40 protein-coding genes and 1 rRNA gene (1 of these 41 only partly in view) are annotated in these 43,146 nt (G+C 52.3%); 13 read left to right on the top strand and 28 right to left on the bottom strand.

The annotated features are described in order from the left end of the window. A 16S ribosomal RNA gene (locus OGX83_RS02320) occupies positions 1-411 on the bottom strand; the annotation flags it as partial. Positions 412-780: 369 nt separating this feature from the next. Further along, positions 781-1,347 carry a D-glycero-beta-D-manno-heptose 1,7-bisphosphate 7-phosphatase gene (gene gmhB, locus OGX83_RS02315; RefSeq protein WP_003829138.1) on the bottom strand — a complete coding sequence of 189 codons (567 nt, stop codon included), beginning with the start codon at positions 1,345-1,347 and terminating at the stop codon, positions 781-783. A gap of 189 nt (positions 1,348-1,536) precedes the next feature. Between gmhB and metN the strand changes: the two genes are divergently transcribed. From metN to proS, 6 genes are all read left to right on the top strand, one after another. Then, complete coding sequence (metN, locus tag OGX83_RS02310; RefSeq protein WP_048227055.1) at positions 1,537-2,568, top strand: methionine ABC transporter ATP-binding protein MetN; 1,032 nt, start codon at positions 1,537-1,539, stop codon at positions 2,566-2,568. Then, positions 2,561-3,214 (top strand): methionine ABC transporter permease MetI, encoded by a 654-nt coding sequence (locus tag OGX83_RS02305; RefSeq protein WP_003018471.1) that lies wholly within the window; start codon positions 2,561-2,563, stop codon positions 3,212-3,214. Before metN ends, OGX83_RS02305 begins: the two co-directional genes overlap by 8 nt. Positions 3,215-3,258: 44 nt before the next feature. Further along, the gene (metQ, locus tag OGX83_RS02300; protein WP_003829145.1) at positions 3,259-4,074 is read left to right on the top strand and encodes a methionine ABC transporter substrate-binding lipoprotein MetQ; all 816 of its coding nucleotides are present in this window, start codon (positions 3,259-3,261) and stop codon (positions 4,072-4,074) included. Positions 4,075-4,190: 116 nt separating this feature from the next. Next, a complete protein-coding gene (gene rcsF, locus OGX83_RS02295) occupies positions 4,191-4,595 on the top strand; it encodes an envelope stress sensor lipoprotein RcsF (RefSeq protein WP_003018477.1) in 405 nt (134 codons plus the stop codon). Next, positions 4,592-5,299, top strand: a complete 708-nt coding sequence (gene tsaA, locus OGX83_RS02290; protein ID WP_286587276.1) for a tRNA (N6-threonylcarbamoyladenosine(37)-N6)-methyltransferase TrmO — start codon at positions 4,592-4,594, stop codon at positions 5,297-5,299. Before rcsF ends, tsaA begins: the two co-directional genes overlap by 4 nt. 113 nt (positions 5,300-5,412) lie before the next feature. Next, positions 5,413-7,131, top strand: a complete 1,719-nt coding sequence (proS, locus tag OGX83_RS02285; protein ID WP_057067120.1) for a proline--tRNA ligase — start codon at positions 5,413-5,415, stop codon at positions 7,129-7,131. Between the two features lie 44 nt (positions 7,132-7,175). On the opposite strand, the gene nlpE is transcribed toward proS, so the two are convergent. From nlpE to OGX83_RS02270, 3 genes are read right to left on the bottom strand one after another with little or no spacing between them, the layout of a single operon-like run. Further along, a complete protein-coding gene (nlpE, locus tag OGX83_RS02280) occupies positions 7,176-7,874 on the bottom strand; it encodes an envelope stress response activation lipoprotein NlpE (protein ID WP_085951559.1) in 699 nt (232 codons plus the stop codon). 30 nt (positions 7,875-7,904) lie between these two features. Next, positions 7,905-8,327 (bottom strand): alternative ribosome rescue aminoacyl-tRNA hydrolase ArfB, encoded by a 423-nt coding sequence (gene arfB / locus OGX83_RS02275; protein ID WP_032942412.1) that lies wholly within the window; start codon positions 8,325-8,327, stop codon positions 7,905-7,907. Then, positions 8,324-8,869 (bottom strand): YaeQ family protein, encoded by a 546-nt coding sequence (locus OGX83_RS02270; protein WP_003018497.1) that lies wholly within the window; start codon positions 8,867-8,869, stop codon positions 8,324-8,326. Before OGX83_RS02270 ends, arfB begins: the two co-directional genes overlap by 4 nt. Before the next feature lie 188 nt (positions 8,870-9,057). Between OGX83_RS02270 and OGX83_RS02265 the strand changes: the two genes are divergently transcribed. After that, positions 9,058-9,258: a YaeP family protein gene (locus tag OGX83_RS02265; RefSeq protein WP_003018499.1), complete on the top strand. Its 201-nt coding sequence runs from the start codon at positions 9,058-9,060 to the stop codon at positions 9,256-9,258. Next, positions 9,245-9,505, top strand: a complete 261-nt coding sequence (rof, locus tag OGX83_RS02260) for a Rho-binding antiterminator (protein ID WP_003018503.1) — start codon at positions 9,245-9,247, stop codon at positions 9,503-9,505. The genes OGX83_RS02265 and rof overlap by 14 nt, the downstream gene beginning before the upstream one ends. 42 nt (positions 9,506-9,547) lie before the next feature. Here the strand turns inward: rof and tilS are convergent, their stop codons facing one another. The 20 genes from tilS to rpsB all read right to left on the bottom strand — a co-directional run bounded on the left by tilS (position 9,548) and on the right by rpsB (position 33,095). Further along, complete coding sequence (tilS, locus tag OGX83_RS02255; RefSeq protein WP_032942411.1) at positions 9,548-10,843, bottom strand: tRNA lysidine(34) synthetase TilS; 1,296 nt, start codon at positions 10,841-10,843, stop codon at positions 9,548-9,550. A gap of 61 nt (positions 10,844-10,904) precedes the next feature. Further along, complete coding sequence (locus OGX83_RS02250) at positions 10,905-11,294, bottom strand: VOC family protein (protein WP_008786273.1); 390 nt, start codon at positions 11,292-11,294, stop codon at positions 10,905-10,907. Between the two features lie 66 nt (positions 11,295-11,360). Next, positions 11,361-13,499, bottom strand: a complete 2,139-nt coding sequence (gene ldcC, locus OGX83_RS02245) for a lysine decarboxylase LdcC (protein ID WP_100271477.1) — start codon at positions 13,497-13,499, stop codon at positions 11,361-11,363. A gap of 99 nt (positions 13,500-13,598) precedes the next feature. After that, positions 13,599-14,558 (bottom strand): acetyl-CoA carboxylase carboxyl transferase subunit alpha, encoded by a 960-nt coding sequence (accA, locus tag OGX83_RS02240; RefSeq protein ID WP_003829164.1) that lies wholly within the window; start codon positions 14,556-14,558, stop codon positions 13,599-13,601. A 12-nt stretch (positions 14,559-14,570) separates the two neighbouring features. Next, positions 14,571-18,053: a DNA polymerase III subunit alpha gene (gene dnaE, locus OGX83_RS02235; RefSeq protein ID WP_008786271.1), complete on the bottom strand. Its 3,483-nt coding sequence runs from the start codon at positions 18,051-18,053 to the stop codon at positions 14,571-14,573. Between the two features lie 24 nt (positions 18,054-18,077). Beyond that, positions 18,078-18,674 (bottom strand): ribonuclease HII, encoded by a 597-nt coding sequence (gene rnhB, locus OGX83_RS02230; protein ID WP_003018518.1) that lies wholly within the window; start codon positions 18,672-18,674, stop codon positions 18,078-18,080. Further along, positions 18,671-19,819: a lipid-A-disaccharide synthase gene (lpxB, locus tag OGX83_RS02225; protein WP_191215142.1), complete on the bottom strand. Its 1,149-nt coding sequence runs from the start codon at positions 19,817-19,819 to the stop codon at positions 18,671-18,673. The genes rnhB and lpxB overlap by 4 nt, the downstream gene beginning before the upstream one ends. Further along, on the bottom strand, positions 19,819-20,607 hold the full coding sequence (gene lpxA, locus OGX83_RS02220) for an acyl-ACP--UDP-N-acetylglucosamine O-acyltransferase (protein WP_003018525.1): 789 nt from the start codon (positions 20,605-20,607) through the stop codon (positions 19,819-19,821). The genes lpxB and lpxA overlap by 1 nt, the downstream gene beginning before the upstream one ends. A gap of 3 nt (positions 20,608-20,610) precedes the next feature. After that, complete coding sequence (fabZ, locus tag OGX83_RS02215) at positions 20,611-21,066, bottom strand: 3-hydroxyacyl-ACP dehydratase FabZ (RefSeq protein WP_003018528.1); 456 nt, start codon at positions 21,064-21,066, stop codon at positions 20,611-20,613. Between the two features lie 103 nt (positions 21,067-21,169). Next, the gene (gene lpxD, locus OGX83_RS02210) at positions 21,170-22,195 is read right to left on the bottom strand and encodes a UDP-3-O-(3-hydroxymyristoyl)glucosamine N-acyltransferase (protein ID WP_006686790.1); all 1,026 of its coding nucleotides are present in this window, start codon (positions 22,193-22,195) and stop codon (positions 21,170-21,172) included. Positions 22,196-22,198: 3 nt separating this feature from the next. After that, complete coding sequence (skp, locus tag OGX83_RS02205; protein WP_003018533.1) at positions 22,199-22,684, bottom strand: molecular chaperone Skp; 486 nt, start codon at positions 22,682-22,684, stop codon at positions 22,199-22,201. A 122-nt stretch (positions 22,685-22,806) separates the two neighbouring features. Beyond that, entirely contained in the window at positions 22,807-25,224 is a 2,418-nt protein-coding gene (gene bamA, locus OGX83_RS02200; protein ID WP_048236100.1) for an outer membrane protein assembly factor BamA, read from the bottom strand. 29 nt (positions 25,225-25,253) lie between these two features. Beyond that, positions 25,254-26,606 (bottom strand): sigma E protease regulator RseP, encoded by a 1,353-nt coding sequence (gene rseP, locus OGX83_RS02195; RefSeq protein ID WP_003829173.1) that lies wholly within the window; start codon positions 26,604-26,606, stop codon positions 25,254-25,256. Positions 26,607-26,617: 11 nt separating this feature from the next. After that, a complete protein-coding gene (gene cdsA, locus OGX83_RS02190) occupies positions 26,618-27,475 on the bottom strand; it encodes a phosphatidate cytidylyltransferase (protein ID WP_003829174.1) in 858 nt (285 codons plus the stop codon). A gap of 12 nt (positions 27,476-27,487) precedes the next feature. After that, positions 27,488-28,246 (bottom strand): (2E,6E)-farnesyl-diphosphate-specific ditrans,polycis-undecaprenyl-diphosphate synthase, encoded by a 759-nt coding sequence (gene ispU / locus OGX83_RS02185; RefSeq protein WP_286587275.1) that lies wholly within the window; start codon positions 28,244-28,246, stop codon positions 27,488-27,490. A 187-nt stretch (positions 28,247-28,433) separates the two neighbouring features. After that, positions 28,434-29,630, bottom strand: coding sequence for a 1-deoxy-D-xylulose-5-phosphate reductoisomerase (ispC, locus tag OGX83_RS02180; RefSeq protein WP_003829176.1), 1,197 nt, complete (start codon positions 29,628-29,630; stop codon positions 28,434-28,436). 183 nt (positions 29,631-29,813) lie between these two features. Further along, complete coding sequence (gene frr / locus OGX83_RS02175) at positions 29,814-30,371, bottom strand: ribosome recycling factor (protein WP_003018547.1); 558 nt, start codon at positions 30,369-30,371, stop codon at positions 29,814-29,816. A gap of 139 nt (positions 30,372-30,510) precedes the next feature. Then, positions 30,511-31,236 (bottom strand): UMP kinase, encoded by a 726-nt coding sequence (gene pyrH, locus OGX83_RS02170; protein ID WP_003018549.1) that lies wholly within the window; start codon positions 31,234-31,236, stop codon positions 30,511-30,513. A 145-nt stretch (positions 31,237-31,381) separates the two neighbouring features. Next, positions 31,382-32,233 (bottom strand): translation elongation factor Ts, encoded by an 852-nt coding sequence (gene tsf, locus OGX83_RS02165; protein ID WP_003018551.1) that lies wholly within the window; start codon positions 32,231-32,233, stop codon positions 31,382-31,384. A 136-nt stretch (positions 32,234-32,369) separates the two neighbouring features. Then, positions 32,370-33,095: a 30S ribosomal protein S2 gene (gene rpsB / locus OGX83_RS02160; protein ID WP_003018553.1), complete on the bottom strand. Its 726-nt coding sequence runs from the start codon at positions 33,093-33,095 to the stop codon at positions 32,370-32,372. 449 nt (positions 33,096-33,544) lie between these two features. Between rpsB and map the strand changes: the two genes are divergently transcribed. The 4 genes from map to OGX83_RS02140 all read left to right on the top strand — a co-directional run bounded on the left by map (position 33,545) and on the right by OGX83_RS02140 (position 38,477). Further along, positions 33,545-34,339, top strand: a complete 795-nt coding sequence (map, locus tag OGX83_RS02155) for a type I methionyl aminopeptidase (RefSeq protein ID WP_003829182.1) — start codon at positions 33,545-33,547, stop codon at positions 34,337-34,339. 113 nt (positions 34,340-34,452) lie between these two features. Then, positions 34,453-37,125 (top strand): bifunctional uridylyltransferase/uridylyl-removing protein GlnD, encoded by a 2,673-nt coding sequence (gene glnD, locus OGX83_RS02150; RefSeq protein ID WP_286587274.1) that lies wholly within the window; start codon positions 34,453-34,455, stop codon positions 37,123-37,125. Positions 37,126-37,156: 31 nt separating this feature from the next. Beyond that, on the top strand, positions 37,157-37,981 hold the full coding sequence (gene dapD, locus OGX83_RS02145; protein WP_003829186.1) for a 2,3,4,5-tetrahydropyridine-2,6-dicarboxylate N-succinyltransferase: 825 nt from the start codon (positions 37,157-37,159) through the stop codon (positions 37,979-37,981). A 109-nt stretch (positions 37,982-38,090) separates the two neighbouring features. Further along, positions 38,091-38,477 (top strand): DUF3461 family protein, encoded by a 387-nt coding sequence (locus OGX83_RS02140; RefSeq protein WP_005132126.1) that lies wholly within the window; start codon positions 38,091-38,093, stop codon positions 38,475-38,477. Positions 38,478-38,564: 87 nt separating this feature from the next. Here OGX83_RS02140 and cdaR read toward each other — a convergent pair whose 3' ends face one another. The 3 genes from cdaR to dgt all read right to left on the bottom strand — a co-directional run bounded on the left by cdaR (position 38,565) and on the right by dgt (position 42,951). Next, the gene (gene cdaR, locus OGX83_RS02135; RefSeq protein WP_003018564.1) at positions 38,565-39,722 is read right to left on the bottom strand and encodes a DNA-binding transcriptional regulator CdaR; all 1,158 of its coding nucleotides are present in this window, start codon (positions 39,720-39,722) and stop codon (positions 38,565-38,567) included. Between the two features lie 148 nt (positions 39,723-39,870). Continuing rightward, complete coding sequence (gene degP / locus OGX83_RS02130; protein ID WP_003829191.1) at positions 39,871-41,304, bottom strand: serine endoprotease DegP; 1,434 nt, start codon at positions 41,302-41,304, stop codon at positions 39,871-39,873. A 129-nt stretch (positions 41,305-41,433) separates the two neighbouring features. Next, on the bottom strand, positions 41,434-42,951 hold the full coding sequence (gene dgt / locus OGX83_RS02125) for a dGTPase (protein ID WP_060682723.1): 1,518 nt from the start codon (positions 42,949-42,951) through the stop codon (positions 41,434-41,436). Positions 42,952-43,034: 83 nt separating this feature from the next. Between dgt and mtnN the strand changes: the two genes are divergently transcribed. Then, a protein-coding gene (gene mtnN, locus OGX83_RS02120; RefSeq protein ID WP_003829195.1) for a 5'-methylthioadenosine/S-adenosylhomocysteine nucleosidase crosses the window boundary here: on the top strand, positions 43,035-43,146 show its 5' portion. It continues 587 nt past the right edge of the window; the window shows 112 of its 699 coding nt (coding positions 1-112); it begins with the start codon at positions 43,035-43,037; its stop codon lies off the right edge, out of view.

The raw sequence follows: 43,146 nt of genomic DNA, 5'->3' as shown, positions 1-43,146 counted from the left end.
TCATACACGCGGCATGGCTGCATCAGGCTTGCGCCCATTGTGCAATATTCCCCACTGCTGCCTCCCGTAGGAGTCTGGACCGTGTCTCAGTTCCAGTGTGGCTGGTCATCCTCTCAGACCAGCTAGGGATCGTCGCCTAGGTGAGCCGTTACCCCACCTACTAGCTAATCCCATCTGGGCACATCCGATGGCAAGAGGCCCGAAGGTCCCCCTCTTTGGTCTTGCGACGTTATGCGGTATTAGCTACCGTTTCCAGTAGTTATCCCCCTCCATCGGGCAGTTTCCCAGACATTACTCACCCGTCCGCCACTCGTCACCCAAGGAGCAAGCTCCTCTGTGCTACCGTTCGACTTGCATGTGTTAGGCCTGCCGCCAGCGTTCAATCTGAGCCATGATCAAACTCTTCAATTTAAAAGTTTGATGCTCAATGAATTAAACTTCGTAATGAATTACGTGTTCACTCGTTGAGACTTGGTATTCATTTTTCGTCTTGCGACGTTAAGAATCCGTATCTTCGAGTGCCCACACAGATTGTCTGATAAATTGTTAAAGAGCAGTTGCGACGCGCTTTAGCGCTCTGTCGCGAGGTGGCGTATATTACGCTTTCCTCTTTCAGAGTCAACCCTCATTTTCAGGTTTTTCTCTTCAACCGAACCGGCTGTTTGTGTGAAGTGATTCACATCCGCCGTGTCGATGGAGGCGCATTATAGGGAGTCGACTCAGGAAGACAAGCGGAAAAATGCATTTTTGTTTCAACCGCTCACCTTTTATCCACAACGCTTACTTTTGCTGCTTTTTTATCGCCATTGGCAGGTCTGCCAGACTATTTATGACCAAATCTGCCGCATTTTCTGCTTCCGGCGTGACGGGTTTGCCTGTGCGGACCAATACCTTCGTGCCAACATTCGCAGCTGCCGCCGCCTGCATATCTTCAATTTTGTCGCCTACCATATAAGAAGCGGCCATATCGATGTGCAAGAAGTCTCGGGCGGAGATAAACATGCCAGGATGCGGTTTACGGCAGTCGCAGACCTGACGATACTCTTCTACAGTACCCTGCGGGTGATGCGGGCAGTAGTAGATACCATCCAGCTCAACGTCGCGATCGGCCAGCGACCAGTCCATCCATTCGGTCAACGTTTCAAACTGCGCCTCAGTAAATTTACCACGCGCGATACCAGACTGGTTCGTCACGATAATAAGCGCGTAACCCATCTTTTTAAGTTCACGCATGGCATCAATAACGCCGTCGATAAACTCAAACTCGTCGATCTCATGTACATAACCGTGGTCCACATTAATGGTACCGTCACGGTCGAGAAAAATTGCGGGTACAGACTTTGCCACCTTTTATAGCTCCTGAATAAGGCATGTGACTCTAGTATCGCATGTTTCAGCGGGCAAGAAAGTGCTCATCGTGCAAAGCCCGATTGATTTAGACGTCTGGATGCCTTAACATCCATCTTGTTGACGGCTTCGACCGTACCTGACAGACGAAAATGCCACGGCTAACTTAATTACGATAATAAATAACCAATGATTAAACTTTCGAATATCACCAAAGTGTTCCAGCAGGGGACTCGCACCATTCAGGCGCTAAATAATGTTAGCCTGCATGTTCCTGCCGGGCAGATTTATGGCGTTATTGGCGCCTCCGGTGCCGGTAAAAGTACGCTCATCCGCTGCGTTAACCTACTCGAACGCCCTACCGAAGGCAGCGTTCAGGTTGGCGGTCAGGAGCTGACCACGCTTTCTGAGTCGGAGTTGACTAAAGCTCGCCGTCAAATCGGCATGATTTTTCAGCACTTTAACCTGCTCTCTTCCCGTACGGTGTTCGGTAACGTCGCACTACCGCTGGAACTGGATAACACGCCAAAAGAAGAGATCAAACGCCGCGTAACAGAGCTGTTGGAGTTGGTTGGTCTTGGCGACAAGCACGATAGCTATCCGGCCAACCTTTCCGGTGGACAAAAACAGCGTGTGGCGATCGCCCGTGCGCTGGCAAGTAATCCCAAAGTGTTGCTGTGCGATGAAGCCACCAGCGCACTCGATCCGGCAACGACACGCTCGATTCTGGAATTATTGAAAGATATTAATCGTCGTCTGGGACTCACCATTCTGCTGATTACTCACGAGATGGACGTTGTAAAACGTATTTGTGACTGCGTGGCGGTCATCAGTAATGGTGAACTGATTGAGCAAGACACCGTTAGTGAAGTGTTCTCACACCCGAAAACGCCGCTGGCACAGAAATTTATCCAGTCCACGCTGCACCTGGATATTCCGGAAGATTATCTGGAACGTTTAAAAGCGGAGCCGGAAGCCGACAGCGTGCCGATGCTGCGTATGGAATTCACCGGTCATTCGGTCGATGCACCGCTACTTTCTGAGACGGCCCGTCGCTTTAATGTGAATAACAACATTATTAGCGCGCAGATGGATTACGCCGGCGGTGTAAAGTTCGGAATCATGCTGACTGAAATGCACGGCACACAGGAAGATACACAAGCAGCCATTAGCTGGTTGCAGGAACACCATGTAAAAGTAGAGGTACTGGGTTATGTCTGAGCCGATGATGTGGCTGCTGGTTCGCGGCGTATGGGAAACGCTGGCAATGACCTTTGTGTCCGGTTTTTTTGGCTTTGTGATTGGTCTGCCGGTCGGCGTGTTGCTGTATGTAACGCGTCCGGGGCAAATTATTGAGAACGCGAAGCTCTACCGTACGCTCTCTGCGCTGGTGAACATTTTCCGTTCCATCCCGTTCATCATCTTACTGGTGTGGATGATTCCGTTCACCCGCATGATCGTAGGCACCTCTATCGGACTGCAGGCAGCTATCGTTCCGCTGACCGTCGGTGCCGCGCCGTTTATCGCCCGTATGGTGGAAAACGCGCTGCTCGAAATCCCGACCGGGCTGATAGAAGCCTCTCGTGCGATGGGCGCCACACCGCTGCAAATTGTACGTAAGGTATTACTGCCAGAAGCGCTGCCAGGACTGGTCAATGCGGCCACCATCACCCTTATCACGCTGGTTGGTTACTCCGCGATGGGCGGTGCCGTCGGTGCCGGTGGTCTTGGACAGATTGGCTATCAGTACGGCTATATTGGTTACAACGCTACCGTAATGAATACAGTACTGGTATTGCTCGTCGTTCTGGTTTATTTAATTCAGTTATCCGGCGATCGCATCGTCCGGGCTGTCACGCACAAATAACGTTGCACACAACACTAAAAACTCATTAAGAAAAGGAAATAAGCATGGCGTTCAAATTCAAAACCTTTGCGGCAGTTGGAGCCCTGATCGGTTCTCTGGCACTTGTGGGTTGCGGTCAGGATGAAAAAGATCCTAATCACATCAAAGTGGGCGTTATTGTTGGCGCAGAGCAGCAGGTTGCAGAAGTCGCGCAGAAAGTGGCAAAAGAAAAATACGGTCTGGACGTTGAGCTGGTCACGTTTAACGATTACGTTCTGCCTAACGAAGCGCTGAGCAAAGGCGATATCGATGCTAACGCCTTCCAGCACAAACCATACCTGGACCAGCAGATCAAAGATCGTGGTTACAAGCTGGTTGCTGTAGGCAATACTTTTGTTTACCCGATTGCGGGCTACTCCAAAAAAATCAAATCACTGGATGAGCTGCAGGACGGTTCCCAGGTCGCGATTCCAAACGACCCGACTAACCTTGGCCGTTCCTTGCTGCTGCTGCAAAAAGTGGGCTTAATCAAACTGAAAGACGGTGTTGGCCTGCTGCCAACCGCGCTGGACGTGATTGAAAACCCGAAAAACCTGAAGCTGGTTGAACTGGAAGCACCGCAGCTGCCGCGTTCCCTGGACGATGCACAAATCGCACTGGCGGTCATCAACACCACCTACGCCAGCCAGATCGGCCTGACTCCGGCAAAAGACGGTATCTTTGTTGAAGATAAAGATTCCCCGTACGTAAACCTGATTGTGACTCGTGAAGACAATAAAGATGCTGAGAACGTGAAGAAATTCGTTGAAGCATACCAGTCTGACGAAGTGTACGAAGCAGCAAACAAAGTCTTCAACGGCGGTGCTGTTAAGGGCTGGTAATTTTAGGCTGTTTACAGAATCTGTAATATCATCAGGACGGGCGCTTGCCCGTCTTGTCATTTATGCAAGCACCTGATTCAATATCTGACGTTTAGATCATTCATTGAGGAAATATTATGCGTGCTTTACCGATCTGTTTAGTAGCACTCTTGCTGAGCGGCTGTTCTATGTTAAGCAGATCCCCTGTTGAACCCGTTCAAAGCACCGCAACCCCGCCGAAAGCGGAGCCGGAAAAACCGAAAGCACCGCGCGCTACGCCGGTAAGAATCATTACTAACGCTGAAGATTTAGTAGGCAAACCGTTCCGCGATCTTGGCGAAGTTAGCGGTGAATCCTGCCAGGCTTCAAACCAGGATTCCCCTCCGAGCATTCCAACCGCACGCAAACGCATGCAGATTAACGCATCAAAAATGAAAGCTAATGCGGTATTGCTGCACAGTTGCGAAGTGACCAGCGGAACGCCGGGTTGCTATCGTCAGGCGGTTTGCATCGGTTCTGCACTGAACATTTCGGCGAAATGAGCCATTTTCAGTTCGAGCAAATAGGCGTTATCCGCTCACCTTATAAAGAAAAGTTCGCCGTTCCACGCCAGCCCGGTCTGGTGAAAAGCGCCAGGGGTGAACTGCATTTGCTCGCACCTTATAACCAGGCCGATGCCGTTCGCGGCCTGGAAGCCTTCAGTCATTTGTGGGTGATTTTTGTTTTTCACCAGACAATGGAAGGTGGATGGCGTCCGACCGTGCGCCCTCCCCGCCTTGGCGGCAACGCCAGAATGGGTGTCTTTGCCACGCGTTCAACGTTTCGTCCTAACCCTGTTGGCATGTCGTTGGTTGAGCTACGGGGCATCCGCTGCCATAAAGAGCACGTGATCCTCGAACTCGGTGGGCTGGATCTTGTTGATGGCACGCCAGTCGTAGATATAAAACCGTATCTGCCGTTTGCCGAATCGTTACCCGATGCTCGCGCCAGCTATGCTCAGGATGCCCCCAAGGCCAGCATAGACGTGACGTTCAGTGAAGATCTCGCGGAGCAGCTACCTAAGCTCGAACAACGTTACCCGCATCTTCGTCAGTTTATTGCCGAAGTGCTGGCGCAGGATCCGCGTCCTGCCTATCGTAAAAACGAGGAAGAAGGCAAAACCTACGCCGTCTGGCTGCTGGACTTTAACGTCCGCTGGCGCGTCACGCCGTCAGGATTTGAGGTCTTTGCTCTGGAAGCCCGCTAATTTGCGTCGCGTACTCTTTTGACATCCCTTTCTCGCTGGTAAACTAAACCACTTTTGTTTTGTGCCAGGCTCGTTTTGAGCCTGTTCGATCGTTCAACTGGAACCGTAACAACATGCGTACTAGCCAATATCTGCTCTCCACTCTGAAGGAGACACCTGCCGACGCCGAAGTCATCAGCCACCAGCTGATGCTGCGCGCCGGGATGATCCGCAAGCTGGCCTCCGGGTTATATACCTGGCTGCCGACCGGCGTGCGCGTCCTGAAAAAAGTCGAAAACATCGTGCGTGAAGAGATGAACAACGCCGGTGCGATCGAGGTGTTGATGCCGGTCGTTCAGCCTTCTGAACTGTGGGAAGAGAGCGGCCGTTGGGAACAATACGGCCCGGAACTGCTGCGTATTGCTGACCGTGGCGATCGTTCGTTCGTCCTCGGCCCAACGCATGAAGAAGTGATCACCGACCTGATCCGTAACGAGCTGAGCTCTTACAAACAGCTGCCGCTGAACTTCTATCAGATTCAGACCAAATTCCGTGACGAAGTCCGTCCGCGCTTCGGCGTGATGCGCTCCCGCGAATTCCTGATGAAAGATGCATACTCTTTCCATACCTCTCAGGAATCCCTGCAGGAAACCTACGACGCGATGTACGCTGCGTATAGCAAAATCTTCAGCCGTATGGGGCTGGATTTCCGTGCAGTACAAGCGGATACCGGTTCTATCGGCGGCAGCGCCTCTCACGAATTCCAGGTGCTGGCGCAGAGCGGCGAAGACGATGTGATCTTCTCCGACTCCTCTGACTATGCGGCGAACATCGAATTTGCCGAAGCCGTTGCGCCGAAAGAGCCGCGCGGGGCAGCAACCCAGGAAATGACGCTGGTAGATACGCCGAACGCTAAAACCATCGCCGAACTGGTTGAGCAGTTCAACCTGCCTATCGAAAAAACCGTGAAAACCCTGCTGGTGAAAGCGGTTGAAGGCAGCAGCTACCCGCTGGTCGCCCTGCTGGTTCGTGGCGATCACGAGCTGAACGAAGTCAAAGCGGAAAAACTGCCGCAGGTTGCCAGCCCGCTGACCTTTGCCACCGAAGAAGAAATTCGTGCGCTGGTAAAAGCAGGTCCTGGCTCGCTCGGTCCGGTGAATATGCCAATTCCGGTGGTTATCGACCGTACCGTTGCAGTAATGAGCGATTTCGCTGCCGGTGCCAACATCGACGGTAAACACTATTTCGGTATCAACTGGGATCGCGACGTGGCCACCCCGGAAGTTGCTGACATCCGTAACGTGGTCGCCGGCGACCCTAGCCCGGACGGCAAAGGTACGCTGATGATCAAACGCGGTATCGAAGTCGGCCACATCTTCCAGTTGGGTACCAAGTACTCTGAAGCGATGAAAGCCGCTGTTCAGGGCGAAGATGGCCGTAACCAGACGCTGACTATGGGCTGCTACGGTATCGGGGTCACTCGCGTAGTCGCTGCTGCTATTGAACAGAACTTTGACGATCGTGGCATCGTATGGCCAGATGCCATTGCCCCGTTCCAGGTCGCCATTCTGCCGATGAACATGCACAAATCCTACCGTGTGCAGGAGTTGGCTGAAAAGCTGTACGCTGAGCTGCGCGCGCAGGGTATCGAAGTGCTGATGGACGATCGTAAAGAGCGTCCGGGCGTGATGTTTGCCGATATGGAACTGATCGGTATCCCACACACCATCGTGCTGGGCGACCGTAACCTCGACAACGACGATATCGAATACAAATACCGTCGTAACGGCGAGAAAGAGCTGATTAAAACCGGCGACATCGTCGACTTCCTGGTCAAAGCCATTAAAGGCTAATACCAACAAAAAGGCCCTGATTATCAGGGCCTTTTTTCTATCGATTAATTACACGCTTTACCAGGGATAAATTTCGCGTCTTTATCCGCCATCAACGTTTTCACTTTCTCGCCCGTATCCGGGTTTGACTCCAGCGTGAAATGCGCCTCAAGCGTCAGCAGTACGGACTGTCCGTTTTCCGCACGAGCGGCTAAATAGTCGCGTTCAAGCTGAGCGTTATTCGCCACCGGCATCCGTTTACCCGTTGCGCAGTCGGTAAAGATTGCCGCGTCAGCCATATAGAAATACATGCCTCGCATCGGCATTGGCGTCACCGGTAAGCTGGCGGAAACCGGCTGGAGCGTGTAGTTAAACTGTGACTCAATCGGGTTACCTTCACGATCGAGCATTTCCAGCGCCTCGCCTTTAGCCCGGTAGTACGATTTTTCACCTTTACTGTCGGTCAGCACCAGTTTGTCGGCTGTACGCGCCCATGTGCCATAAGAGGCAAACGAAGACGGTTCATCCCGCACGCCCTGATAGCGTTCGTTCATCACCCATGTGCCGTCTTTTTCCAGAAACAGAGAGGTTTCAATCCCTTCGCAGTCCGCGCAAGGTAAGATGCCACGCCAGCTTTGCTGCATCGGTTTTAATTCTGCCGCCCGCGTCGGCTGTAGTACTTCAACTTCAGTACGGTTATTACAGCCGATCAAGGAAAAAAGCGTGCATGCAGCGACCACGGACAATATTGCTGTTTTCACTATCAATTCCTTATTAATTTTTATTCCCGCTCGTCAGTCTTGCGTTCGACGAACTCTCCCGCGCAGTGCTTTCACTGTGGATTTTTGTGCCTTCGATGACAACCTGCGCTCTTTCGAGGCGCGCGTAGGGCGAGTTGCCTGTCGGCTTTTTTGCACCGCGGTTAATTCTTTTATCACCGCCACCAGTCGGGAGATTGCCGCTTCCCGATTGAGCTCCTGGCTACGGTATTCCTGCGCCTTAATGATAATAATGCCATCGCCGCTAATCAGATGATGGCTGGCGGCCAGCAGGCGTTCCTTGTAATACTCTGGCAGGCTCGAGGCCCGAATGTCAAAGCGCAAATGGATAGCCGTCGAGGTCTTGTTAACGTGCTGACCACCCGCGCCTTGTGCCCGAATCGCCGTGATTTCCAGCTCATTATCAGGGATAGAGACGTTTCGGGAGAGAACAATCATGAACGCGGCTGCCACGCGGTCAGATGAATTTCCAGATTGTTCTGAGAGTCGGACAGCCAAATAGCGCCGTCCTGAATAGTCGCCTGCAGCGCCATTGTACGACCAGCAAAATCACTCAGTTGCGCCAGCTGTTCATCATCCAGATACCACACGGTGAGATTTTTAAACTGCGCACATTTGTTCTGGTTTTGCTGCCACCAGATCTGAGCCGCACGGCTGTTGTAGGCAAACAGAGCAACCTCACCAGACTGGGTACAGGCTTTCTTGATACGGCGCTCATCCGGCAGACCCAGCTCAATCCAAAGATCGATGCCCAGATGGTCGTTACGCAGCCATGCTTCAGGCTCGTCTTCCGCGCTCAGGCCACGCGTGAACTGCAGCCGTTCATCGGCATATTTAATCCAGGCCAGCAGGCGCAGCATCATGCGCTCCTGGGTTTCAGAGGGGTGACGCGCCAGCGTCAAGGCCGCGTCAAGAAACTGGTTGCGGTCAAGATCCGCTACGTTGACGACGGCTTTATAAATTGTCGCTTTAAGCGCCATGGGAGAACTCCTTTCGAATCAGGCGCACATTGTAGCGAAAACTGCGGCAAAAGGCTGCTAACTGCTCATCTATCAAGGCGCTGATATTGCTTGAATGAGTATGGTATAGTCACCTTGCTAAACAGAGTTTATCTTCGTAGGCTTAGACTTGCATCCACGGTTAAGTCAGAGTGCTGACAGGAGGGCATGTGGAAAAATATTGTGAGTTAATACGCAAGCGGTACGCGGAAATCGCCAGCGGAGACTTAGGGTATATCCCGGATGCGCTGGGTTGCGTATTGAAGGTGCTTAATGAAGTGGCGGCAGACAGCGCCCTTCCAGAGTCGGTCAGGGAAAAAGCGGCCTATGCTGCCGCGAACTTACTGGTGAGCGATTATGTCAATGAATGAAACGTATCAACCCATCAACTGCGATGATTACGACAATCTTGAACTCGCCTGCCAGCACCATTTGTTACTGACGCTGGCGTTAAAAGATGGCGAAGTTTTGCAGGCGAAAGCGAACGACCTGGTTTCACGCAAAAACGTGGAGTATCTGGTCGCAGATGTCGCAGGTGAAACCCGGGAGCTTCGCCTCGACAAAATTGCCAGCTTCAGCCACCCGCAGATCGGTACCGTGGTGGTCAGCGAATCCTGATTATTTTGGTGCCGGATGACGGTGCAAAGCACCTTATCCGGCCTACTTTCCACGCCAAACCAGACTCACGCCTTCTTCATCATCCGCCGCTCCCTCACGCGTCACGAAAACACCCGCAGCCGCAATCAACGTTTCGCCGTAAAACAGCAGCGGTGTGGTATCTCGTCGCCAGGGCGGGATCCCCTGCTCCTGCCAGATTTTCTTTAATTTCCGTCCACCGTTACGCCCGACAATATGCAATAACCCTGGTGCTTTGAAACGAATGCTGACAGCTTCATCCGCTTGCGGCATGCGCAATTCACCCGCAGAAATTAACTGAACCGAACCCAATCCGGCAGGCAGCGCCAACGGTGTTTTCCACTCTAACCATGGGATAACGGTTTCGCTTTGCCCATCGACTGACTTCACCCACCACAGCTGTGACTGATAACGACGGACCTCGTACTCCCCGAGGCGAAAACAGGGTGAGGCATCTTCCCGCGCCAGCGCCACTTCCTGCCAGATACGTTCCAGTCCATCACGAGAAGGCATCGGCGCATTTAACCCCGCCAGCCAGCGACGAAGCAGCGCGGCACGACGCACGTCGCTCATCATCATTAACGGTACCAGTAGCAGTGTGCCGTGGGCTGTGATGCAATCGGCTAAATCGCTGGCCAGCAGTTCATCCAGTAAACTCTCCTGCTCAGCACACAGCGCGGCGCTGCGGGCTACGGCTTGCGCGAAGTGCGGCCAGCGCTGTTGCAGCAATGGGGTAACGCGCAATCTGAGGAAATTGCGATCGTAGGTATCGTCCTGATTGCTTTCATCTTCAATCCAGCATAATTCATGCTGCCGCGCCCATGCTTCAAGCGCCTCACGCGTTTGCGCCAGCAGCGGTCGAATCAGCTGAGTTCCGGCGAACGGTGAACATTCCCCCATGGCGGAAAGTCCGGCAGGGCCGCTGCCGCGCTTAAGCGCCAGCAGAAAGGTTTCACACTGGTCATCGAGATGCTGGGCGGTCATTAGCACCTCGCCCGGTAGTAAGGTCTGCGCAAATGCCTGATAGCGCGCGCGTCGTGCCTGAGCTTCGATGCCCAGACCATCATCCTCAAGGTGTACCCGCTCAACCACCAGCGGCACCTGCCACTGCATACATACTGACTCACAGTGCTGCACCCAACTGTCTGCATGTGGGCTTAATCCGTGATGAATATGGATTGCGCGTAAAGCGACCTCAGGATGCTGCGCTCGCCACTGCACCAGCTGATGCAGGAGTACGGTTGAGTCCAGCCCGCCGCTAAAGGCGACCAAAATCGATTGAGAATTCAGCAGTGAAGTGTTCAGCGTGAGTGTCGTCATGATGGTTACTTACAATGGCATTGCCCGGCACGTTACCGGGCTAATGCCACAATGACAAGCCTTACATCTCGTACAGTTCGAGGGGCAATCCGTCCGGATCGTTGAAAAACGTAAAGCGTTTACCGGTAAATGGATCGATACGTATGGATTCACACTTCACGTGGTGTGCTTCCAGATGCGCGATCGACTTTTCCACATCCTCCACGCTGAACGCCAGATGACGCAAACCGCAGGCTTCCGGTCGGCTCGGACGGCAAGGTGGAAACGGGAAAGAAAAAAGCTCAATAACATACTGGCCGTTCAATGCCAGATCGCCTTTCCACGAGTCTCTCTCTTCCCGATAGGCTTCGCTCATCAGTGTAAAGCCAAGCACATCGCAGTAAAATGCCTTACTCGCCGCGTAGTCCGTCGCAATAATGGCAATATGGTGAACCTGTTTTAATCCCAGCATAGCGTCATCGCCTCTTTCATTTTTCTGTCAGCACGTTACTCGTACGTCTTAGGGTCAGGCAAGTCGTTATGCCATTTTTAAGACTCTCACGCGATACACACCATCCTCGCCCAGTTTAGCGCCATGGATATCGGTTTCAAATCCCGGGTAGCGCTGCCCCACTGAACACAGCATCAGAAGAAAATCGAGGACAGCCCGGCTTTTGGCAGTGATCATTTCCCCGGGCATCAAGAGCGGCACACCTGGAGGATAAGGCAGGATCATATTGGCGGACACGCGTCCTACCAGTTGATCAAGCGCCACGGTTTCCACCTCACCTTTGATCTGCCGCTGCCAGGCCTGGTGCGGTGTCATTTTCATTTCCGGCAAGGTATCAAATGCCCGCAGCATCAGTCCGGAGAGATCGTGCTGGCGGATAAGCTTATGGATCCCCTGCGCCAGATCCTGAATACGCATATTGCGATAGAAATCGGGATCTTCAGCATACAGATCCGGCAGCATATTTTTCACGCGCAAATTCAGATCGTACGAGCGCTTAAATTCCGTCAAGCCACGTAGCAGCCCCATCGCCCGGGTTTTATCTATGCCAATACTGAACAGGAATAACAGGTTATACGGTCCCGTTTTTTCGACGACGACGCCGCGTTCATCAAGGAATTTCGCCACCAGCGCCGCGGGGATCCCCTCTTCGCTCATATTTCCCTGTTCATCCATTCCCGGCGTCAGAATCGTGACCTTCACAGGGTCGAGGAACATGTGGTCGGCATCAGCATCAACAAATCCGTGCCAGTCTTCACCTGGCGCTACCGGCCAACATTCTGCTTCATCGACCTTTTCCGGCTGCCAGATATCAAAGAACCAGCCATCCGACTCTTCGCGCAGACGCTGCACTTCTTTACGGAAATGCAACGCCCGTTCCACCGAACGATTGATTAACCGCTTGCCGGAATTGCCACGCAGCATTGCCGCCGCCGTTTCTATCGACGCCACAATCGGATAGCTCGGAGACGTGGAGGTGTGCATCATAAAGGCTTCGTTGAACGTGTCTTCATCATAGTCACCCTTAATGTGGATCAGCGAAGCCTGTGACAACGCCGCCAGCATCTTGTGGGTGGACTGGGTTTCAAATATCACCTTTCCCGGTACCCGTTCGCCGCTCATCCCGCTTTTCCCCTGATAGATCGGATGAAAATGGGTATACGGCACCCAGGCTGAATCAAAATGGATGGAGGGCACATCCAGGGTTTGCTTGATCCAGTTGGTGTTATAAAGCAGCCCGTCATAGGTGGAGTTGGTGATCACCGCGTGTACCGGCCATTGCGCCTGAGTCGTCTCTTCTACCTTGCGTTCAATACTTGCATGGGTAAATTCCCGACGGGGTATACCGCCGAGGATCCCCAACGCGTTACGCGTAGGCTTCAACCAGATTGGCACCACATCGCTCATCATCAGCAAATGCGCCAGCGACTTATGGCAGTTGCGGTCAATCAGTAGCGTACTTCCTGCAGGCGCAGCATACATACCGACAATCTTGTTCGATGTCGAGGTGCCATTGGTCACCATGTAGCTCTGCTCAGCACCAAAGGTGCGAGCGATGTACTCCTCCGCTTCAAGGTGCGGACCGGTATGATCAAGCAATGAGCCCAGTTCGGTTACGGAAATGGACACGTCGGCTTTCAGCGTATTGCCGCCAAAGAAATCATAGAACAGGCAGCCGACCGGGCTTTTCTGGTACGCCGTACCCGCCATGTGCCCGGGCGTACAGAAGGTATACTTTCCTTCCTTCACATAGGTAAACAGCGCCTTGGTGAACGGAGGCGTGATGTTATCGAGGTATTCGCTGGTGTACTGGCGAATGCGGGTGGCAATGTCTTCAGACTGACCCAGCGCATACTCAAAAAACCACAGCGCCATGCGCAGGTCGTGCGCACTGACATCCATCGTCGAATGGGTATTAATAAAGGCATAGAGCGGGAGATACTCGTTGAGCTGGTTGATGTCACTGCACAGCTCCAGGCTATATTCATCCCAGTCAAAAATGACGCCGCAAATTCGCGGGTTGTGTTCGATAAACTTCAGCAGGTCGACACTATTCTGCGGCCAGATAATCTGAAATCCCTGCTGTTGCAGCGCACGCTCAAGTTCCTTGATGGGCTCATCTTTATAAAAGACGCCATGCGGTCCCATGATGGCAATGATATTCATGCGTTCCTCCTGGAAAAACCTTAGTTAATCATAGCCTGGTCAAACCGCAGGTAAAAAAAAGGGCCACAACGTAGTGGCCCTTTTCAGAATAAATGCAGTTTACGCGTAACCGTAGCTCATCAGACGCTGGTAACGACGGTTTTTCAGATCGTCTTTGCTTAACACGTCGAGATCGGCGAGATCGGCCAGCAGCTGTGCTTTCAGGGACGCAGCCATCACTTCCGGATTGCGGTGTGCACCGCCTAACGGTTCCGGAATGATAGAGTCGATAAGCTTCAGCTCTTTCAGACGCGGGGCAACAATTCCCATCGCTTCTGCGGCCAGCGGTGCTTTGTCGGCGCTTTTCCACAGAATGGAAGCACAACCTTCCGGGGAGATAACGGAATAGGTGCTGTATTGCAGCATATTCACTTTATCGCCTACACCGATCGCCAGCGCGCCACCGGAACCACCTTCACCGATAACGGTGCAGATTACCGGTACGCTCAGACGCGACATTTCACGCAGGTTGCGCGCGATCGCTTCTGACTGACCACGCTCTTCCGCGCCCACGCCCGGGTAAGCCCCTGGGGTGTCGATGAAGGTAATGATCGGCATGTTGAAACGCTCGGCCATTTCCATCAGACGCAGCGCTTTGCGATAGCCTTCCGGCGCTGGCATGCCGAAATTACGGCGAATCTTTTCTTTGGTCTCACGGCCTTTCTGATGACCAATGATCATCACCGGACGGCCATCCAGACGCGCGATACCGCCAACAATAGCTTTATCATCCGCATAGGCACGATCGCCCGCCAGCTCATCAAATTCATCAAACGCCAGGCGGACATAATCCAGGGTGTACGGACGCTGTGGATGGCGCGCCAGTTGGGCTACCTGCCATGCGCCAAGATCGGCGAAGATTTTACGCGTCAGTTCTACGCTTTTTTCACGCAGGCGATGCACTTCTTCATCGATGTTAATATCCAGTTTCTCATCCTGACGGCTAACCGCAGTCAAAGAATCGATTTTTGCTTCCAGCTCTGCAATCGGCTGTTCAAAATCAAGGAAATTCAGACTCATAGTATTCCTGTATTAGTCAAACTCCAGTTCCACCTGCTCCGAACCAATAAGGCCACGGAGATCGTTTAGCAAACGATCGCTCGGAGAGACACGCCACGTCGCGCCAAAACGCAACCGCGCACGTGCATCCGCCCTCTGATAGTAGAGATGTACTGGAATTGTCCCCGAGCGGTGGGGTTCCAGAGACTGACGGAGTCGGTTTAAAAGCTGGTCATCAATTTGCCTGTCCGTCAGCGAGATAGCAAGCCCGCGAGCATATTTTTCCCGGGCTTCGTCAATATCCATGACTTCACGGGCCATCATTTTAAGCCCGCCGCTGAAGTCATCAAAGCTGACCTGTCCGCTGACGATAAGTATGCGGTCTTTTTCCAGCAATTGCTGGTATTTATCCAGAGCATCGGTAAACAACATAACTTCCAGACGTCCGGAACGGTCATCCAGTGTACAGATGCCGATACGATTGCCGCGCTTGGTGACCATTACCCGCGCAGCAATGACGAGCCCCGCAGCCGTGGTGACTTTACCACGTTCTGTCGGATGCATGTCTTTCAGCCTGTAGCCTCCGACATAGCGCTCAATTTCTTTTAAATACTGGTTGATGGGGTGTCCCGTCAGGTAAAGCCCCAACGTTTCACGCTCACCATCTAATACCACCTGCTCCGGCCACGGTTGGCAACTGGCATAGGATTGTTCAATTTGCTCCGGTTCTTCCGCCAGCACGCCAAACATATCGGCCTGACCGATGGCTTCGGCTTTTGCATGCTGATCGGCGGCTTTTAGCGCATCGTTGAGCGAATTCATCAACGCCGCGCGATGCGGGCCAAGGCGATCAAACGCCCCGGACATAATTAGCTTTTCCAACACCCGGCGGTTAAGTTTTTTGATATCCGTGCGCGCGCAGAGATCAAACAGCTCACGGAAGTAACCGCCTTCGTTACGCGCCTCAATAATAGCTTCAATTGGTCCTTCACCCACGCCTTTTATCGCGCCGATGCCATAAACAATCTCGCCATCATCATTCACGTGAAAATGGTAAAGCCCGGAGTTGATATCCGGCGGCAGGATTTTGAGCCCCATACGCCAGCATTCATCTACCAGCCCGACCACTTTTTCAGTGTTATCCATATCGGCGGTCATTACCGCCGCCATAAACTCAGCAGGATAATGCGCCTTCAGCCACAGCGTCTGGTAAGAGACGAGCGCATAGGCTGCGGAGTGCGATTTGTTAAATCCGTAACCGGCGAATTTCTCCACCAGGTCAAAGATTTTCATCGCCAGTTCGCCGTCTACGCCGCGCTTTTTCGCCCCTTCTTCAAAGGTGCCGCGCTGCTTAGCCATCTCTTCCGGCTTTTTCTTACCCATCGCACGACGCAGCATATCCGCGCCGCCAAGGGTGTACCCGGACAACTCCTGGGCAATCTGCATAACCTGTTCCTGATACAGGATAATGCCGTAGGTCGGCTCCAGTACCGGTTTCAGACACTCATGCTGCCATTGTACGTCCGGGTAGGAAATCTCTTCGCGACCATGCTTACGGTCGATAAAGTTATCTACCATCCCCGACTGTAGCGGACCAGGGCGGAACAGAGCCACCAGTGCGATCATGTCTTCGAAGCAGTCAGGCTGCAGACGTTTGATCAGGTCTTTCATACCGCGGGATTCAAGCTGGAAGACCGCGGTGGTCTCCGAGCGTTGCAGCATATCGAAGCTTTTCTTGTCATCCAGCGGGATAGCCGCAATATCCAGCGGTGGCTCACCGTTCTTTTCACGGCGCGCGTTGATCATTTCCAGCGCCCAGTTGATGATGGTGAGCGTACGCAGGCCGAGGAAGTCGAACTTCACAAGACCGGCATATTCCACGTCGTTCTTATCAAACTGAGTAACCGGGTGCAGCCCCTGCTCATCGCAGTACAGAGGCGCAAAATCAGTAATTTTTGTCGGTGCGATAACCACACCACCGGCGTGCTTACCAGCGTTACGCGTGACGCCTTCCAGCTTACGCGCCATATCGATCAGCGCTTTAACCTCTTCATCTGCCTCATAGATTTCCGGCAGTTGGGGTTCGGCTTCAAAGGCTTTTGCCAGCGTCATGCCCGGGTCGGGCGGCACCAGTTTCGAAATACGGTCAACGAAACCGTACGGATGCCCCAGCACGCGGCCCACGTCGCGGATAACCGCTTTTGCAGCCATCGTACCAAAGGTAATAATCTGCGAAACCGCATCACGACCGTACATTTCCGCCACGTGCTCGATAACCTGGTCGCGTTTCTCCATACAGAAGTCAACGTCGAAGTCGGGCATTGAGACACGTTCCGGGTTAAGGAAACGTTCGAACAGCAGGTCAAATTCCAGCGGATCGAGATCGGTAATTTTCAGCGCATAGGCGACAAGTGAGCCAGCGCCGGAACCACGTCCCGGGCCTACCGGTACGCCGTTATCTTTCGACCACTGGATAAATTCCATAACGATCAGGAAGTAGCCAGGGAATCCCATCTGGTTGATAACTTTAAGTTCAACTTCCAGACGTTCATCGTAAGGCGGGCGCTTCTGCGCACGAACTTCAGGGTCAGGGAACAAAAATTCGAGACGTTCTTCCAGCCCTTCGCGTGATTTCGCCACGAGGAAATCCTCGGTGGTCATATCGCCGGTCGGGAACTGCGGCAGGAAGTATTCGCCAAGACGCACCGTCACGTTGCAGCGTTTGGCTATCTCGACGGTGTTTTGCAGTGCTTCCGGAATATCGGAGAACAGCTCGCACATCTCATCTTCGCTGCGCATGTACTGCTGCGGCGAATAGTTACGCGGGCGTTTCGGGTCATCAAGGGTGAACCCGTCGTGGATTGCTACGCGGATTTCATGCGCGTCGAAATCTCCGGTTTCCAGGAAGCGGACATCGTTAGTCGCCACCACCGGTAGACCACGCGTTTCGGCTAGCGCTACAGCTGCGTGCAGATAATTTTCTTCATCTTGCCTGCCGGTGCGAATCAGTTCGAGGAAATAGCAATTGGGAAAATGTTCTTCGTAAAACGCCACGCACTCGTCAACCAGTGCGCTATTGCCGCGCAGCAGGCTGCGTCCGACATCGCCCATGCGACCGCCGGAGAGCAAAATCAAACCTTCTTTTAGCTCAACCAACCAGTCCCGGTCGATAACCGGTCCTTCTGCGCCATAGCCGCGCTGATAGGCTTTCGAAATCAACAACGTCAGGTTCTGATAGCCGGTATTATTTGCGGCCAGCACGGTGAGCTGCGTGAGTTCATCGCCCAACAGCTCACTGCGGACATGAAAATCTGCGCCAACTATCGGCTTAATACCCGCACCGTGACCCGCTCCGTAAAACTTCACCAGACCACACAGGTTGGTGAAATCGGTGATCGCCAGCGCAGGCATGCCTAACGCGGCCGCCTTTTTTACCAGCGGCCCGGTTTTCGCCAGCCCATCGATCATGGAGTAGTCGCTGTGCACCCGTAGGTGGACGAAACGTGGTTCAGACATCTTCAGATTCCTTCGACACAAGAATCAGGACGAGAGTCCCAGTGCGCGTTTGACGGGGCCAAAGCTGCGGCGATGGTGCTCAGTCGCACCATGCAGTGCCAATTTTTCCAGATGAAATGCGGTTGGATAACCTTTGTGCTGTGCAAAACCATATTGTGGAAAAACCGTATCCAGCGCCGCCATTTCAGCGTCACGGGTCACTTTTGCCAGAATCGATGCGGCGCTAATCTCCGCCACGCGGCTATCACCTTTGACCACCGCCATCGACGGTACCGGTAATGCCGGGCAACGATTGCCATCAATCAGCACGTATTCAGGCGCAATATGCAGACCCGCAACCGCACGCTGCATGGCCAGCATGGTGGCATGCAAAATGTTCAGCTCGTCGATTTCATGCGGTTCCGCCCGACCCAGGCTCCAGCTTAACGCTTTTTCTTTAATTTCATCAAACAGCGCCAGGCGACGTTTTTCTGACAGTTTTTTTGAGTCGTTAAGACCGATAATAGGGCGAGCCGGATCCAGAATGACGGCAGCAGTGACGACTGCGCCAACCAAAGGGCCGCGCCCGACTTCATCCACACCCGCCACTAAATGCGTATGCGGATACACAAATTCAATCATTGCGCTAACTCCAGGACCGCATCCGCCGCCTGCTCATCAGCGTTGCAACGGATCTGCTGGTGCAGTTCACGGAATGTGTCGTGCATCGCATGGCTGGTTTTACCATTTGCCAGCAACGGCAACAGCGCTTGCGACAGCGCCTGCGGTTCACACTCTTCCTGCAACAGCTCTTTAACCAGTTCTCTTCCCGCCAGCAGGTTAGGTAGCGAAACGTAATCCGTTTTCACCATGCGCTTCGCCAGCCAAAAGGTGAAGGGTTTCATACGGTAGCCAACCACCATCGGGCATTTTGCCAGCATACACTCCAGCGCGGCGGTACCTGAAGCCAGCAGTGCGGCATCGCTGGCCACCATTGCTTCACGTCCCATACCATTGAGCAGATGTACAGAAAGCTCCGGTGCAACTTCCGCTTTAATGCGTTCAAACTGCTCGCGACGTTTGGCATTCACCAACGGCACCACCACTTCGAGATCCGGATAATGCTGGCGTAATAGCTGCGCCGTTTTCAGAAAATCGGCGCTGAGCATCTCCACTTCTGCACCACGGCTTCCTGGCAGTAGCGCCAGGCAGTGAGCGTCATGAGGAATACCCAGAACATCACGGGCCGCATTTTTATCCGGGTCCAACGGCATGGCATCTGCCATGGTATGACCGATAAAGCGGCACGGGACGTTAAATTTGTCATAAAACGCCTTTTCGAAAGGCAGAAAGGCCAGCACCATGTTGGTGGATCTGCCTATTTTGAAAACGCGTTTCTGTCGCCACGCCCAGACGGACGGACTGACATAATGAATGGTTTTAATGCCCTGTTTTTTCAAGTTCCCTTCGAGGGTAATATTGAAATCAGGCGCATCAATGCCGACGAAAACATCCGGCTTTAAGTCGGTGAATCGGCGAGTGAGGTCGGCACGAATATGCAGTAAACGGCGCAGGCGTCCGAGCACTTCAACAATGCCCATGACCGCCAACTCTTCCATTTCGTACCAGGCTTCACAGCCTTCGGCCTGCATCAGCGGACCCGCCACGCCAACAAAGCGCGCATTGGGAACGCGAGCCTTGAGTGCACGGATTAACCCTGCACCAAGAATATCGCCGGAGGTTTCTCCGGCGACGAGGGCAATCGTTAAAGGACGCTGTTCAGTCATTAACGAATCAGGCCACGCGTTGAGCGCTCAAAGAAGTCGCTGAAAGCCTGAACTTCGGGGTACTGTTTCGCCAGTTCCGCGATTTCTGGTTTCACTTCTTCCAGCGTTTTACCGCTACGGTACAACGCTTTGTAGGCGTTACGAATCGCGGTAATCGCTTCGCGGGTGAATCCACGACGCTTCAGACCTTCGATATTGACGCCAAACGGCGTCGCGTGGTTGCCCTGGGCGATAACGTACGGAGGCACGTCCTGGGCTACACCAGAACAGCCGCCAACCATCACATGAGCACCGATGATGCAGAACTGATGCACCGCAGTCATGCCGCCGATGATAACAAAATCATCAAGCGAAACATGTCCGGCAAGCGTGGCGTTATTCGCCAGAATACAGCGGTTGCCTACCGTACAATCATGCGCGACGTGCGCATTAATCATCAGTAAGTTATCGCTGCCCACCTTCGTCACTCCACCGCCCTGCACTGTGCCACGATGAATGGTGACGCTTTCGCGGATGCGGTTGCGATCGCCAATTTCCACACGGGTCGGTTCGCCAGCATATTTAAGATCCTGGTTAACTTCACCGATGGAGGCAAACTGATAGATCTCGTTATCGCGACCAATTTTTGTATGGCCATTCACGACAACGTGAGACTTCAGTACGGTACCCTCACCAATTTCAACATGGGGTCCAACAATACAAAATGGGCCAATGTGAGCATTGGCACCAATGCTGGCGCCCTCTTCTACAATGGCGGTCGGGTGAATAAAGGCGGATTTATCAATCACGTATCAGGCCTCCCGGCTACGGGCACACATCATCGTTGCTTCGCACACAACTTTACCGTCGACCAGCGCAACCCCTTTAAAACGGGTCAGGCCACGGCGCGTTTTCTCGAAAGTCACTTCCATGATCATCTGATCGCCAGGCACGACAGGACGCTTAAAGCGTGCTTCATCAATACCAGCGAAATAATACAGTTCGCCTGGTTCCAGTTTTCCTACGCTTTTAAACGCGAGGATACCGGTAGCCTGTGCCATCGCTTCCAGAATCAATACGCCAGGGAAAATAGGTTTACCCGGGAAGTGGCCCTGAAAGAAAGGCTCGTTAACGGATACATTTTTCACTGCGCGCAGAAAACGACCTTCTTCAAAATCCAGCACGCGGTCAACCAGCAGAAACGGAAAACGGTGCGGCAGAAGTTCTAAAATCTCTTCAATATGCAGAGTATGAGTGTTAGTAGTCAAAATACTCTTCCTGTCAAAATATACTAAAAGGCAATAATAACACGGCCTGTCGCAATCGTATGAATGGGACAGGCCGAAAAGTCAGACATGCAAAAACGGTGCTTTAGTCTTGTTGATTAACCTTGCGCTCAATCGCTTTGAGGCGCTTGCTCATATCATCAATATTCATCACCAGTGCAGCTGTTTTACGCCATACCTTGTTGGGTTGTAGCGGAATGCCTGAGGAGTAGACGCCAGGTTCAGTGATAGGACGCATCACCATACCCATGCCAGTTACCGTAACTTTGTCGCATATTTCCATATGCCCATTGATCACGCTGGCACCGCCAATCATGCAATAACGGCCAATCTTCAGGCTACCCGCCATAATGACGCCACCGGCTACCGCCGTATTGTCGCCAATCACAACGTTATGCGCAATCTGGCACTGGTTATCAATGATAACACCATTACCGATCACAGTATCGTCCAGAGCACCACGGTCAATGGTGGTACAAGCGCCGATCTCGACGCGATCGCCGATAATCACGCGACCAAGCTGGGGGATCTTCACCCAGTTACCACGATCGTTCGCGTAACCAAATCCATCAGATCCAACGACGGTGCTGGACTGGATCAGGCAATTTTCACCGATCTGGATGTCGTGGTAAATCGTCACATTCGCCCACAAGCGTGAACCTGCACCGATTTTGGTATTTTTTCCGACGAAGCAACCTGCACCGATAACCACGTTATCGCCCAGTTCTACGCCAGACTCAATGACCGCATTTGCGCCCACAGAGACATTATTACCCAGCTTCGCCGTTGCATCGATCGCTGCACTGGGTGCAATGTTCTGTGCAGGCTGAGGCGTGGTATCTAAAATTTGCGCCATACGTGCATAGGTCAGGTAGGGATTCTTCACTACCAGCGCCGCACTCTTAGCAAAAGGAAGATCGTCCTGCGTCATCACAACGGCAGACGCCTGGCATACGCCTAAATGTTCACGGTATTTAGGATTCACCATGAACGTGATATTGCCAGTTTGCGCAGATTGCATGGACGCTACGCCGGTGATGACGATATCGCCATCACCGTGTAATTCTGCATCCAACTGCTCTGCTAAATCAGCCAGTCGAATTGAAGGCATTACTTATTTAACCTGTTTCAGTACGTCAGCGGTGATGTCTTTTACATCGCTGCTGTTGTATGCAACGGTGTTTGCGTCAACGACCAGATCGATGCTCTGGCTGCTGGCAACAGATTTCACAGCTGTCTGGATACGAGTAACCAGTTTGCCACGTTCTTCGTTGGAACGACGTGCACGATCCTGCTCGAAAGCCTGAGCTTTCTGAGAGAAAGTCTGGCGCTGAGCCATGACGTCTTTTTCCAGCTTGGTACGATCGCTACCTGCTTTCATTGATTGCAGACGCTGCATTTTAGATTGCAGATCGGATTCCATACGCTGCAGTTCGCTGGCACGGCCTTTGAACTCGTTTTCCAGCGTAGCAGAAACACCCGTCTTCTGTGCAACCTGTTGGAACAGGCTACCCATATTGACGATTGCAATTTTGTCAGCAGCCTGTGCGGACGTTGCCATCGCTAAACCGAGACCTGCAGCTAATAACCACTTTTTCACAATTAACTCCTTACCATCCCATTTGCACCCGAAGGTGCAGTTCTTTGCGTGGCCAGGCGATCCCATGCAAGATCGCCTAAAGTCATCGCTACACTACCACTACATTCCTTTGCGAAGAACAGTTACCAGGTTTTACCAATATTAAACTGGAACTGTTCCGCTTTGTCTCCATCGTACTTCTTGAACGGCTGGGCGTAGGAGAAAACCAACGGCCCCAATGGGGACATCCATTGTAACGCGATACCTGCAGACATACGGATATTGCTCGGATCACCGTAATCTGGAACCCCAATAGCGCGAGTTTGATCGCTATCCTGCCAGTTAGTATCCCAAACGGTACCCATATCCCAGAAGAAGGAGGTACGGACCGAGTTAGCATACTTATCGCTGATAAACGGCGTCGGGGTAATAAATTCCAGGCTTGCTACGGCCATGGCGTTACCACCGACCGCATCGTCTGATTTACAGTACGAACCGTCTTTATTGGTACACTCTTCGTAGCTGTCAGGATCCCCTGCATAAGCCCCTGATTTATAGACTGCTTTTGGACCGATGGTATTCGACTGGAAGCCACGCACGGTGCTGGAGCCACCGGCATAGAAGTTCTCGTAGAACGGCATTTCTTTACTGCCAATACCGTCGCCATAGCCTACCTTCGTACGTCCTAACACTACCCACTTATGATCGTCATCGATCGGTACATAGGTCGCGGTATCCAACGTCGCTTTATAGTATTCGTTGTCAGAACCCGGAATGGTGACTTTGCCGTTCAGGTTGACGCGCGTACCTTCCGTTGGGAAGTAGCCGCGGTCAAGCTTGTTATATGTCCAACCATAGTTAAAGGTGAAGTCATCCGCAGCAAAGCTGTTGGTATTGGTCTCACCCATTGACTCAAGATAACGATCCATCGCAACCTGCGGCTGCATATTGGACAGTTTGTTATGTACATAACCCAGGCCCGCGCGCAACGTGTTGTATTCGTTGACCGGGAAGCCCAGCGTCACGTCTGTACCATAACTTTTGTTGGTATAGTCGGACAGGTCTGCATCATCCGCTTCAAAGTCGTTATAGAAGACGCGGCCACCAAGGCTCACACCATCAACGGTGAAGTACGGGTTAGTGACAGACAACTCAGTATAGGTCTGGTAGTCGTTTTTGGTACCGTTAATCCCGACAGAATAACCGGTACCTAACCAGTTATCTTGCTGAACGCCAGCCTGGAAACTCACGCCGCTCTCGGTACCGTAACCGACGCCGAAGTTAAAGCTACCGGTGTTACGCTCTTTGACCTTGTAGACCACATCAACCTGATCCGGGCTGCCCGGAACACGCTGAGTATCGGTATCAACGGTTTCAAAGTAACCCAGACGGTTCAGACGCTCTTTACCCTGGTCGACCAGATCGCTGCCCAACCATGCGCCTTCCATCTGACGCATTTCGCGACGCAGAACGGAGTCTTTAGAAGTGTCGTTACCTTCAAAACGGATCTTACGCACATAGAAACGGTTACCCGCATCCACGTTTACACGTAATTTAACGGTTTTGTCGGCGTCGTTGATTTCAGGCTGCGACTGTACGCGCGGATAGGCATAGCCATAGCGACCCAGAAGCTTCTTGATGTCATCTTCCATTTTGGTCACTTTGGTGCCGTTATAGAGTTCACCTGGCTCGATCTTCGTCAGGGTCTCAATTTCGGCGGAGTGCCCGGCCAGGTTACCGCTCACCTGAACCCCAGAAAGCTTGTACTGCTCGCCTTCAGTGATGTTAACGGTGATGTAGATGCCTTTTTTATCCGGCGTCAGGCTGACCTGAGTGGAATCAATATTGAAGCGAGCATAACCGCGATCCAGATAGTAGCTACGCAGGGTTTCAAGGTCGCCCGCCAGCTTCTGTTTCTGGTATTTACGATCGCCCACCACGTTCCACCACGGCACTTCGTCACGCAACTGGAAGTGAGAGATAAGTTCGTCAGTCGAGAAGGCATGGTTGCCGACGATATTGATCTGTTGGATCTTCGCCGAAACACCTTCCTGGAAGACCAGCTTGAGGTCAACGCGGTTACGCGGCAACGGCGTCACCACCGCTTTCACACTGGCGCTGTACTTACCGACGCTATAGTAGAAATCTTCCAGGCCCTTTTCGATATCGGCAAGCGTTGTGCGATCCAGAGACTCGCCAACACGCACGCCAGACGCCTCGAGGTTTTGCTTCAGCATGTCATCTTTCACCGATTTGTTACCGGAGAAAGTGATGCTGGCAATCGTCGGGCGTTCTTTTACCTGAACCAGAAGGGTATCACCATCGCGCAGGACGCGGACATCCTCAAAGTTTCCGGTGGCGAACAGAGCACGAATGGTATTACTGATGTCTTCATCATTAACCGTGTCGCCTGTGCGCACCGGCATACTGAGGAGAGCCGCACCAACGGCGACTCGCTGTAGGCCTTCGAAATGAATGTCCTTCACTACGAACCCTTCAGCACCGTATACGGTGGCGCTGCTAAACAGCAGCGACGCTATGAGCAACTTTTTCATCGCCATCGTTATTATGCGTTCTTCCTAACACTCTCTTACAACCGAGAGAAATCATTGAAAAGTGCAAGCCCCATTAACAACACCAGCAAGATAGAGCCAATGCGATAACTAAAGTCTTGAACCCGCTCGGATACCGGACCGCCCTTCAGCTTTTCAATCGCCAGGAACAGCAGATGCCCCCCGTCAAGAACGGGCAACGGAAACAGGTTGATTATCCCTAAGTTCACGCTGATAAGCGCAAGGAACATCAGGTAATAAATAATCCCGAACTCCGCTGACATCCCAGCCCCCTGGGCGATAGAAATCGGCCCACTGAGGTTGTTCAGTTTTACATCACCGGTAATCAATTTTCCCAGCATACTGACCGTCAGCTTCATCAACTGCCACGTTTTATCCGAGGCTTCGAGGATGGCGCTGAAGGGCCCATACTGGCGTACAGTCTTATACTCATCAGGCAGAGGAATAACTTTAGGCACCACGCCCGCAAACCCTTCTGCCTTACCGTTAACCTGTTTTGAATCTGGGGTTAACGTTAAAGACAAGGAACTTCCTTGTCTTTCAATATCTAGCGCTAACGGCGTATCCGGATTATCGCGCACCAGCGTCACGAACGTCATCCATTGCGTCAGCGACTGACCATTGACTTTAACGATCCTGTCGCCAGCTTGCAAACCTGCCTTACTTGCAGCGGAATTAACCTGCACTTCTGACAGTACCGGTTCAATCTGCGGACCACGCGGACGCATGCCCAAACTAGAGACAGGATCCTCTTTGTCTGGCTCAAATGCCCAATGGCGTAAATCCAGCGTTTTGTCCTGTCGCTGGTTACTGCCAAACTGCGCCACGCTGAGGGTCGTATGCTCATCGCCAATTTTGGATACCAGTTGCAATCGCACGGCATCCCAATCAGGGGTTTCGATGCCATCAACCGCTTTTAGTTCCGTACCCGGCTGAATTTGCGCCTGTGCAGCAATCGAGTTGGGTGTTATTTCACCAACAACCGGACGAACGCCAGGGACACCAATGATAAACACCAGCCAATAAGCAAAAATAGCAAAAAGGAAGTTTGCAATCGGACCCGCGGCGATAATGGCAGCACGTTGTCCAACCGTTTTATTGTTGAAGGCGTAATGGCGCAATTCCGGTGCGACCGGTTCAGCGCGCTCATCCAGCATTTTGACGTAACCGCCGAGGGGAATCATGGCGATGACGTATTCCGTACCTGATTTATCGGTACGCCGCCAAAGCGCTTTTCCAAAGCCAATGGAAAAGCGTTCGACGCGGACTCCGCAGCGCCGCGCAACCCAGAAATGACCAAATTCATGCACGGTGATAAGCACACCAAGTGCGATGATGAATGCAGCCAAATTCCAGAGAATACTCAGCATAAGACCATCCGTTAGAGCGTCCTGAACACCAGTAACAACAGGCAGGCAAAGACCGGTACCGCAGCCGTCAGGCTATCAATACGATCCAGAATACCGCCGTGTCCTGGAATTAAGTGACCACTGTCCTTAATACCTGCTTCACGCTTAAACATACTCTCGGTCAGGTCACCCAGCACGGAGGCCAGGGCTGCAACGATGGAGCAAATGAGCAAGGTGACAGGCGCAACTTCAAGATTCGCCCACATGCCATAACCCCATGAGATCACGGCCGCAGTGGCGAGTCCGCCAATAAAACCCTGCCAGGTTTTACCAGGAGAAACCTTCGGTGCCAGCTTATGTTTGCCAAACAGCTTACCAAACATATACGCACCAGAGTCCGCTCCCCAAACGAGGATCATGACATACAGCAGCCATAGCGCGCCACTATAATGATTCTCATCATAGTGCCATGCACGTAGCGCCAGCATTCCCCAAAAGAACGGGACAATGGTTAACACGCCGAAAATTATGCGTAATGTTTTGGAATTACGCCAGACCGACGCAGAACCTGGGTAAAACAATACCAGTAACAGCGCTACGACCCACCAGCCCAGCGACGCCCACAGCGATACTTCAACCAGAGGTTGATGGATATCGCGATGGTACTCTGGCAGCAAAAATAGCATCAGTGCCAGCAATAGCCCGCACAAAACCGCCAGCCAGACTCGCTGCGTACGCGTGGTAAAACCGCTTAACTGTCCCCACTCCCAGGCGGCCAACATACAGACGACCAACGTAACAATGGCGAACCCCACCGGCGGCAGCAAAAACAGCGCCGCGATGACAACGGGTATTAAAACAAAAGCAGAAATCAGGCGATACTTCAGCAAAAGCGACCCCCATCAGGCTTTTTCATCACCGGGTTCGGTGCCGCCGAAACGACGCTCACGATTAGCAAAGGCATGCAGCGCACCTTCAAAGTCTTGTTCATCGAAATCGGGCCAGAGAACATCGGTAAAGTAAAGTTCGGCGTAGGCAATTTGCCACAACAGAAAATTACTAATTCGGTGCTCTCCCCCAGTCCTTATCACTAAATCCACAGGAGCCAGCTCATGCATACAAATTTGCTGCCCAAGCATCTCTTCATCGATTTGCTCAGGATGCAGCACACCGTCCTGCACCTGTTGTGCCAGTTGCCTGACTCCCTGGACAATATCCCACCGTCCACCGTAATTCGCTGCAATATTCAGCGTCAACCCGGTATTCTGGGCGGTAATCGCTTCTGATTTGCGAATCCGTTCTTGCAAACGTGAGTTAAATCGACTGGTATCCCCGATAATACGCAGGCGTACGTTATGGCGATGTAGGTTTTTCACTTCGCTATCAAGTGCCCACACAAACAGTTCCATTAACGCGCTCACTTCCTGCGCAGGTCGGTTCCAGTTCTCACTGCTAAAGGCATACAGCGTTAACGCATCAATACCGTTATTTGCAGCAAAAGAGACAGCCCGGCGGACGGATTTTGCTCCAGCCTTATGCCCAAAGGCGCGAATCTTCCCTTGCTTTTTCGCCCAGCGGCCATTGCCATCCATGATAATTGCGACATGGCGACAACCATGTGCTGGCAAATTTTCGCTTAATGGTTTAGTTGCAGACAACATAACGCGTTATTAGTCCCTGAAAGGATTTACGGTACTCAGGAATACTGAAGCCTATCCACAAAAAAGCCGTGTCAAACCACGGCTTACCCGACCGAAAAAAAGCAAATACCCGCGATCGGGTGGCGCAGACTATATCACTGAAGCCCAACGCTAACAAATAGCACGATTCTCCGTAGAGGGATTATCATCAGCTTGAGAGTCGCATCACTTCTTTTCTGGCGACTTCCCGCGCGATGGCATCGACCTTCAACACGTCGTCAACGCTCTGCGGCTCCTGCAAATCCATCTTATCCAGTACAGATAAATTGAGATCGGCAATATCGGTAAATCGGATCTGCTGCGCCAGGAATGCGGCAACGGTAATTTCATTCGCGGCATTGAGTGCGGTCGTCGCCGCCTGACCTTGCTCAAACGCGTCCATCGCCAGTTTCAGGCACGGATAACGCTGGTAATCAGGTGCGGAAAACGTCAACGCACTGAGTTTGCAAAAGTCGACAGGCTTAACACCGGACGTCACACGTTCTGGCCATGCCATCGTATGGGCAATAGGTGTACGCATATCAGGTTCACCCAACTGCGCCAGAACACTACCATCCTGATAACGGACCATCGAATGAATAACCGACTGCGGATGAATCAGCACTTCCATCTGGCTTGCACTGGCATTAAATAACCAACGCGCTTCAATGTATTCCAGACCTTTGTTCATCATGGTGGCGGAATCGACAGAGATTTTTCGTCCCATCGACCAATTCGGATGACGGCATGCCTGATCGGGGGTCATAGAGACCAGATCGCGCAATGGCGTTTCACGGAATGGGCCACCAGACCCGGTAAGCAGAACTGACATGACGCCGTTTTGCTCAAGGTCAGCGTATCCCAGATTGTGTTGGATAGGTTGCGGTAAACTCTGAAAAATCGCGTTATGCTCGCTATCTACCGGCAAAAGCTGCGCTTTGTGGCGTTTCACGTCGTCCATAAACAGACGACCGCAGGTCACCAGAGATTCTTTATTCGCCAGCAAAATGCTTTTGCTCGCACGAATTGCCGCCAGCGTCGGCAGCAAACCCGCTGCGCCGACAATCGCCGCCATGACCTGATCAACATCATCCAGCGCAGCCATATCACAGGCAGCCTGCTGCCCGCTCATCACCTCGGTACGGCTACCCTGTGCCAAAAGAGCAGCTTTTACCTGTGCCGCGCTTTTTTCATCATCCATTACCGCATAGCGAGGCGCAAACTCCAGGCATTGCTCTACCATACGGGCAACATTTTTACCCGCCACCAACGCAGCAACACGAAATTTTTCCGGGTTATGGCGTACTACATCCAGCGTACTGCAACCAATGGAACCGGTTGATCCCAGGATGGTTAATTGCTTCATCGGACATCCAGAAGAATTTTACTCGTCATACTTCAAGTTGCATGTACGTTGGCTTTACTCGGCCTTTGGCGTCACCGCCTTCCTGCAACTTGAATTATTTAGAGTATGTAGACAGAAAAAAGCAAAACGCCGCCATCCAGCCTTCTCAGGCCTTCTAAGCGGCGTTTTTAGCGTACAGGCGAATCAGAACTGCATCAGTTCTGCTTCTTTCTCTGCCAGCGCCGCATCAACTTTCTTGATTGCTGCGTCAGTCAGTTTCTGTACGTCGTCCTGAGAACGGCGATCGTCATCTTCGCTGATCTCTTTTTCTTTCAACAATGCTTTCACTTTGTCGTTTGCATCGCGGCGTACGTTACGTACCGCAACACGCGCGCCTTCAGCTTCACCACGTACGATCTTGGTCAGATCTTTACGACGTTCTTCGGTCAGCGGCGGCAGCGGAACGCGGATGTCAGAGCCCGCAGAGCTTGGATTCAGACCGAGGTCGGAAGCCATGATTGCTTTCTCAACGGCTGGACCCATAGAACGGTCAAATACGTTGATTTTCAGGGTACGGGAATCTTCAACCGTTACGCTTGCCAGCTGGCGCAGCGGAGTCGGCGTGCCGTAATATTCCACGACAATACCATCCAGCAGGCTAGGAGAAGCACGACCCGTGCGAATTTTGCTGATTTGGTTTTTGAACGCTTCGACGCATTTGTCCATGCGTACTTCAGCATCTTTTCTGATATCGTTGATCACGTTACGAATCCTTGAAAGCTTGTTTCAGTCAGACCATACCCGCCACGCAAGATGTGACAAGTATAGTCTTGATTAATTTTGAGGGACGTATCCCGCGACATTAAAGCGGAATATTACCTGCATTTAGCCGCAACGGGAATTATTCCGTGATTAACGTGCCTTCTTTTTCACCCATAACAACACGGCGCAGTGCACCTGGTTTGTTCATGTTAAAGACACGAATCGGTAATTTGTGGTCACGAGCCAGCGTGAACGCGGCAAGATCCATTACTTTCAGCTCTTTATCCAGTACTTCAGTGTAGGTCAACTGTTCGTACATAGTCGCCGTTGGATCTTTAGCCGGGTCGGCAGTAAATACGCCATCGACTTTGGTGGCTTTCAGAACCACATCCGCTTCAATTTCAATACCGCGCAGGCAGGCTGCAGAATCGGTGGTGAAGAACGGATTGCCGGTACCCGCAGACAAAATAACAACGCGGTTGTTACGCAGCAGGCTGATAGCTTCGGCCCAGCTGTAGTTATCACACACGCCGTTCAGAGGAATTGCGGACATCAAGCGAGCGTTCACATAGGCGCGGTGAAGCGCATCGCGCATCGCCAGACCGTTCATTACGGTGGCTAACATGCCCATGTGGTCGCCCACAACGCGGTTCATCCCCGCTTTCGCCAGACCAGCGCCACGGAACAGGTTACCACCACCAATCACTACGCCAACCTGAATACCCAGCTCAACCAGCTCTTTGATTTCCTGAGCCATACGGTCGAGGATGCTTGCATCAATACCGAAGCCTTCTGAACCTTGCAGAGCTTCGCCACTTAACTTAAGCAGAATACGTTTGTAGACGGGTTTTGCATTGGTAGCCATGTTTCTTTCCTGAGACTGTCAACGAATGAGATGAGTTAATTCCGGCGACATTGTATGTCGCTTTTCAGCATGACCACTATAGCGGTTCGCTGAATTTACAAGCCAGACACAAAAAGAAGCCGCCCTCAGGCGGCTCCTTTAAAAATTAAGACTGCTTGGACATCGCAGCAACTTCTGCTGCAAAGTCAGTCTCAACTTTCTCGATGCCTTCACCCACTTCAAAGCGGATGAAACCAGTTACGTCAGCGTTATGCTCTTTCAGCAGCTGACCAACAGATTTGCTCGGTTCCATGACGAAAGGCTGACCGGTCAGAGAAACTTCGCCGGTGAATTTCTTCATGCGGCCTTCAACCATTTTCTCTGCGATTTCTTTCGGCTTGCCAGACTGCATAGCGATGTCCAGCTGAACCTGGTATTCTTTTTCTACCACTTCAGCGGAAACGTCTTCCGGTTTAACGAATTCTGGTTTGCTTGCAGCAACGTGCATTGCCAGCTGTTTAACCAGTTCTTCGTCAGCGCCAGTTGCAGCAACCAGAACACCGATACGAGCACCGTGCTGGTAGTTACCCAGAACTTCGCCTTCCAGGGAAGCAACGCGACGGATGTTGATGTTCTCACCGATTTTAGCAACCAGAGCAACACGTTCTTCTTCGAACTGTGCTTTCAGAACTTCAACGTCAGTGATTTTGCCAGCAACGGCAGCGTCCAGTACTTTGTCAGCAAATGCCTGGAAACCAGCATCTTTAGCAACGAAGTCAGTCTGGCAGTTAACTTCCAGAATGAAAGCGATGTTGCCGTCGATTTTGGTTTTGATTACGCCGTCAGCAGCAACGTTGCCTGCTTTTTTCGCCGCTTTGATTGCACCGGACTTACGCATGTTTTCGATTGCCAGCTCGATGTCGCCATTAGCTTCAGTCAGTGCTTTTTTGCAATCCATCATGCCTGCGCCAGTACGCTCACGCAGCTCTTTTACCAGGGATGCGGTAATTTCAGCCATTCTAAAATCCTCGGAAGATTTGATCTGCCCGGCATGAAACCGCACAGATTTAAAAGTGAAAAAGGGGGCCATATACAGGCCCCCTAACCAAACGTGATACTACCTGGTCTATAAGGGCTCTAACGAGCGTGCCTTATTATTCAGCTTCTACGAAGCTTTCTTCCGCCTGGGAAGCCAGATCCTGAGAACGGCCTTCACGAACGGTAGTAGCTACAGCGCCCAGGTACAGGGTCACAGCACGGATTGCGTCGTCGTTACCCGGGATAACGAAGTCAACACCGTCCGGATCAGAGTTGGTATCAACGATAGCAAATACTGGGATACCCAGGTTGTTTGCTTCTTTGATAGCAATGTGCTCGTGGTCAGCATCGATTACGAACAGAGCGTCCGGCAGACCGCCCATATCTTTGATACCGCCCAGGCTGTTTTCCAGTTTCTCAAGCTCACGAGTACGCATCAGCGCTTCTTTCTTGGTCAGCTTTTCGAAAGTACCGTCCTGAGACTGAGTTTCCAGATCTTTCAGACGTTTGATGGACTGACGAACGGTTTTCCAGTTAGTCAGCATACCGCCCAGCCAGCGATGGTTCACGAAGAACTGGTCGCAGCTGTTAGCAGCTTCTTTCACCGCTTCGCTTGCAGCGCGTTTAGTACCAACGAAAAGGATTTTACCTTTACGAGCAGAGATCTTGTTCAGTTCAGCCAGAGCTTCGTTGAACATCGGTACAGTTTTCTCAAGGTTGATGATGTGAACTTTGTTACGCGCACCGAAGATGAACGGCTTCATTTTCGGGTTCCAGTAACGGGTCTGGTGACCGAAGTGAACACCAGCCTTGAGCATGTCGCGCATGGAAACAGTTGCCATGATTAAAACCTCTATATATAAAAGTTGGGGTTAAGCCTCCACGCATCCCATATTACCGACCCCAAAGGGCACCCCGGAATATGTGCCGATACGTGTGTGTTGTTACACAAAGTGAGATTTGTCGCTCCCGTCCATCGTGTGTAGTCTTCGAATGGATCGGAAGTCCGGCGCGCTTTATACCACAAATACGCCACCGACACCAATAATTGTTGGCGGTCTGTGCTGAATGAACGATGAATTTCGTGTTACAGGAAGGCGGCAAATTTTTGAATCCCCGGGAGCTTACAACCAGTAAGTGACTGGGGTGAAAAAATGTAGCCAACGCATCTGTGGCACGAAAGGCGAAGTTCAGAATGATTCTCAATTTGGCAGGGTACACCCCAGACTGATACCATTGGCAGCACTTAAACAATTATTGCCGATATCATCGGCACTGATGGACAGAATTTATGGCTATCTCAATCAAGACCCCTGAAGAAATCGAAAAAATGCGCGTCGCTGGCCGCCTGGCCGCTGATGTACTGGAAATGATCGCGCCGTTTGTTAAACCGGGCGTCAGCACCGGCGAGCTGGATCGCCTCTGTAATGACTACATCGTGAATGAGCAGCAGGCTATTTCCGCCTGCCTGGGCTATCACGGCTATCCGAAATCCGTATGTATCTCTATTAATGAAGTCGTGTGCCACGGGATCCCGGACGACGCCAAACTTCTGAAAGACGGCGACATCGTCAACATCGACGTAACCGTGATTAAAGACGAGTACCACGGCGATACCTCCAAGATGTTTATCGTCGGCAAACCTACTATTCTGGGCGAGCGTCTGTGCCGCGTCACACAGGAAAGCCTGTACCTGGCGCTGCGAATGGTAAAACCGGGCATTCGCCTGCGCACGCTGGGCGCTGCAATTCAGAAATACGCGGAAGGCGAAGGTTTCTCTGTTGTTCGTGAATACTGCGGTCACGGTATCGGTCGCGGCTTCCATGAAGAGCCACAGGTTCTGCACTACGATGCAGACGACGGTGGTGTGGTACTGCAGCCGGGCATGACGTTCACCATAGAACCGATGCTGAATGCCGGTGATTACCGCATCCGCACCATGAAAGACGGCTGGACGGTGAAAACCAAAGACCGGAGCTTGTCTGCACAGTACGAGCATACTATTGTAGTGACGGAAAACGGCTGTGAAATTCTGACGTTACGCAAGGATGACACCATCCCGGCGATCATCACACACGGCGAATAATGTTTTGCCTGATGGCGATGCATTCGCATCTTATCAGGCCTACAAATTGTACTACTTAGTAGGCCGGATAAGGCGTTCACGCCATCATCCGGCTTTTTAATGGGTGGCGCATAATGAATACTCTTCCTGAACAGCACGCAAATACTGCCCTCCCCACCCTGCCTGGCCAACCGCAAAACCCAGGGACATGGCCACAGCAAGATCTCAACTGCTCCGGCATTAAAGCGCATATCGACACCTTCCAGAACTGGTTAGGCGAAGCGTTTGACAGTGGAATTTCCGCAGAACAGCTCATTGAGGCCCGCACCGAATTTATTGACCAACTGCTACAGCGTTTGTGGATAGAAGCTGGGTTCGGGCAAATAGCCGATCTGGCGCTGGTTGCCGTTGGTGGCTACGGACGAGGCGAATTGCACCCGCTTTCCGATATTGACCTGCTGATCCTGAGTCGTAAAAAGCTGCCTGATGCGCAGGCCGAGAAAGTCGGTGAGCTGTTAACGCTGCTATGGGACGTGAGGCTGGAGGTTGGGCATAGCGTGCGTACGCTGGAAGAGTGTCTGCTGGAAGGATTGTCAGATTTAACCGTCGCCACCAACCTGATTGAAACACGCTTGCTGATCGGCGATGTGGCGCTGTTTCTGGAGCTGCAAAAGCATATTTTTAGCGAAGGTTTCTGGCCTTCCGACAAGTTTTACGCCGCTAAAGTGAAAGAGCAGAATCAGCGCCACCAGCGCTATCACGGCACCAGCTACAACCTGGAGCCGGACATCAAAAGCAGTCCCGGCGGCCTGCGCGATATCCATACCCTGCAATGGGTGGCGCGTCGCCATTTTGGCGCCACCTCACTGGACGAAATGGTCGGCTTCGGCTTTTTGACACTGGCTGAACGCGCCGAGCTGAATGAATGTTTGCATATCCTGTGGCGGATTCGCTTCGCCCTGCATCTGGTCGTTAGTCGTTACGACAACCGCCTGCTGTTTGACCGCCAGCTCAGCGTGGCGCAAAGGCTAAACTACGGCGGCGAAGGCAACGAGCCTATCGAGCGGATGATGAAAGACTATTTCCGCGTCACCCGACGGGTCAGCGAACTGAATCACATGCTGTTGCAACTGTTCGACGAGGCGATCCTCGCCATGCCCGCCGATGAAAAACCGCGCCCGATTGATGACGACTTTCAACTGCGCGGCACGTTGATCGATCTGCGCAACGACGACCTGTTTATCCGTAAACCCGAAGCGATACTGCGGATGTTTTACATCATGGTGCGTAACAGCGCGATCAGCGGAATTTACTCCACCACGCTGCGCCATCTGCGTCATGCCCGCCGTCATTTAACGCAGCCGCTGTGCTACATCCCGGAAGCACGATCGCTGTTTCTCAGCATGTTACGCCATCCGGGCGCGGTGAGCCGCGGTCTGCTGCCGATGCATCGCCACAGCGTGTTGTGGGCCTATATGCCGCAATGGTCGCATATTGTCGGCCAAATGCAGTTTGACCTGTTTCATGCCTATACGGTGGATGAACACACCATCCGCGTAATGCTCAAGCTGGAAAGTTTTGCTAACGAAGAGACCCGTCAGCGCCATCCGCTTTGTGTGGATCTATGGCCGCGTCTGCGACAGCCGGAGTTGATTCTTATTGCCGCGCTGTTCCACGATATCGCCAAAGGTCGCGGCGGCGATCACTCGGTACTCGGCGCTCAGGATGTGCTCAAGTTCGCCGAACTGCACGGCCTGAATTCCCGCGAAACGCAGCTGATCGTGTGGCTGGTGCGCCAGCATTTGCTGATGTCGGTGACCGCTCAGCGCCGCGATATTCAGGATCCCGAAGTAATTAAGCAATTCGCCGAAGAGGTACAAACGGAACACCGTCTGCGCTTTTTGGTGTGTCTGACCGTCGCGGATATTTGCGCCACCAACGAAACGCTGTGGAATAGCTGGAAGCAAAGCCTGCTACGCGAGCTGTACTTCGCAACGGAAAAACAACTCCGTCGTGGCATGCAAAATACGCCGGATATGCGTGAGCGTGTACGCCATCATCAGCTTCAGGCGCTGGCGCTACTGCGAATGGACAACATTGATGAAGAAGCGTTGCACCACATCTGGTCACGCTGTCGCGCCAACTACTTCGTGCGTCACAGCCCAAATCAGCTGGCCTGGCATGCGCGCCATCTGCTGCAACACGATCTCAGCAAGCCGCTGATCCTGCTCAGCCCACAGGCCACGCGCGGCGGGACAGAAATTTTCATCTGGAGCCCTGACCGCCCTTACCTGTTTGCCGCCGTCTGCGCCGAACTGGACAGGCGTAATCTTAGCGTCCACGATGCGCAGATTTTCACTACCCGCGATGGGATGGCGATGGATACGTTCATCGTACTGGAACCGGACGGCAGCCCGCTGTCTTCAGATCGACACGAAGCGATCCGTTTTGGACTGGAACAGGCCATCACGCAGCGCAGTTGGCAGCCACCGCAACCGCGTCGCCAGCCGGCAAAATTACGCCACTTTACCGTCGATACTGAGGTCACCTTTTTGCCGACCCATACCGACCGAAAATCATTCCTGGAGCTTATCGCTCTCGACCAGCCCGGCCTGCTGGCGCGGGTCGGGCAGATTTTTGCCGATCTGGGAATTTCGCTGCATGGCGCCCGAATTACAACCATTGGCGAGCGAGTAGAAGATTTATTCATAATCGCCACCGCCGACCGGCGCGCCCTTAATAATGAGCTGCAGCAGGAAGTGCATCAACGGTTGACAGAGGCCCTCAATCCAAACGATAAAGGGTGATGTTTTTATTTATTATGGAAAGAGTTTAACAATGCAGCAGTTACAGAACGTTATTGAGTCCGCTTTCGAGCGCCGTGCCGACATTACTCCGGCAAATGTAGATACCGTAACCCGCGAAGCGGTGAATCAGGTTATTTCTTTACTGGATTCCGGTGCACTGCGCGTCGCAGAGAAGATTGAGGGTCAGTGGGTCACACATCAGTGGCTGAAAAAGGCGGTCCTGCTCTCTTTCCGTATTAACGATAATCAGGTCATCGAAGGTGCGGAAAGCCGTTACTTCGATAAAGTACCGATGAAATTCGCCAACTACGACGAAGCGCGCTTCCAGAAGGAAGGTTTCCGCGTGGTTCCGCCTGCGGCCGTGCGTCAGGGTGCGTTTATCGCCCGTAACACCGTGCTGATGCCATCTTACGTAAACATCGGCGCTTATGTTGATGAAGGTACGATGGTTGATACCTGGGCGACAGTCGGTTCCTGTGCGCAAATCGGTAAAAACGTACACCTGTCCGGCGGCGTTGGCATCGGCGGCGTACTGGAGCCGTTGCAGGCTAACCCAACCATCATCGAAGACAACTGCTTCATCGGCGCACGCTCTGAAGTGGTTGAAGGCGTGATCGTCGAAGAAGGTTCTGTTATCTCCATGGGCGTGTACATCGGTCAGAGCACCCGTATTTACGATCGCGAAACTGGCGAAGTGCATTACGGTCGCGTTCCGGCAGGCTCCGTGGTCGTCTCCGGCAACCTGCCGTCGAAAGATGGTAAATACAGCCTGTACTGCGCGGTGATTGTGAAGAAAGTCGATGCCAAAACGCGTGGCAAAGTGGGAATCAACGAACTGTTGCGCACTATCGACTAACAGCGATTTGAAAAAGCGGGCTTAGCCCGCTTTTTTTACATCTGCGAGTGGCATAAACAAGGCTTTTCGTTAATTATTCAATGGTTATAGTGAGCTTAAGGGTACCGCTATGTATGACAATCTGAAAAGTCTGGGCATTACTAATCCTGAAGAGATCGATCGTTACAGCCTGCGGCAAGAAGCCAACAACGATATCCTGAAAATCTATTTCCAAAAGGATAAAGGCGAGTTTTTTGCCAAGAGCGTGAAGTTCAAATATCCCCGTCAGCGCAAAACGGTGGTAGCTGATGGCATCGGCCAGGGTTACAAAGAAGTGCAGGAGATCAGTCCCAACCTGCGCTATGTGATCGATGAACTGGATCAGATCTGCCAGCGCGATCGCAGCGAAGTCGATCTTAAACGCAAGATCCTTGATGATTTACGTCATCTCGAAAGCGTCGTGACCAACAAGATCAGCGAAATTGAAGCCGATCTGGAAAAACTAACGCGTAAATAACCGCACGTGAATGTATTCGTAGGCCGGGTAAGGCGAAGCCGCCACCCGGCATTTTGCCTGATAAGCGTAGCGCCATCAGGCAATTAATCAATGCTGTTCATCCAGTTGTAACGCCACATACAGCAGCAGTCGGTCGTCAAAATTCCCCAGATCCAGCCCGGTCAGTTCTGAAATACGATTCAGGCGATATTCCAGCGTATTGCGGTGAATAAACAGTGCCTTTGAGGTGGCCAGCGGCTGGACGTTATGACGAAACCATGCCGCCAATGTCCGACGCAGCAATCCGTTGTTATCCATCGCTTTCAGCCTCACCAACGGACGCGCCAGCTCATTGGCCTGCCAGCCACCGCGCAGGCTGTCCAGCAGCACTGGCAACATCAAATCCTGATAGAAATAGCTACGGCTTTCCGGCATCCGCTGTTTACCGACCATCATGGTGGTGCGCGCCGTACGATACGAACGGGCAATGCTACCAGGCCCGGTAAAATAGTTGCCCAGCGACACGCGAAAACGCAGCTGTCCGTTCTCTTTCATGCGGGCAATAAGCTGCTCAACCCGCTTACGATGATCTTCAGCGTCCCAGCGGCCAAACTGATTGAGCGCCGGTTTCAGCACCACCATCTCGGTCAGAGAGACAATCGCAATCAGATTATTACGTTCGGGCGTGGTCAACGCATTCTGCAATTGCTGTAGCTCCGCCATCGCACTGTCAACGCCAAGCTGGCCGCTGTCAACCTCCACTACCGCCACCACGCGCGGCTGGTTCAGATCAATGCCCAGGCGCTGGGCCCATTCCATCAGCGCCGGTGTATTCTCTTCCGCCTGAATCAGGTTCATCACCAGCTCTTCACGCAGACGGCTATCCTGCGCTAACAGATGCATCAAGCGCGACTGTTCCAGCATCATTTCGGCGGTCATACACACTAACTCGCCGTATTTACGCAAATGCTCCGGCTCGCCGGTAAGGCCGATAACGCCAACGATTTCGCCTTCCAGACGTAGAGGCAGGTTTATCCCCTGTCGTACACCGTGCAAGTGACGTGCCACCGCATCGTCGATATCGACCACCCGACCCTGCGAAAGCACCAGCAGCGCGCCTTCGTGCAATTCACCAATACGTTCGCGATCGCCGCTGCCGATTATCCGCCCACGGGCATCCATTACGTTGATATTGGTATCAATGATGCGCATGGTACGCGCCACGATATCCTGCGCCATTTTGGTATCAAGATGCCAACCAGCCATAAACCCCTCCTGTGAGCAGAGCTCAAGCATAGGGAAGATAATAAGCGGCGACATTGTGCAAATGCACAAAGCGAAAGGGAGAAGTATGGAGTTGTGGGAAGTATCACAAAAAGAAACCCCTTCCTGTGCAGGAAGGGGTTGAGGGAGATTACTGCATCAACAGATAGATGGAGCTGTCACCGCGCTGAATGTTCAGCGCCAGTACAGCCGGTTTGCTGTCGAGGATTTTGCGCAGTTCAGCGATGTTTTTCACCGGCTGCTGGTTCGCGCCGATAATCACATCCCCTTTCTTCAGGCCAATCTGTGCAGCCGGAGAATTCGGTTTCACGTCGCTTACCACGACACCTTTGTCCTGGCCTTTGTTGCTCATATCGGCACCTTCGATGCCTTTAAAGATAGAGCTGGAGTCAACCTGAGTCTGGCTGCTCTGCTGCAATTCCAAGTTCACGGTGACCGGCTTACCGTCACGCAGCAGACCGAGGGTGATTTTGCTGCCAACCGGCATCGTACCGACCTGCGCACGCAGGGCGGCGAAGCTGCTAATAGGTTTGCCGTTCAGGGAGGTAATCACATCCCCAGCTTTAATCCCCGCTTTCGCTGCAGAAGAGTTCGGCATCACCTGGCTGACGAATGCGCCACGCTGGGCGTCAACTTTCATCGCTTTCGCCAGCTCAGAGCTCAGCTCGGTACCCATAATGCCCAGCTCACCGCGTTTAACCTGGCCAAACTCAACCATCTGCGAGGTCAGGTTTTTCACCATGTTGCTTGGGATCGCAAAACCGATACCGATGTTACCGCCGTCCGGTGCGAGGATCGCGGTGTTAATACCGATCAGCTCACCGTTCAGGTTGACCAGCGCACCACCGGAGTTACCCCGGTTGATCGCAGCATCCGTCTGGATAAAGTTCTCGTAGTTTTCCGCATTCAGGCCGCTACGGCCCAGTGCAGAAACGATACCGGAAGTCACCGTTTCGCCGAGGCCAAACGGGTTACCAATTGCCACGGTGTAATCACCCACGCGCAGCGCATCGGAATCTGCCAGCTTAATCGCCGTCAGGTTTTTCGGATCCTGAATTTGGATCAGCGCGATATCGGAGCGCGGATCTTTACCCACGATCTTCGCGTCAAATTTACGACCATCGCTCAACTGAACTTTAATCACCGTGGCGTTATCTACCACGTGGTTATTGGTCACGACATACCCTTTCGCGGCATCAATAATTACGCCGGAACCGAGTGCCATAAATTTCTGCTGCTGGCCGCCGCCATTGTCAGCGCCCGGTGCGCCGCCCTGGCAGAACGGTGAACTCTGGAACGGAGAACCGTCCTGGCAGAACGGTGAATTATCACCGAAGAACTGCTGGAAATTACGCGGCATGCGCGGCGTATTTACCGTCGTGCTCCCCTCGACGTTAATACTTACCACCGATGGCATCACTTTTTCGAGCATCGGGGCCAGGCTTGGCATCTGTTGGGCGGTCATTGCTGAAGACGACGTCTCAGCCGCTGTAGCAGACAGGGGGGACAACGCCAAACCTAAACTCAGAGCCAGTGCACTCATTGCTAATGTGGTTTTTTTCATGTGTTTCGTTCTCGATTAACAGGTAACGCAAAATTGCTGTATACGTCAGAGTCGTTTTATAGCGCTAAGTTCCAGAATTAAGTTTAAGGAAAAAGTAAAATTTTATTGTCCGTCTTTACAAATGAGTATTTATTGTTCTACGGCCATCAAGCGACGATATTCATCCCAGGCATACAAATCTGTCATTCCGCTGATATAATCCTGAATCAGCCGGCAGCGATAATAATATTCCAGAACCGAATACTCGGCGCACCCCGTCGATATTTTACTAACCGCCTCAACATACGCAAGACGATGGCGGGTAGACAACTTCTGAAATAAACGGGACTCGATAGGAAAACGTTTTACTCTTTCATTGTCGACCAGTTCAGAAAAATCTGACTGAGACATTTTTAATAACGGCTGATAGATCTCCAGCAACCCGCTGATCACCCGATAGCCCTGTAGTTCCAGTTGTTCAACATCCGGATGGCTAAACACATGTTTTACCGCCACATTTTTATAAACACCCAGTAACTGGCTGAAGCTGCTGGCATCTTCTAGCAGCGCATGATTAAAGCTGCCTTCATAAATCTGCGGCAAATTATCAATAAACCGCTGGGCCGCATATGGCACCAGTTTATTCAGCGTATTGACGCGTAAATACATAAAGAACTGATCTTCGGTACTCCGGCTTAATGTATTTGAACGTGACTTCTCCCAAGCGTTCTCAACAACCTGGCTAAACAGGGAACCTTTTTCATGCTGCCCCCACGCCTCATACAGGTGGTGATAAAGTTGCTCGACGCTAAAGATTCTTTTCTCAACGGCATCTTCCAGATCCGCCACGCAATAAGAGATATCATCGGCAGCTTCCATAATCCAGGTTAATGGAAAGCGACTGTAAGGCGCTAATGATAATTCTTTACGCAACCGCTCAATATACGGTTCTTCAGAAAGGTAATAACCCGGCTTCTTCATTAAATAGTTGTGTGTCTCGGGTGCACTGCCGCGCCACCACGCCGGACGGGTATATTTTAAAATACCGCCAACCTGCGCCCAGGTAAGGTTCATACGCATCAACGTATGCACAAGGCGAATACCCTGCGCATTGCCTTCAAAATGGCACAGGTCCTGGCGTACCTTACGGCGAATATCATTCAGCGACTCTTCGCCTTCACGCAACCGTAATGCCGTCACCTGGCAACGGTCATCACTTAGGGGCTGACTTTCTGCATCTGCGGGATACAGCCGCTGGCGGAACCAGTCATTAATTGCCGCCTCCCCAAAATGGCCAAACGGCGGATTACCAATGTCATGCATCAGGCAGGACATTTCGACAATACTCTCAAATGGCCCTGTCAGTTCATCCAGGCCATACTGCTCCAGCAGCTTTAGTTCTTTCAGTCGGCTGAGGATCTCTTTCGCGATATAGCGCCCAACCTGCTGAACTTCCATCGAGTGCGTCAAGCGCGTGCGTACTGCCGCATTACGCTCCAGCGGAAAGACCTGCGTTTTTTGTTGCAGTCGGCGAATGGCCGGTGAATTGATAATACGTCCGCGATCGCTTTCGAAAATACGCAGGATCTCATGCTCAGTCTTCACGCCCTGCGGCGAACGGTAACGACGATGCCAGTTTATTTTTTTTCGGAAATCGATCTGTGCCATGTCCTCTCCCGCCTGAGAAATGCGCTACCCCTTAAGCGCATGATAGACTATGCCCTCAAATCTGGCTTATCGCGAGTAAATCTATGAAAATCGGCATCATTGGTGCAATGGAAGAAGAAGTTACGCTGCTGCGTGACAAAATCGAAAACCGTCAGACCATCGCGCTCGGCGGTTGTGAAATTTACACCGGCCAAC

Source organism: Citrobacter sp. Cpo074 (assembly GCF_030332745.1).
GTDB classification, from domain to species: domain Bacteria; phylum Pseudomonadota; class Gammaproteobacteria; order Enterobacterales; family Enterobacteriaceae; genus Citrobacter; species Citrobacter portucalensis.
This window is presented reverse-complemented; position numbering and strand designations above follow the sequence as displayed.

Bases quoted from the DNA above. Each gene is read 5' to 3' on its own strand.
- metN (WP_048227055.1), top strand. From the start codon at position 1,537: ATGATTAAACTTTCGAATATCACCAAAGTGTTCCAGCAGGGGACTCGC.
- OGX83_RS02305 (WP_003018471.1), top strand. From the start codon at position 2,561: ATGTCTGAGCCGATGATGTGGCTGCTGGTTCGCGGCGTATGGGAAACG.
- metQ (WP_003829145.1), top strand. From the start codon at position 3,259: ATGGCGTTCAAATTCAAAACCTTTGCGGCAGTTGGAGCCCTGATCGGT.
- rcsF (WP_003018477.1), top strand. From the start codon at position 4,191: ATGCGTGCTTTACCGATCTGTTTAGTAGCACTCTTGCTGAGCGGCTGT.
- tsaA (WP_286587276.1), top strand. From the start codon at position 4,592: ATGAGCCATTTTCAGTTCGAGCAAATAGGCGTTATCCGCTCACCTTAT.
- proS (WP_057067120.1), top strand. From the start codon at position 5,413: ATGCGTACTAGCCAATATCTGCTCTCCACTCTGAAGGAGACACCTGCC.
- arfB (WP_032942412.1), bottom strand. From the start codon at position 8,327: ATGATTGTTCTCTCCCGAAACGTCTCTATCCCTGATAATGAGCTGGAA.
- OGX83_RS02270 (WP_003018497.1), bottom strand. From the start codon at position 8,869: ATGGCGCTTAAAGCGACAATTTATAAAGCCGTCGTCAACGTAGCGGAT.
- rof (WP_003018503.1), top strand. From the start codon at position 9,245: ATGTCAATGAATGAAACGTATCAACCCATCAACTGCGATGATTACGAC.
- tilS (WP_032942411.1), bottom strand. From the start codon at position 10,843: ATGACGACACTCACGCTGAACACTTCACTGCTGAATTCTCAATCGATT.
- OGX83_RS02250 (WP_008786273.1), bottom strand. From the start codon at position 11,294: ATGCTGGGATTAAAACAGGTTCACCATATTGCCATTATTGCGACGGAC.
- ldcC (WP_100271477.1), bottom strand. From the start codon at position 13,499: ATGAATATCATTGCCATCATGGGACCGCATGGCGTCTTTTATAAAGAT.
- accA (WP_003829164.1), bottom strand. From the start codon at position 14,558: ATGAGTCTGAATTTCCTTGATTTTGAACAGCCGATTGCAGAGCTGGAA.
- dnaE (WP_008786271.1), bottom strand. From the start codon at position 18,053: ATGTCTGAACCACGTTTCGTCCACCTACGGGTGCACAGCGACTACTCC.
- rnhB (WP_003018518.1), bottom strand. From the start codon at position 18,674: ATGATTGAATTTGTGTATCCGCATACGCATTTAGTGGCGGGTGTGGAT.
- lpxB (WP_191215142.1), bottom strand. From the start codon at position 19,819: ATGACTGAACAGCGTCCTTTAACGATTGCCCTCGTCGCCGGAGAAACC.
- lpxD (WP_006686790.1), bottom strand. From the start codon at position 22,195: ATGCCTTCAATTCGACTGGCTGATTTAGCAGAGCAGTTGGATGCAGAA.
- bamA (WP_048236100.1), bottom strand. From the start codon at position 25,224: ATGGCGATGAAAAAGTTGCTCATAGCGTCGCTGCTGTTTAGCAGCGCC.
- rseP (WP_003829173.1), bottom strand. From the start codon at position 26,606: ATGCTGAGTATTCTCTGGAATTTGGCTGCATTCATCATCGCACTTGGT.
- ispU (WP_286587275.1), bottom strand. From the start codon at position 28,246: ATGTTGTCTGCAACTAAACCATTAAGCGAAAATTTGCCAGCACATGGT.
- ispC (WP_003829176.1), bottom strand. From the start codon at position 29,630: ATGAAGCAATTAACCATCCTGGGATCAACCGGTTCCATTGGTTGCAGT.
- pyrH (WP_003018549.1), bottom strand. From the start codon at position 31,236: ATGGCTACCAATGCAAAACCCGTCTACAAACGTATTCTGCTTAAGTTA.
- tsf (WP_003018551.1), bottom strand. From the start codon at position 32,233: ATGGCTGAAATTACCGCATCCCTGGTAAAAGAGCTGCGTGAGCGTACT.
- rpsB (WP_003018553.1), bottom strand. From the start codon at position 33,095: ATGGCAACTGTTTCCATGCGCGACATGCTCAAGGCTGGTGTTCACTTC.
- map (WP_003829182.1), top strand. From the start codon at position 33,545: ATGGCTATCTCAATCAAGACCCCTGAAGAAATCGAAAAAATGCGCGTC.
- glnD (WP_286587274.1), top strand. From the start codon at position 34,453: ATGAATACTCTTCCTGAACAGCACGCAAATACTGCCCTCCCCACCCTG.
- dapD (WP_003829186.1), top strand. From the start codon at position 37,157: ATGCAGCAGTTACAGAACGTTATTGAGTCCGCTTTCGAGCGCCGTGCC.
- OGX83_RS02140 (WP_005132126.1), top strand. From the start codon at position 38,091: ATGTATGACAATCTGAAAAGTCTGGGCATTACTAATCCTGAAGAGATC.
- cdaR (WP_003018564.1), bottom strand. From the start codon at position 39,722: ATGGCTGGTTGGCATCTTGATACCAAAATGGCGCAGGATATCGTGGCG.
- degP (WP_003829191.1), bottom strand. From the start codon at position 41,304: ATGAAAAAAACCACATTAGCAATGAGTGCACTGGCTCTGAGTTTAGGT.
- dgt (WP_060682723.1), bottom strand. From the start codon at position 42,951: ATGGCACAGATCGATTTCCGAAAAAAAATAAACTGGCATCGTCGTTAC.